The organism is Pedobacter sp. MC2016-05 (assembly GCF_026239735.1).
Lineage (GTDB): Bacteria > Bacteroidota > Bacteroidia > Sphingobacteriales > Sphingobacteriaceae > Pedobacter.
Genome location: NZ_JAPIVT010000005.1, coordinates 1 through 57,671 on the forward strand (window position 1 = coordinate 1; position 57,671 = coordinate 57,671).

Genomic DNA, 57,671 nt, shown 5'->3' on the forward strand with positions numbered 1-57,671 from the left:
GACAGGGACGTCTTTAAGAGGTCAATCTCTCTTTTGGCTGTGGCAATCTCTTTAAGCAATTATTTTTAGTCGTATTGAAAGCAGCGACCTTCGTTTATGGATTATCGAATATTAACAGAAGCTAGTTTTTTGCCACGGAAACACTGAATTCACAGAATGGACAAACTTTCGTCATGCTGAGAGGTGATTTGTTTCATAAAAATCAATATAAATGACGTTAAAAATGGTCGTCATTGCGAGGCACGAAGCAATCTCCTTTAATAAAATAATACAACCAATGAGATTGCTTCTCCCGATAAAATCGGGATTGCCTGCCTGCCGCAGACATGCAATGACAAAAAGTTAAAAACGTCAATGGTAATTCATTTCAGCATCTATCTCATTATGTTTATTGACTCCGGCATTATTTCAGCATCTGTCAAAACAACCTTAGCTGGTCATTCTTAGGTGGTTTCTCTTTTCCAAAAATTGTTCTTCCTCCATATTTCCAGCTTTCAGCTCTTTCTTTTGCAATTACTTTATCGAAATCCATATTAGGGACAAAATCCGCTTCTGCGTTTCGAGCGATTTGATGTAAGGATTTTATAGCTTGTTGTTTATCTGCATTTCCGATTTTAGCTTTTTCAACTGCATTTTGAAGTACGCTGATGGTTTCATCATATACATTTACCGGAACAGGGAAGGGATGACCATCTTTTCCTCCGTGAGCAAATGAATACCTTGCAGGGTCAGAAAAACGTGACGGGGTACCATAAATTACCTCGCCTACCAAAGCTAAGGATTGCAAGGTTCGTGGCCCCACTCCTTCCAATAAGAGTAATTCTTCAAAATCTGCTGGTTGCTTCTCTTGCGCCAGCCATAATATGCTGCCTAATCTTTTTAAATCAATGTCTTTTGCTTTTACATCGTGATGTTTCGGCATGACTAACTTTTGAATTTCTGAAATCATTTTCACAGGAGATTCTTCGGTAATCTGCATCATCGTTTGCCTGGTAATATTTGCCTGGCTCGAAGTTAAGTTGAGAATCTGCCCTTGATTGATACCGCAAATTCCGGTGTGCGGTTCGTCAACAAAAGATGTGAGGTTTTCTGAATGCCAATGATAACGCCGAGCAGTTGAGCTTTCATCACTCATACCTTGCTGAACAATTGCCCAATCACCATCGTTACTTAAAATAAAGCTGTGTAAGTACAATTGAAAGCCATCTTGAATCGCCGTATTATCTACTTTAGCACTCAATTTACTAGCTCTTACCAACTCCGTTCCATTAAGACCTGTTTGATCTGCAATTCTTAACAGTTCATTTGGTGTTTCTCGACTGAACTTGCCTTTTCCACCACAGATGTAAAGGCCTAATTCTTTAGAGAGAGGGTTAATTGCTTTCTTTAAAGCGCCCATAACAGATGTGGTGATGCCTGACGAATGCCAATCCATTCCCATCACCGCACCCAGACTTTGAAACCAAAATGGATTGCTCAGTCTTCGAATTACTTCAGCTTTTCCATACTCCATCAAAATAGATTCCGTTATTGCCAAGCCAAGTTTAGCCATGCGTTGCGCCAACCAAGGTGGTACCTGGCCGTAATGTAAAGGTAAATCTGCGCTTCCTGATCTTTTCAATACTAACAAAATTAGTAAAAAAAATGAATTGAAGTTAGATGGCTGGTAAATAAAAAAACCTTCAACTCTTTAAAGTTGAAGGTTTAAATTGTACCCCGGAAGGGACTCGAACCCCTGACCCTCGGTTTAGAAAACCGACGCTCTATCCAGCTGAGCTACCGAGGCCCATTTTTGTAACGAGTTGCAAATATAGAAGTTCTATCTAATAAGCAAAAATATATTTTAATTATTTCTGTTGATTTTTTTAGCTCGCTTTTAAAGCTTTAAAAACTAATTAATTAGCTTGATTACAATCTTTGCAAATGCCCGAAACAATCAGGTTCATATCCTCAATTTTGAACCCTTTCTCTATTTTCAATGATGGGATTTTAACATCATCAAGGCAATAAACCCTTAAACAGTTATTGCAATTGAAATGAACGTGTTCATCATGATGGTGATTTTCTGTACATGAACTGGAACAGATAGCATAATTAGCCGTTCCCTGTTTATCTAATATCCGATGTATAATCCCCTTTTCTTCAAAAGTTTTCAAAATCCGATACAAGGTAACCCGATCGATATCCTTTCCAATTACATTCTCCAGGTAGGGTTGAGATGTGGCCGAATTTCGATGAGTAAGCACATCCAGCACTTGTAATCGAGCGCCAGTTCTTTTCAAACCATTTTTCAACAATAAATCCTCGTAGGCTTGCGCTTCAATAGTATTCATAACCTTATTTTTAAATAATCAACTTCGCATTTACAAGAGAAACCGGTGGTTGGTAAGTGGCATTATCATTAGTTAACTTCAAAATGCCTTTAACCCTAATTGGTTTGTCTGTAAATGCAATAGCATTTTCCATTTCTATCATCACCATTATTGGAACACCGTTCTGTCCACAAAAATAACATTGACTTATGGGTAAAGTTGCCAGTAAAAATTTTTGATGCTTCTGGCTATTTTTTATGGGAATTAAATACCCTTGCAAATCAAACATTTTATTTTTAAACCTGGCGATGTTTTCACCATAAATAGGCAGTAACTCGTTTTTCTCCGTTAGTTCGAATTTCACCGTTCCAATTACATCCCAATTCAATGATCTTAATTGATCGTTGTTGTTGTGTTTTTTAGTTTGGGCTGATGCTATTTGAACTATCAGAAACATCAGAATGATTAATCCATTTCTCATTTTACCAGTTTTGCTCCCAACAAAAAGAATTCTGATCGGTTATCTCCAGAATTATTGATTACAAATTTACCTTGTATTTTAATGGGCTTCTCTGTAAATGGGAGCGGGGTGGCCATTTTAACTTCTATCATCGATGGAATATCGCCCTTTCCACAAAATGGGCATGACTCTATCGGAACAATTGATAAAAGAAATTCTGAAAACTTAGATCCCACTTTGGTTGGATAGATATAACCGGGTAATTCGATGATTTTGTTGTTGAGTGCCATCAGTTCTGGAGGGAAAATACTTGCCCACTTTAAGGGCTCAACCTGCTTTTCATACCTCATCCCAATTAAGTTCCAATTTTTGGTACGCATATCTTTATGCACTTTTACTTGTGCTTTTAATTCAAGCATCGAGATGAATAAGAAGGTAATGATTACTATTTTTTTCATTATTTCTCTTTTGAAAGTGTACGGGCAATATCAACTCGATATGTTTGAATGGCTGGCAATATAGAAGCAACGACACCAATAATTAAACCGGCTACAATGAGGTAAAGTTCGTCAGTTACAAAGTATAATCCTGTTAATCTGGCTTGCGATGATTCTTGATAATGGCCAATAATGTGTAATGCCAAGTGTCCGATAAACAATCCTAAAATGGCACCACTTACCGTAATTAGCAGACCTTCTAGCATCACCAAGAAAAATAATTTTGATTTGGAGGCACCCAAAGAACGCATTACAGCGAGGTCGTATTTTTTCTCTTTCATTGCGTTGTATAAACTTATAAAGACGCTCAAGGCTGATATTGCCATGATCAATACAGCGAACCATTTTAAAGTTTCTATCCCTACACCAATAAGCGAAAACAACCTTGCGCTTTCCATCGCCGGAGATGCAGCTTGCATATTGGTGCTTTGATTTACCATTCTGGGAAAAATGACAACCGACATTGGCGACCTGTATTGAATAAGGATGGAGGTAATTTCCTTGTTATTAATTTCAACTTCTTCTTGCGCTTCATGTTCCTCATGATCGGGTTCATGCATTTTATAGACACTACCAATATTGGTTAATATCAAGTTATCCGTAACATTTCCCTGCGCTTGCAGAATTCCTGTCACAGTATATGCATGGTGTTTGTGTTCGTCGCTTGCATCACTTAAACCATGTGCGCCGAAGAATTTATCACCCACTTTTAAATGCGCTTCTGCCGCCACACCGCTACCGATTGTCGCTTCTAAATCTCTCGACCAAAATTTCCCTGCGGCCAATTTTAAACCATATAAACTAACAAATCCCGAATCAGTACCCACAATTCTATGTCCTTGAAAGTTATCTCCCAAAGCCAAAGGAACCGCTCGTTTAACCATTGGATTCTCCATCAGTTCGGTTGCATCTTTTAACGGAATATTGCCGGTTGGGAAATCTATATGGTAAATGCTACTTAAAATTAACTGAAGCGGACTTCCTTTAGCGCCGACGACTAAATCGATGTCTTTCGCATTTTGCTCCAGCTTATTTCCAATTTGTGTAGATGCCAAAAAAAGGATAGATAAAATGGCTACGCCAAACGCCACCAATATAATATTGAGAAACGTGGTGAGCTTATTCCTCAATAGGTTTTTTGTACTTAGCCTTAATATGTTCATTACAATAAATATTCCTTGTTAAGTTTATCTTTTACTCTTTTATCATGTGTGGCAATAACCAGCGAAGCGTGATTTTCTGCAGCCTGTTGAGTCAAAATTTTAAGTACATTATCAGCATTTTCATCATCTAAGCTCGATGTTGGTTCATCAGCAATTAACAAAGCGGGACTGTTTACCAATGCCCGTGCAATGGAAACCCTTTGCAATTGTCCTTGGCTTAATTCTTCAGGATAGTTTTTTGTTTTATCTGCTAAACCCAAAGAAGAAAGCAGATCCATTACTCTTGATTGATTAATTTTTACTCCCGCCAAAGAGGAAGCCAGGGCCACATTATCGAATAGGTTTAAGCTTTTAATTAAGTGAGGTTTTTGAAATACAATGCCGATATTTTGTCCTCTGAAACGATCCATTTCTTTTTGAGATAAGCTGTAAATATCAGTCTCGTTTAATTTTACTTTGCCATTTTCTGGTTTCAGTAAACCCGAAATGATGTTTAACAAAGTGCTTTTCCCACTTCCCGATGCACCTAATAACAACCACTGTTCTTCATTAAGTATTTCCCAATCTGGAAATTTTAAAGTCGGACCGTTATGGTAGTTATGGGTTAGCGATTGAATACTGATCATATTTATTTTGATTTTTTTATTACCTGAATGTTTTTGATTGCGTAGCGGCGATAAAGTTCTTGTGCATTATCGGTGCCGTGCTTGCAAGCAGGGTTTAGGGTGCAAATGAAAGAAAGTGCAGCAACAAAAAGTAGTTTAATTTTTCTTTGCATGGTACAAATATATAATCCTTTTCTAGTAGGTAAATTGTTTAAATAGGATAGTTAAAATATAATTGATTGTTTTATTGATGGATGTGCTTACAGCTTTTTGCCAGTTTTAGGTTGAAGAAATGTGCTCCAGCAATTGTAAATCCGCCAAGCGGAATTAAAATGGGTTCTAATGTTTCGATGCCTGAAAAATGCCCCAAAAGTATGGCGCCAAAACCGAGTGCTAAAATTACCATCGGATAGAGGTTATGATGAACTTTTCGATAGGATGTGCTTAAAGCCCATACGCCAATAAATAGGGAAAGAAGAATCATCGAAATTTCTAATGCTGGAGTGGCTAAAAACTCTAATCCCCACAAGGGTAGAAGCGTAAATAAAAACGGGAGAATCGCACAATGAACAGCGCAGACAGTAGACGCTGTTATTCCCAGTTTATCAAGATTTATCGTTTTAAAATTTTTCATCATCATAAGTTTACCAGTCAAATATAAAAGCAATTATGTTGCATTTATTATTCTTTGCAACTAAATTGCATTTTCATGATAATTGCTTTGATGTTCGTTTGTCAAAATTTATTATTTGATATATTTAAAAATAAATTTAGATTTGTCTAAAAATATATTTAGATCATATCATTCCATGAAAATAGCCATACTATTTATTTTATTTGCTTGCACTTTTTCCAATAGCTATTCCCAAAATGTGATTACAGGTAAGGTTTCGTCAAAAGGAAAAGTGCAGGAGAATATTAATGTGAAAATTGTTGGAACCAACAAAACCACAAAAACCGATCAAGCGGGTTGGTACCAAATTAGCAATGTTCAAAGTGGCTTAGTTGAGCTGCAGTTTTCGGGGATCAATTATCAATCCAAGCGGATAAAAGCCCAAGTGCAGAATGATACACTGCATTTAAATGCAGAAATATCGGAGATTGAATGGAACCTTAACGATGTGGTGATAACAGGCGTAAACCGAGCAACATCGCTAAGAAAAAGCCCAGTGCCAATTGCGGTCTTATCTAAAAAAATAATGGATCAAAACGTAAACACAAACCTAATCGAAGCGATTGTAAAGGGCGTTCCTGGAGTTACGGCGGTTACAACAGGGCCAAATGTATCTAAACCATTTATACGAGGACTTGGGTACAACCGGGTGTTGACTTTGTACGATGGCCTGCGTCAGGAAGGCCAGCAATGGGGCGACGAGCATGGAATTGAGGTTGACGAATATGGAATTGTAAGGGCTGAAGTGGTGAAGGGTCCAGCTAGTTTAACCTACGGATCTGATGCATTGGCTGGGGTAATTAACATGATACCTTATACACCAAATTTCGAAAATGGCAAGTTGAAAGGCGATTTTACCACTAACTTTCAAAGCAATAATGGAATGTTTGGTTCGTCACTGGGTTTAGCTTACATTAAAAATGATTGGAAATATACTTTACGTGCTACAGGTAAGGCGGCCCATAATTATTACAACAAAGTTGATGGGTATGTTTATGGAGCTGCATTTAGAGAATATAATCTTTCCGCAAGTGCGAGAGTAGATAAAGACTGGGGTTATTCAAAAACGGCTATCACTTACTACGATAACCTCATGGAGATTCCGGATGGGAGCAGAGATTCTACCACTCGTAGATTTACGAGACAAATTTTTGATGATGGAGACGATATTAAAAACAGACCAATAGTGCCTTTAGATGACTTAAAGACCTACACTATAAATCCTTTACATCAGCATATTCAGCATTTCCGTTTTTATAATGCCAGTCAATTTAAGTTTGCAAATAGCGATTTAAACATATTAGTTGGTGGACAGCAAAGTGTAAGAAGAGAATATAATCGTCCAACTATCCCAAATCAGGCTGGTTTATACGTGGTTTTGAATACTTTGAACTATGATGTCAAATACAACCTCCCGAATTTTGGCGGAATTGAAAGTACATTAGGTATCAATGGGATGTACCAAACAAATCGCAGTAAAGATGCTACAGATTTTCCTATTCCAGATTATGACTTGTTTGATGTCGGAGCATTTTATTTCGCTAAAAAGTCTTTTGGGAAATTGGATATTTCAGGTGGCGTGAGGATGGATAGGAGAAATATTAATTGGAGTAATTTCTATGTCGGAACGAATGTTTTAACTGGTTTTGGGCAAAAATCTGATGCCAACGATGCCAGCGCTAATTTGCAATTCCCATCATTTAATAAAAACTATTATGGCTTTTCTGGGAGTTTAGGATTAACCTATAATCTATCAGATAAATTTTTAATCAAGGCAAATTTAGCAAGGGGATATAGAGCGCCCAATATCACTGAAATTGGTTCAAATGGTTTAGATCCTGGCGCACACATTGTTTATTTGGGAAATAGAACCTTTAAGCCAGAGTTTAATCTTCAACAAGATATTGGCATTATTGCCTATTTAAAAGATGTAGATATTAGCATGGAAATATTCAACAATAACATTCAAAACTACATCTATCAATCGCGTTTAACGGATGAGAACGGTAATCCGGTAGTTATTGTTCCGGGGAATTTAACTTATCAATATCAGCAATCAAAAGCCCGCTTGTATGGCGCTGAGTTAGCTGTAAACATACATCCATCAACATTAAAGTGGTTTACATTTAACAATAGTGTTGCTTACGTAGTAGGCTTAAATAAAAATGAAGCTTTATTGAATTTACATGGGAAAGCAGCAAAATATTTACCATTTATTCCACCATTGCAAATCAGATCTGAAATAAAATTGACAGCACAAAAAAATATCGGTTTTTTGGATAAACCATATTTTAAAATTGATGCCGCAATATTTGCAGATCAAAATAAGTTTTATGCACTTGATGATACCGAGACTTTTACCAGAGGATATACTTTAATTAATGCTGGCATTGGTTCATCTATAAAAGCTAAGTCGGGCAGAACTGTATTGGATATTTTTATTCAGGCGGATAATGTTTTCAACATCGGCTACCAATCTCACTTAAATCGGTTAAAATATTTCGAGTATTATGAATCATCGCCCAATGGCCGCTCTGGAATTTATAATATGGGCAGAAATATGAGCTTTAAAGTGATTGTGCCTTTTTGAGTTGCGGAAAATGAGGAATAGGTGATGGGGAATGGAAAATGCGCTATTGATCATGTAATAAGGACGGTTTTTAAGTATTTGTGGATAGAGAAAAAAATGGGCTTTCCATCTTAAACATCGTGTTTCCATTGCTATATTTACCTCACCCATCATAGCTTAATATAACTTACATAAACATGGAACCATCAATAAGTGAGCAACGATTAAATTTTCTAAGGCAATCTATTGGCAAGGTGATCTCTAATTCACCATCGAATTTTATGAATTGGTTGGCCCCGGTTTTAATCAAAGCTGAAAATGGTATTTTGGTATGCCAATATACCATTCGTAAGGAGATGACTAATCCTTATCAAATTTTGCATGGTGGCGTTACCGCCGGAATTATTGATGATTTAATTGGTGCAACAGTTTACACTATGGGTTTAAATGATCGTTACACTACCGTAAATAATTATATCGATTACTTTGCCCCTGCGAAAGAAGGAGACGAGGTTGTTGCCGAAACATCAATTGTGAAGCGAGGGAAAACAATTTTAAATCTTCAGTGTGAGATATATTTACCAGCAAAAAAACGTTTAATAGCCAAAGGATATTCGAACATGTTAAACATAGGTTAACACATTCTTTGAAGTTTTAAAATAATTTGTTAATTCCTTTAAATTAGCGAAACATTCTCATTAATACATTGTTGTAACTTAACCAAAAATATAATGAGCCATGTTAGAAAATTATTCCACACTGCAATTCATTGTTAGAGGCAAGATTTTTAAAGGATTTTGCATGCGTATTCAAGATGATTTTCATGAAACTTATGCCGTTGTTTTAGATGGCTACCATTCTTTTTGTATCTGGTTAGATAATAAAAATGAGAAGTGGTGTGCATCTAAAAATGTGGCTATCGATCCAGATGCGATCGATGAAATCATCAACAGGATATCTCCTCGTCCGCAAGTCTCTTAACAATCCATCAGAATAATGCTCAAAAAAAATCCCTGCTTAAGTAGTTTCTAAAGCAGGGATTTTTTATGTCTGACATTCTTTATCCAAAGAATAAATAAGCCAGGCCAATTGCGGTACAAACACCCACTAAATCTGCCAATAACATTGCGCCAACGGCATAGCGTGTATTTTTGATACTTACTGAACCAAAGTAAACCGCAATGACATAAAAGGTTGTATCAGAAGCACCTTGGAATATACCAGATAACTTACTTGGAAATGAATCGGCACCATAAGCCGTCATCGTATCCACCATCATTCCTCTTGCGGCACCTCCACTTAGCGGCCGAATCAAAGCAGTTGGAAGCGCTTCTACAAAACGGGTATCGGCACCCAGCATTACAAATAAATTTTTAATACCCATAATTACCACATCAAATGTTCCACTGGAACGTAACATACTGATGGCGACCAACATGCCAACGAGATAAGGGATAATTTTTACTGCAGTTTCGAATCCATTTTTTGCGCCATCAATGAACGCATCAAAAACATCGATTTTTTTATATAATCCACCCAGCACAATTACTAAGAAAACAAATAGAATTAATCCGTTGCTTAATAAGCCTGAAAATGATTTAATACCATCAGCATTTAATGAGGTTACATACAAAACAAGCAATGCAATTACTAAAGATATGCTCAAAACCCAACCAATAATTACAGGCTGGAGCAAGTTGATCTTTTGCTTTAAAGAAACGATTAACATGGCTGCCATCGTTCCAACAAAAGTTACAATTAAGCATGGGATAAAAACGTCAGTAGGATCAGAAGCATTTTGCGAAGCACGTATCGCAATTACACTCACGGGAATTAAACTTAAACCCGCTGCATGAAGGCACAAGAACATAATTTGAGCATTTGACGCTGTGTCTTTACTCGGGTTTAATTCTTGGAGACTTTCCATCGCTTTTAAACCAAATGGGGTTGCAGCATTGTCCAATCCCAATAAATTTGCAGAAAAATTCATGATCATGTGTCCCATTGAAGGGTGACCTTTAGGGATTTCTGGGAAAAGTTTTGAGAAAAAAGGGCCCACAATTCTTGATAACAAGCGAATTCCGCCAGCACGTTCAGCAATGCTCATAAAGCCCATAAATAAGGCTAGAATTCCAATTAATTTAAGGCACAACTCTACTGATGTCCAGCAGGTTTCAATGATGCCATTAACTTTTGTGAGGTTGGTTGGATCATCTGCTTTACCAATCACCATCCAACTAAAAATTTCAGTTTGTCCGAAAAAGAAGCACTTTACCGCCGCTACTAAAATTGCGATAACAATAAATCCAGACCAAATTCTACTTAATGCCATTAGGGTTGTTTAGTTTTTTAACTGGTGTAAAATAGGGGTTTTAGTTTGTAAATCCATAGCTAAGTCTAAAGTCTGTAGTCGTAAATATTCAGTCTTAAGTTTACAAATTATAAAATCAAAAAAGTCCATAGTTCCTAGTATAAAACTAAAGACTATGGACTTCAGGCTTTGGACTCTGTGCTAACTAAGGTTTATCATCAGTTAGTTCAAAACCCCATGTTTTTCCTTTTTCAGTTGCCGGGATTCCGCTAGTCATCCAGGCAGGCGCTTTTGCACCTTTTAAATAGTAGTCGAAAAACTGTTGTTCACGAATTTGGATATCTTTACGATTTTGGCGTTGCACTAAATTATGTGCTTCTCCATTATAGTTTAACATCCAAACTGGTTTGCCCAATCGGCGTAAGCCAGTAAACATTTCTATTCCCTGGTACCAAGGCACCGCTCCATCCGCATCATTGGCCATTACTACCACTGGGGTATTTACCTTTGGGAACATAAATAGAGGGGAGTTTTCGGTATATAATTCTGGCTTTTCCCAAAGGGTTGCACCAATTCTACTTTGTGTTTTTTCATATTGAAACTGACGGTTCATTCCGCTTTCCCAACGAATACCGCCGTAAGCCGAGGTCATGTTTACCACTGGTGCTCCTGCCCAAGCTGCAGCATACATATCATTTTGAGTAATTAAATAGGCTACCTGATAGCCACCCCAGCTTTGTCCTTGAATACCAATTTTTGTTCCATCAACCCAAGTGTTTTTCTTCAAACTCTCTACGCCCGAGTTGATAAATTCGACTGCGGATTGACCTGGATGACCAGTTTCGTAACTAATATCTGGAGCGAAAACCAAATACCCATTACTCACGAAGAAAGAAATGTTTAATCGGGAAGGGGTAGGCGCTGGAGCCTGATAAGTGTACAATCCATCAGAAAGCTTTTCGTAGAAATAAGCAATCATTGGATATTTTTTATTCGGATCGAAGTTTTCTGGTTTGTACAAAATACCCTCAGCTTTATATCCTTTTGGTGTGGTCCATTTAACCAACTCTGCAGTGCCCCAATTGTAATTTTGCTGTTGAGGATTGGTATTGCTTAATTTCGTTTCTGTCTTGAAATCATTCGTAACATAAACATTTGGCGATTCTGTGTAGTTTGCTTTATCATAAATATAAACATCTGCATCTTTGGCTTTGACTAAATTTGAGTATTTATATTTTGCCATGACCACCAATTCTGGTGCTTTTGCCGAACCTACATTCGTTCTGTAGAAACCATTTTCTTTAGTCACGTTATTAAATCCATCTAACCAAACCCATTCGTTCGCTTTAACAAATTTATTATCCACCATGCGATTGAAGGGATTATTATCTTGTTCAACGCGTTCATAACGGAAGGTGATTTTATTTGCTCTACCGAAACCAGCAGTAATGTTTTTAGCAGGCGATTTTCCATCTGGAGAAAACGACCAAATGTCATATCGATCATTTAGTAAAACTGCTTTGTCTCCTTCTGTCCAGGTGGCAACTCCGTAGGCTGATGGAAGATCTGGAACATCGTTGTCCTCATCAACAAACTTTACGTTTAAGCTTTCTGTTAGGGCTACAATTTTGCCGGTTGATACAGCGAAAGTGTACCAATTACCGTTTTTTCTATCGAAATACAAAATATAATTACCGCCCGGCGAAGCCATCGCATAGCCATTTAATTCGCTGATGATCTTTTTGCGTTGGCCATTTTTAGTGTCCACTAAATAATAATCTTTCGATGTTGCACCACTCCATTGCGATTCGATTCTACGCCCAAAATCTGTAGATGCCAAAACGAAATTTGCATCGCCTTCTGCAACCATGTTGGCGTCAGGTAAACTTAAATCTGTTAACGGGATTGCTTTTGGATCGCTGCTATAAACGTCGATAACTGATAAATAACTTTTTTTGCTATCGCGATCTGCATTTTTCAATTGCATTGGCTGCAAGTAATCGTCCTTGTAATTCCATACGTCAACTTTAGCCACTTCAAAATCTACGATGGTCGTATCTTTTGGCTTTTTAATAGGAGAGATGCCAAAAAATAGTTTCTTACCATCTTTACTAAAAGTCACCCGGCCATCGCCGTTAACCGACCATTTTGCAGGTAAACCTGGCATGTCATAGTCTACAATGGTTTGTGCGGTATCTAATGTTAAAGAGTTGTAATAAACATTGTAATTTTTAATTTCCTTTTTCTCTGGATCCTGCTCGCCGACAAACGCTAAGTGCTCACTTTCGTCATCGAAGGCAAAATTTTTAAAACTGCCTTTTCCTTTGATCAAGGTTTTAAGGGTTCCTTTTTCGGTATTTAATAAGAACACGCCTTGAGGGGCTGTTTTATCCTTTTTAGATCCGCTGCAAGCAAAAACCAATTGTTTTCCATCTTTACTAAAAGAATAATCGGTCACATATTTATAGGTTTTGTCGGTTCCGGTTAATAAATTTTTAACAATAAGATCAGTTCCTTCTTCTGTTTTTCCTTTACCAGCTGGTTCATCAGCAGCAAAATCTATTTCCGAATCTTTCTTTTCAACAGGCTTAGCTGGTGTTTTCTTGGCAGTGTCTGGTTTTTCAGTTAAGTAAGCCATAAAGCCATTGCCATCTTCAGGAAATTTAAATGATTTTACACGAGGCACTTTGGTAATTGCATTTGTGGTCAAGTTTGCAATACCTAAAGAGTCCTTGGGCATTTCATCAGGTTTTCTTTTCTTTATTTTTGCCTGGCGTAAATCTTTATTTAATGGACGGATATTGAAAACAGCAAATTTAGAGTCATTGCTAAATTGTGAATTCATTCCCCGAGGGACATTTATTTTAGCGTTTGTTTTAATATTGGTAATGTAAAGTTGCGCATCGCCCTCTTGCTGCAATACACTATACATTGCCCAAGTACCGTTGTTTGATAATTGCTTGGTGCCTATTGACTCCCATTTATCATAAACACTATGATCTAATGGTTTTTTCTGAGCATAGGCAATGCCGACAACGAAAAACAGAATAATAGTTAGTCTTTTTTGCATTTTTTGAAATGAATTAATTTGTTGGTGGTGATTTAATCTCCTAAAATTGGAAATTTTTAGGTCATTTGAAAACTTGTACGCCAAATATTACATTGTAAAAATGTTTTTGGCATCTATTTGACCAATACTTCAATGAGAAATGATTTTAGCGAATTTTCAACGGTAATGATGAAGATGTGTATTTGCTACAATTTCGAACAAGATCTGTTTTTACAACTCCTGCGCTAGGTTGACTAGAAATCCCTTTAGTTTTTCTAATGAATCAATAATTCTTTGATTCTCTTTAACATCGCCTTTATTATTTTTTAAATGCTCTTTTGCTCCCTTTAAAGTGAAACCTTTTTCATCAACAAGGTTGAAAATAATTTTTAGGTTTTCAATATCTTCAGGAGTAAATAATCGGTTGCCTTTTTTGTTTTTCTTGGGTTGAAGAATGTCGAATTCCTTTTCGTAAAAACGGATTTGTGAAGCGTTCACATTAAACATTTCAGTCACTTCACCCATGGTATAATACATTTTATTAATCTCTCTTTCTTTATAGGGCATAAATTGTGCTTGATTATTAGGGTATTACAACGATTAATTAAAGTATTCAAATGTAATGCGATTTTTCCTTATTAACGCAATAAAATTTTAATTTTGTTCCTCCAATCATAAAGTAATGACAGCTAAAGAAATTAGACAAGCCTTCCTAAATTTTTTCGAACAGAAACAACATCATATCGTTCCATCGGCGCCAATTGTTGTGAAAAACGACCCAACTTTGATGTTCACCAATGCCGGAATGAATCAATTTAAAGATTTGTTTTTGGGTGAAGCTGCTATAAAATATTCGAGAGTTGCTGATACTCAACGCTGTTTGCGTGTATCTGGAAAACACAACGATTTGGAAGAGGTGGGTATTGATACTTATCACCATACCATGTTCGAAATGTTGGGCAACTGGAGTTTTGGCGACTACTTTAAGAAAGATGCAATTGCCTGGAGCTGGGAGTTATTGACTGAAGTTTACAAAATTCCGAAAGAAAAATTATACGTTACCTATTTTGAGGGTGATGAAAAGGAGGGGTTAGAGAAAGATCAGGAAGCTTATGACCTTTGGAAACAATATGTGGATGAAAGCCATATTTTACCAGGAAATAAAAAAGATAATTTCTGGGAAATGGGCGATACCGGTCCTTGTGGTCCTTGTTCTGAAATCCATGTAGATTGCCGTATTGATGAGGAAAAAGCTTTAGTTGATGGGGCCACATTGGTAAATGCCGATCATCCGCAGGTAATTGAAATATGGAACAATGTATTTATGCAATTTAACCGTTTAAAAAATGGTTCGTTGCAAAGTTTGCCAGCCAAACATGTTGATACCGGAATGGGTTTCGAGCGTTTGGTGCGGGTTTTACAGGAGAAAACATCAAACTACGATACTGATGTTTTCCAACTGATGATTCAGTTTATTGCTGAAAAATCGGGGATTAAATATGGTGCTGACGAAAAAACTGACGTTGCCATGCGTGTAATGGCTGATCACATTCGTGCCATCTCGTTTGTAATTGCAGATGGACAGTTGCCATCAAATAATAAAGCTGGTTACGTTATCCGCAGGATTTTACGTCGTGCTGTGCGTTATGCCTATACTTTTTTAAACTTTAAGGAGCCATTTTTAAATCAGCTGGTTCCGCTATTGGCCGAACAATTTAAAGGTGTTTTTGATGAGTTGATTTCACAACAGGATTTCGTTCAGAAAGTTGTGCTGGAAGAGGAGGTTTCTTTCTTGAGGACTTTATCCACTGGTATTCAACGTTTCGAAAGATATCAGGCAGCGAATAATTTAGTAGAAGGAAATTTCGCTTTTGAATTATCTGATACCTTCGGCTTTCCTATCGATTTAACAGAATTAATGGCTAGGGAAAAAGGTTGGAGTGTTGATTTAGCTGGATATGAGCAAGCGCTTCAAAAACAAAAAGATGATAGTCGTGCTGCTACTACAATAGATACAGGCGATTGGATTATTGTAAACGCTGATGACCAAAGCGAATTTGTGGGTTACGATGATTTAGAAATTGAAACCGAGATTTTAAAATACCGTAAAGTTAAAGCTAAAGGAAAAGAGCAATATCAAATTGTTTTGCGGCAGACGCCTTTCTATGCCGAAAGCGGTGGTCAGGTGGGAGATACCGGTCGTTTAGAAGATCATAGTCGCCAGTTTTGGGTTGATATTACAGATACTAAAAAAGAAAATGGCTTAACGGTACACTTTACAGATTTGCTTCCTGACAACCTGGAAGGTAAATTTTGGGCAGTCGTTGATGAAGATAAACGTGTTTTAACGGAGGACAATCACTCGGCAACGCACTTATTGCATGCTGCTTTGAAACAAGTTTTAGGTAAACATGTAAATCAAAAAGGTTCATTGGTAAATCCTGATTATCTACGTTTTGATTTTTCTCATTTCGCTAAAGTAACCGATGAAGAATTGGCTCAGATTGAGGTAATTGTAAATCAGAAGATCAGACAGAACATTAAATTAAAAGAGCAAAGAAATGTGCCTTATCAAGATGCGATTGAAAGCGGGGTAACTGCGTTGTTCGGCGAAAAATACGGTGATTTCGTTCGTATGATTACCTTCGATGACCATTTCTCAAAAGAGCTTTGCGGTGGTACACACGTAAAGGCAACAGGTCAAATCGGTTCTTTTAAGATCATTTCTGAAAGTGCTGTTGCGGCTGGAGTACGCAGAATTGAGGCAATTACTGCAGATAAAGCAGAACAGTATTTCCTTGATCAACGTAAAGAACTTGGCCATTTGAAAGCATTGCTAAACGGATCTAAAGACTTATCTGCATCGGTTCAAGCTTTACTTGACGAAAATACAAAGCTTAAAAAAGAGATCGAAAAATCTACTTTAGAACGTGTGGGCGCCTTGAAACATGAAATCGTTCACCACGTTCGTGGAATAAATGGCGTTAACTTAATTGCAAAACACATCGACTTACAAAGTGCCGATGCTATTAAAAATCTTGCTTTTTCGTTGAAAGATATGATTGATAATCTGTTTCTAGTTTTCACTACAGAAATTGAGGGAAAACCTGGAATAACGGTAATGCTATCAGATGATTTGGTGAAAAAAGGAATGAATGCATCGAATATTGTGCGAGAGCTTGGTAAAGAAATTCAAGGTGGAGGCGGTGGACAGCCATTCTATGCCACTGCCGGAGGTAAAAATCCTGCTGGTTTAACAGCGGTTTTAGAAAAAGCTGAAGGATTTATCGCAGGATAAATCGTTTTGATATTTGTTTATAGAGGGGAGAAATTTTTAGAATTTGGCGACAAGTTCTAAAGATTTCTCCATTTTTTTGAAAGCCCAATTTTTAATGGGGAAGCCTAAGATTGTAAAAAATCTATATTCCTTTTCAGGCCAACAAGTTTGGTGCGTTTAACAGCCGACCCTTTAAAAACCTTTTTAAAAACTTCGTCGGTTATTTCGATAAGATCTTCCTTTGTTAAATCCAACAAGCCGTTTTCAGGTTCGAAAGCAGGTTCGTTATGTACTTTCGAAAACCGGTTCCATGGGCAAACGTCCTGGCAAATATCACATCCAAATGCCCAATTGCTCATTTTATCCTTAAATTCAGTTGGGATTTCATTTTTCAATTCGATAGTGAGGTAGGAAATACATTTGGTTCCGTCTACCACTTGTGGTGCAATAATCGCATCAGTGGGGCAAGCATCTAGGCAACGGGTGCAGGTGCCACAATGATCAGTTTGGAAAGCGTGATCATAATCCAGCTCTAAATCGACAATCAATTCTGCCAAAAAGAAAAAAGACCCCTCTTTTTTGCTGATTAAATTTGAGTTTTTCCCAATCCATCCAATACCTGATTTTTTTGCCCATGCCCGGTCTAAAACTGGAGCCGAATCTACGAAAGCTCTTCCAGAAACCTCTCCAATATGTTCCTGAATAAATTGCAAAAGTGCTTTCAATTTATCTTTTATCACATGATGGTAATCTTGCCCGTAGGCATATTTTGAAATTTTTGGCGCCTCCGGATCTACCTGTTTTTCATCAGTATAATAATTTAACGATAAAGAGATTACTGACTTTGCATCATCAACCAGAAGGCGGGGATCAAGACGTTTATCGAAATGGTTTTCCATGTATTTCATTTCGCCGTGATGGTTTTGAGCTAGCCATTTTTCTAGTCTGGGTGCTTCTTCTTCTAAAAATTCTGCTTTTGAAATGCCGCAAGACAAAAAACCCAAACGAAGGGCTTCATCTTTAATTTGTTGGCTATATTTTGCAGTATTACTAAACACGAAATACAAAGATAAGGCTTAGGAAGCAAAACCTTTTTAACAATCACTTGTTCTATCTACAGAAAACTAAATTAATTAATTTGCAGTTCTTCAAAATTCGATGAATTGGATTAAAAGGAACTTAACTCACAACATAAATGGAAAACATAGATCCAAAACATACGGAATCGGGAGAAGCTCCTAAACCGATAGAACAAGATTACGAAAACCATAAAGAAGATCCAGGACCAGCACAACCTGCAGTTACAGAGCGTGATGAAAATGGGGCAGGTTCTGTTTTAAAATGGATCATCCCAATAGCAGTTATTATCGGATTGATAGTATGGTTTGCAATGAAAAAGTAATTAGCTTTAGATTATAATTAAACGCCGGTTGTTGATGCGACCGGCGTTTTTTTTTGTTTAAATAACTTCTGGTTTAGGTAATTAGCCCCGACTGAAAGCGATATCCCGATTCATCAAACGATCAGTGAGCACCTAAGGACCGGGATTTAGCAAAAGGCGGGAACAAATTTTATAAGCTGCAGAAACTTGCGCTTCAAAAACTATTTAAGCAGTTTTACTTGATACAAGTCGTTTCGTCTATCTTTTAATACTTTAACTGTTCCATAATGGTGCAATTCGTCGAGAAGATGCAAATCTACATCGACCACCAAAACCATTTCTGTGTTTGGAGTGGCCTCTGCTTTCACTGCATTGGTGGGAAAAGCGAAATCAGAAGGGGTGAAAACAGCAGATTGTGCAAATTGAATATCCATATTGTTCACCTTTGGTAAATTGCCAACGCAGCCTGCTATAGCGACATAACATTCATTTTCTATCGCCCTTGCCTGTGCACAATGGCGTACCCGTGTATAGCCATTTTGTGTATCGGTTAAGAAAGGTACGAACAAAATCTGCATCCCCTGATCTGCATAAATGCGGCTTAATTCAGGGAATTCTACATCATAACAAATTAAAATGCCGATTTTACCACAGTCGGTATCAAATACCTGCACCTTGTCGCCACCAATCATTCCATAATATTTTTGTTCGTTGGGGGTGATGTGAATCTTTCTGTACTCATCGATTTTTCCTGTTCTATGGCATAAATAGGTTGCATTATAAAGTTTTCCTCCGTCAAGTAAAGGCATGCTTCCGGTAATAATATTCACATTGTAGCTTAAGGCATACTCATGCATTCTGTCCACAATTTCCTGAGTTTTCTCTGCCAGTTTACGCATGGCTTCAATTTCTGGAAGATGGTTGTAAGGCTGTAGCAACGGAGTATTAAACAGCTCCGGGAACATAATGAAATCGGATTTGTAACCACTTAACGCATCGACAAAAAATTCCACTTGCTCATAAAAAACGTCCATATCTGGAAACAAACGCATTTCCCACTGCACCAAACCTAAGCGAATGGTCATTGCTGAACGGGCAGAAGCATCGATACCCTGATAATAGATATTATTCCACTCAATTAACGTGGCATATTCTTTCGATTCCTTATCGCCGGGAAGATAATTTTTCAATACTTTTCTAACGTGAAAATCATTAGAGATTTGAAAGGTTAGGGTAGGATCATAGATTTCCTTAGCCTTTACTTTATCGATGTATTGCCTTGGCGTTAAAGTTTCTGAATAGGTATGATAACCAGGAATTCTTCCACCAGCGATAATGCTTTTTAAATTTAAGCTCTCGCAAAGCTCTTTACGTGCTTCATAAAGTCTGCGTCCTAATCTTAAGCCTCTAAATTCAGGGTGAACAAATATTTCAATTCCATATAGTGTATCACCATTAGCATCGTGAGTGCTGAAAGAGTAATCGCCGGTAATTAGTTTGTAAGTATGTCTATCGCCATATTCGTCGTATTCTACAATGATTGAAAGTGAACAAGCTACTACTTTATCATCAACAGCAATACAAAGCTGTCCTTCGGGGAAGATACTTAATAATTTAGCAATGCTTGATTTTGGCCAGATTGAACCACCCATGCTATCGTAGGCTTGTAACATTGATTCTTTTAAATCGGCATAATCTTCAAGCGTGAGCTTACGTAATTCGATATTCATAATTTGTTGGTTTTATAGATAAGGAACAGAAAAGTTAGTTTAATGTTTTTGTAAATTGGAAGCCATTAGTTTTTGAAGATACTCTTTTAAGGAATATTTTTTAAGTTTATAAATGACAGAAAATGAATTATCATATGTTATTCGAGGTTGTATATTCAAAGTTTATAATGCTTTAGGTCCAGGTTTGTTGGAGTCGGCTTATGAAGTAGCATTAAAATACGAACTTTTAAAAGAGGAGTTGGAAGTGAAGAGTCAGGTCGCATTGCCTCTAATTTATGAAGATTTAAAAATAGGTGTTGGTTATCGGCTTGATTTGTTGTAGGGCAAAAGGTTATTGTTGAAATCAAATCTGTTGAGATGATTGCAAATGTTCATTACAAACAATTGTTGACTTACCTTGAATTGTCTGGATTGAAATTGGGTTTACTTGTGAATTTTAATACAGACAATATAGCGGATAGCATTTTTAGAAAAGTTAATAGGCTCTAATGTATCTAGTTCGTTCCCGCTGATTTTCGCTGATAAGATGCGCAGATCTAAGAAGATCAAACTTTGACACGCATACGTGGAGGCTCAAAATTTCAGTTTAAATCTGCGATTTTTATCTATTGAAATCTGCGGGAAAATAACTTAAAACAACTTTCCAGTTTGCCCAGGATAATTCTTTTTCAAATGTTTGTAAGCAGCTTCGGTCACTTCTCTTCCCCGAGAGGTACGCATAATGTAACCTTCCTGAATTAAAAAAGGTTCGTAAACCTCTTCAATTGTGCCTTCATCTTCTCCAACTGCAGTCGCTATAGTTTTTAAACCCACTGGGCCTCCTTTAAATTTATCAATAATAGTAGACAGGATTTTATTATCCATTTCATCTAAACCATGTTCATCAACATTTAGAGCATTTAAGGCATAGTTTGCTATTTCAGGATCGATATTTCCATTTCCTTTTATTTGTGCAAAATCTCTTGTTCTACGCAAAAGTGCGTTTGCAATACGGGGCGTTCCACGACTACGACGGGCAATTTCATAAGCGCCTTCGTCGTCAATTGGTGTATTAAGAATATCAGAAGAACGAAGAACGATTGTAGTTAAAAGCTTGGCATCATAATAAGCCAGACGACAATTGATACCGAAACGAGCCCGTAGTGGTGCAGTTAACAAACCTGAACGGGTTGTTGCGCCAACAAGCGTAAACGGATTGAGTGAAATCTGCACAGAACGGGCATTAGGCCCGGTTTCGAGCATAATATCGATTTTAAAATCCTCCATGGCAGAATAGAGGTATTCTTCAACCAAAGGTGATAGTCGATGGATTTCATCAATGAAAAGGATATCGCCTGTATCTAAACCGGTTAGCAAACCCGCCAAATCGCCCGGTTTATCCAATACAGGACCAGAAGTTACCTTAATGCCGGCACCCATCTCATTGGCAATGATATAAGATAGTGTGGTTTTCCCTAATCCCGGAGGCCCGTGTAATAAAACGTGATCAAGGGCTTCGCCACGAAGTTTTGCAGCCTGAACAAAAATCCGAAGGTTTTCCATCACTTTCTCTTGCCCGGTAAAATCTTCAAAAGCCTGTGGTCTTAATACCCGTTCAATATCTTTGTCTGTAGGACTTAAGCTGCTTGCATCTGGATCAAGATTTTCGTTCATACAGCAAATATAAAATTAAATGCTAAAAAAATTAGGATTATTTGAATTTATCAGCAACTACCAATTCTTTTGATCCAGCTGTATATTTATAAAAACCTTCACCTGATTTTGCGCCTTTTTTTCCGGCAGCAACCATATTAACTAATAACGGACATGGTGCATATTTAGGATTTCCAAATCCATCATGAAGAACTTTTAATATTGCTAAACATACGTCTAAACCTATAAAATCTGCCAGTTGCAACGGACCCATAGGGTGAGCCATTCCTAATTTCATTACAGTATCGATTTCGTAAACACCGGCAACGCCTTCGTATAAGGTGTATATTGCTTCGTTAATCATGGGCATCAAAATTCTATTGGCTACAAAACCCGGATAATCATTCACTTCAACAGGCGTTTTTTCAAGGCTTTTAGAAAGCGACATAATCGTTTGAGTCGTTTCATCGCTGGTTTGATATCCCCGAATCACCTCAACCAATTTCATCACCGTCACTGGGTTCATAAAATGCATACCAATTACCTTATCTCCACGATTAGTGGCAGCGGCGATTTTAGTAATTGAAATAGATGATGTGTTTGAAGCCAGGATAGCATTTTCTGGTGCTGCATCATCCAGATCTTTAAAAATTTGAAGCTTTAATTCTATATTTTCCGTAGCTGCCTCCACTATTAAATCAGCATGTTTAACGCCTTCTTTTATCGACGTGAACGTAGAAATGTTCTTTAGTGTTAGTGTTTTTTGATCTTCAGTAATTAGTCCTTTTGCAACCTGTCGGTCTAAGTTTTTAGTAATGGTTTGTATGGCTTGATCGAGGGCTGTCTGATTTATATCTACCAAACTAACCGAGTAATTAAATTGAGCGAACACATGTGCAATTCCATTACCCATAGTTCCTGATCCTATAACTGAAATATTTTTAATCATTAAAATTTTGGTTAGGGTTTCTGTAATGTTTTATTTTCGAAGTTTCCAAAGATATTACTATTGCTGAAAGTATTGTGCTGGTTACAGAACAATTATGTTTTTCGATATAGATTTGCATCTTATTTCTGACAAAAATCTGATTGACCAACAAAACAAATAAGCCTTTCGATTGCTTGATAATGATAGAAAATAATCGTCAAGTTTTCAGTAATGACGTCTTTATAACAGCACTTCCTAGTATCATTTAGGTTAGTTAATGATTAGTTAAAATAGAGATCTGGCTGGATAGCAGATCTCTATTTATTCGAAAACACTTTATGGCGCTAACCTGCTTTTAACCCATCTACCCTTAATAAGTTCAAAATTAATTCTATCGTGCAACCTGCTTCGGCGACCTTGCCAAAATTCTATGCGAGTTGGCTTTACAATATATCCACCCCAGTGTGCCGGCTTGGCGATACTTTTACCCTCGCTTTTTTCTTTCAGCTCTTCAAACTTTTCTTCTAAAAATTTTCTGTCGGGAATAACCTGACTTTGTGGAGAGGCTACCGCACCAATCTGACTGGCTACTGGCCTGGTTACAAAATATTCTTCAGAGGTTTCTTTATCTAGTTTTTCTACCGTGCCTTCAATTCTAACCTGGCGTTCTAAATCTGGCCAGAAGAAAACCAATGCCGCGTAGGGGTTACGTTTCAACTCCTTACCCTTGGCACTTAAATAGTTAGTGAAAAATCTGAAACCATTTTCATCAACGCCTTTTAGTAACACAATCCTGGCATCTGGTCGGCCGGCTTTGTCAGCTGTGGCCAATGTCATCACATTTGGTTCATAAACTCGTGCTTCAACAGCATTTTCAAACCACTTTTGAAATTGCGTAATAGGATTGTTATCTACGTCAGCTTCATCTAACGTGGCGCTTTTATAATCTTGGCGCAGGTTTTGTAGAAATTCGTTTGTAACTTGCATAGAACAAAAATAGGCATCTTTTATGGTGCTTCAAATGATTATCGTGATGCTGAACAATATAAAACCAAAAACCGGAAGATTATTAATTTCTGAACCCTTTATGGCTGATCCTAATTTTAAACGTTCGGTGGTGTTATTAACCGAGCACGGAGAAGATGGAACAGTTGGCTATATTTTAAATCAGATGGGAAACTTGCTGGTTAAAGATGTGATTCAAGATTTATGGGAAGCCAATAACCATATCTATTTTGGTGGGCCGGTTGCCGCAGATACTCTTCACTTCATTCACCGGGCTTATGATAAGTTGCAAAGCGGTGAAGAAATTGGAAATGGTATTTATTGGGGAGGAAATTTTGAAACTCTAAAAATTTTAATCAACAACAATGCGATTGACGAAAGCGAGATTAAGTTTTTTATGGGTTACTCAGGTTGGGATAACGGACAATTAGCAAGAGAGCTGGAGCAGAATGCCTGGATGGTGAGCGACATCTCACATCCGGAAATTATTTTCGGCAATGATGAAGAAAAACTTTGGAGAGATGTAATTGTAAACCTGGGTCCGAAATATGCCCATGTAAGCAATTTTCCAATAGATCCCAGCTTAAATTAATATTGAGCTTGTCGAAGAATATTAAGCCACGACAAGCTCAACCTAATCTTTATAGTCCGCTTATCTCAGCAGCACTTTCTTCCACTTTTCTTCTAAGCTCATCTTTATAGTCCTGCATTTTTACAGTTAACGATTCATCAGCTGTAGCTAAAATTTGAGCAGCCAACAAACCTGCATTTTTCGCCGCATTTAATGCAACCGTAGCCACGGGAATACCGTTTGGCATTTGTAGGATGGATAAAATACTATCCCATCCATCAATAGAATTAGATGATTTTACCGGCACACCAATTACAGGTAAAGTTGTGATCGAGGCTACCATTCCAGGTAAATGTGCAGCACCGCCGGCACCAGCAATAATCACTTTTAAACCTCGTGCTTGTGCCTCTTTAGCATAATTGAACATCCGTTCAGGAGTTCTATGTGCAGAAACTACGGTAATTTCATATTCAATTCCGAATTCTTTTAATATATCAGCAGCATCTTGCATAACAGGCAAATCAGATTTGCTGCCCATAATTATTCCAACTCTCGCACTCATTTTTTATGTTTTAACTTTAAAATCTTTACTCTTTGTTCCTTACTCTTAAATCTTCTACGCAATCACCTTCAACGTTTTCTGTACATATCTAGCTTTTTCGATAGCTTTATCTCTATCGATATCAACAATAGTTACATGGCCCATTTTACGAAACGGTTTGGTATATTTTTTACCGTAAAGATGGACGAAAACGCCATCAATGGCCAAAATCTTCTCCAGATTTTCATATTTAGCTACACCTTCCGAACCTTTTTCACCCAGCAAATTAATCATCACTGCATTGGTAATGCTTGTGGTATCGCCAAGCGGCAAATTATAAATTGAGCGCAAATGTTGTTCAAATTGAGAAACATAATTTCCTTCAATTGTTTGGTGCCCGCTATTGTGTGGACGCGGCGCCACTTCGTTTACCAAAAGTTCACCATCACTACAAACAAACATTTCTACTGCCAAAATACCAGTAATATTCATTGCAGACGCGATGCTTTTTGCAATGTTTTCAGCTTTTTGTTGCAGGCTTTCTGCAAAAGTTGAGGGCGAAATAAGAAACTCAACCAGGTTGGCTTCAGGATTAAATTCCATCTCCACCATTGGGAAGGTTTTCATGTCGCCATTCGAATTTCGGGCAACAATCACGGCAACTTCCTTTTCAAAATCAACCAATTTTTCTACAATACATGGTGCATCAAACGCCTTATCTAAATCGGCAGCACCATTAATTTTCATTACCCCTTTGCCATCGTAGCCATCTTTACGCAACTTTAAAATATAAGGATAGGGGATAGCACTATTTAACATATCCTCTTTGGTATTTGCGATATGAAAAGGAGAGGTAGGAATATCGTTCTCTTTAAAAAACTGCTTTTGGACGCCTTTATCCTGAATTAAACGAATTACTCTTGACTGTGGAAAAACTTGTTTGCCTTCTTTTTCCAGCTGTTCTAAAGCATCAATATTTACCTTTTCAATTTCTATGGTAATAATATCGGCTTTCTTTCCAAAGTTATAAACGGTGTCAAAATCGGTAATCGAACCGTTTTCAAAATAATTTGCAATGTGTTTGCAAGGAGCATCAGGGTCAGGGTCTAAAACTAAAGAGGTAACGTTATAGTTAATGGCTTGCTGAATGAGCATTCTGCCCAACTGACCGCCACCAAGAATACCTAACTTTAATTCGCTAATCTGTTTTGCCATTAATAAAGTAGATTTTTTGAATCGCAAAAATAGCAAAAAATAAACTTCAACAGGCCTTTTATCGCACTAAATCGAAAAGGTTTTGTAGCGCAAAAACAGTGCGAAAATTGAAATGCAGTCCCGCTTTACGTTCCAATCTTTTTGTTATTGTCAGTTTTTAACATGCCGAAGACGCTGCTTCAAAAAGTATTTCCACTACAATCGCGGCTATTATAAAAAGGATTCTGCTAACCACTTAGAAGGTAAAACTTATAACTTTGCAAAATGAATGCTGATGCAATAATTATTGGTGCAGGTGCTTGCGGGTTAATGTGTGCGGTACAAGCGGGCTATCTGGGGAAGAAAGTAATTGTACTGGAAAAGAATGAAAAACCAGGCGCCAAGATTTTGATTTCTGGTGGCGGTCGTTGCAATTATACCAACCAGTTTGCTTCAGCAGAACAATTTATTTCTGCAAACCCCCACTTTATTAAATCGGCTTTTACGCAATGGACGGTAGATGACACCGTAAGTTTTTTCGAAACTTATGGGATTCATGGTAGGGAAAAAACATTGGGACAATTGTTCCCCGATGAAAAAAATGCAAAAGATGTGGTGCAGGTTTTCACATCAATCTGTGCAGATTTTGGTCAGGAAATTCGCTGCAATGCCGACGTTAAAGAGATTGAGATATTACCAGATGGTTTTCGGGTTACTTACGATAAGAACGGAAAAAACATCACGCTAGCGGCCGCAAAACTAGTTGTGGCTACAGGCGGTTTACCCATTCAAAAAATGGGTGCAACAGATTTTGCTTTACGTTTTGCCCGGAAGCATGATTTGAAAATTGTAGAAACCGCACCAGCGCTGGTGCCTTTAACCATCACAGGGAAAGATGAAGAATGGTTTGCTCAGCTTTCTGGCAATTCGGTTTTTTGTGAAGTAAGTAATGATGAAATTTCTTTCGAAGAAAATATATTGTTTACGCATTGGGGTTTGAGCGGTCCGGCAATTTTGCAAATTTCCTCATTCTGGAGAAGAGGAGAAAGCGTAAATCTTAATCTGCTGCCCGGTCAAAATATTGTTTCAATATTATCTGAGGAACGCCAAACAAATGGGAAAACACTTTTATCCACTTTGTTAAACCGTTTTTATACGAAGAAATTTACTGATGCTTTAGGGAAATTTTTGCCGCTAACTAAACCTGTTGCGGCCCTAACGAATGCGGAAATCCAATTAATTGAACAAACGATCCATCAATTTAAAGTGAAACCAGCTGGTGATAAAGGTTATGATAAGGCAGAAGTGATGCGTGGCGGAATTGATACCAATGAAATTTCATCCAAAACTTTGGAATGTAAAAAGATTCCAGGTCTATTTTTTGGCGGGGAATGCATGGATGTTACGGGTTGGCTGGGTGGTTATAACTTCCAATGGGCCTGGGCAAGTGGCTTCGTAATTGCGCAGAATATTTAGCGCTATTGCCTTTGCGAGGTATCAAGCAATTCTAATATTTTTTCCTATAAGCATAGTGCATTAAGATTGCTTCATACCTCGCAATGACGGCCGTTTTATTAAATGCCAAATCTCCGTGTATTCTGTGTTTCCGTGGCAAAAAAGTTGTTATGTATCTATTACATAAAATGTGAAGAAGCAATTCTTTATAAATTTTGCAATAGATTAGATTGCTTCGTGCCTCGCAATGACGACCGCTTAATTAAATGCCAAATCTCCGTGTATTCTGTGTTTCCGTGGCAAAAAGTTTTTCATTGGCAAACCCTATAAATAAACATTAGGCATTATCTCCCAAGCCCAAGGCTTTTTGAATGTTTTAAATGTTCTCAACTGAGAAAAATATAGAACCTCACTCGTTTTTCGGTTCGCGATATCTCTTCTGTGTAAATTCCCAACCGTAGTAAATAATTCACGCGTTTTAAAATCGTAAACACGTTCGGTCATATCACCAGTATTCTGGTTAAAATAGAGGTTTATTGCACTGGTTAGAAACCAATCTTTGTTTTCGAATTTAAAAGTATAGCCCAGTTCCCAGCGCCATTCTGCACCTCCCTGAAAACGCAAATAGAGCTGCTGATCTTTGATTCCGATTTGATTGAGCGGATCGCCGAGTTTACCGCCTTCTTCAGATCTCAGAATAAAATCGTTATTCTGGGTAGATAAGCGGAAATTTCCTGTAGAATGATCTTTAAAAAAAATCGCTAAAATTCTTGGTTTCTGCGTTTCCTTTATAATTTCCGAATTATTATCCCCGTAGGTTCTGGTCTCATCAATCTTTTTATCAAACTCAAAAACAACAGCCATATCCTCAACACCATCGTGATTTAAATCTCCATTTGCTGTTTCAATTATTGCCCAGTTTGTAGGAGTAAGTTGCTCAACAGAAACGCCTTGCGGCTTCACTCTAGGGAAAATGAATGTTTTTTGAGCGAAACAAAGATGTGTTGCTAAAAGAAAAGTAAGTAGGTAAAAATATTTCATTCAGATAGAAAAGGTATTGATATGCATTTAAAACGCTTGGATTTGCGTTTTAGTTTAGCGGCTATCTCAACCAAATCGTCATGCTGAATTTTTTTAGCATCTCAATAGCTTCTCCTCAATCTGTATTTACACAACCAGACATAAAAATTATCGAATGGTCTGTGATGACACAAACCATGGAAATTTGACTTATAATAAATCCCTAAGTTCTAAAATTCCTTTACTTTTGCAAAAACACAAATCTTTTGAAAACCGAAATCTTCGCCATTACGCCGCCATTTACCCAACTGAATACTCCATATCCGGCAACAGCGTATATAAAAGGATTTTTAAACACTAAGAATATCTCCTCATCACAAGCAGACTTAGGGATTGAAGTAATATTAGAATTGTTTTCAAAAAATGGATTGGCTGATTTGTTTGAAGTTTCTAGTTCGAAATTAAAAAGTGATAATGCCAAGCGCATTTTCGCGTTGAAGGATGAGTACCTGAAAACTATTGATTCTGTAATTGCCTTCCTTCAGGGTAAAAATCCAACGTTGGCATTACAAATTTGTGGAGAGGATTTTCTTCCTCAGGCGGCTCGCTTTGAACAATTAGAAGAACTCGATTGGGCATTCGGAGCAATGGGAACGCAGGATAAGGCGAAGCACTTGGCAACATTATACCTCGAAGATATTTCCGATTATATTGTAGAATGTGTGGATGAGAATTTCGGTTTCAGTCGCTACGCAGAACGTTTAGGCAGGAGCGCCAATTCTTTCGATGAATTATATACGGCGTTACAAAATGAACCAACTTACATCGATCAAATTCTTATTGAAATTTTACAGGATAAGATAGCAGCGATTGAGCCCAAGTTATTTTTGATTTCTGTTCCTTTCCCAGGCAATTTATATAGCGCTTTTCGGTGTGCGCAGTGGGTAAAAACAAATTATCCTGAAATTAAAATTTCTATGGGTGGTGGCTTTCCAAACACGGAGTTGCGCTCACTTTCTGATAAACGTGTTTTCGAATTTTTCGATTTCATCACTTTGGATGATGGAGAATTGCCCATCGATTTGCTCATTCAAAACATTAGTGGAACCTTGCCGAAGGAAATGCAAATGTATAAGCGTACATTTTTGTTGGAAAATGACGAGGTGGTTTACAAAAATGATTCCTTTAGAAAAGATTACAAACAAGCTGATGTTGGTACGCCCGATTATAGTGAATTGTTGCTTGATCAATACATTTCGGTGATAGAAATCGTAAACCCAATGCACCGAATGTGGAGTGACGGCAGGTGGAATAAACTGACCATGGCCCATGGATGCTACTGGGGAAAATGCACATTTTGTGACATCTCACTGGATTATATAAAGGTTTACGAACCAGTTCAAGCCAAACAAATTGTTGATCGGATTGAAGATTTATATACCAAGACAGGGCAGAATGGGTTTCATTTTGTTGATGAGGCTGCTCCACCTGCTCTGATGCGTGAAGTTGCACTTGAAATTATCAGAAGGAAATTAGCAGTTACCTGGTGGACAAATATTCGGTTTGAAAAAAGTTTCACAGCAGATTTATGTTTGCTGCTAAAGGCATCGGGCTGCATTGCTGTTTCAGGCGGTCTGGAAGTGGCCTCCGATAGGCTACTGAAACTGATCGACAAAGGTGTAACTGTTGAACAGGTTGCCCGGGTAACGCGGAACTTTACAGCTGCAGGCATCATGGTTCATGCTTATTTAATGTATGGCTATCCCACACAAACGATACAGGAAACTGTAGATAGTTTAGAAATGGTTCGTCAACTATTTGAGGCTGGCGTACTGCAATCGGGCTTTTGGCATCAGTTTGCAATGACGGCACACAGTCCCGTTGGCATGTACCCCGAAAAGTTTGGAGTGGTAAAGGAAACAGAAGCAATTGGCACTTTCGCTAATAACGACATTAACTACTTCGATAAAACCGGCATCGACCACAACAAGTTTAGTTACGGGTTGAAAAAGTCGCTGTTCAATTTTATGCATGGCATTTGTTTTGATTACGACTTACAAGACTGGTTCGATTTTAAGATCCCAAGAACCAAAATTCCGGCTGATTTTATCGAAAGTGCGTTAAGCAATGATGGTCATTTTCATACTAAACCAACCGCTAAAGTGTCTTGGTTAGGAGGGAAGCCCTCTGCTGAATATTTTACCAAATCGAAAAAGGGGAATAGCTGGGAAATGGCATCGTTAACTTTTCATGATAAAAAACAAAGCTTTACAATTCAAACCAATAAGAGTGAAGGCGAATGGTTGGTTTCGATTTTAGATAAAATTCACATCTCAAATGAACAGGTTTACACCTTTGCTGAAGTTAAAGCAGATTTTGAAATAGAGATGGAAAACTTTGAATTGTTCTGGTATTCAAAACCTGTGAATACTTTAAGAGAATTTGGTTTGTTGGTTTTGTGATTTTACTTCCAAATTTCCCCGCAGATAACGCATATCCCGCAGACTAAAAGAATCTGCGTAAATCCTCTTAATCTGCGGGAAAAAATTAATCACAATGTGGAACGGTAAAAGTCCATGTTTCTGATTCGCTATTCGGAATTACAAATCCGTTGCCTTTTGCGCTTTCGAACCACAATTTGCTACGAAGTTTTTCTCTTGTTCCCACTTCATTCATGGTGGCGCTATCATACAGTCTGCCGTTAATCATCACATACTTAATTTTTTCCGAGTTCCTGATGTCGTCTAAAGGATTGGCATCCATGATGACTAAATCTGCTAATTTGCCAACTTCCAATGAACCAATTTCTTTGTCCATGCCTAAATAATGTGCGCCGTTTAAAGTCGCATTTCTAATGGCTTGCAATGGCGAAAATCCACCTTGAACAAACATCCAGAGTTCCCAGTGTGCACCTAAACCCTGTATTTGCCCATGAGCACCCAAGTTTACTTTTGTACCACCATCTGCAATTTGTTTAGTGGCTTTTGCAATATCGATATGGTTATAATCGCTGTATTCTGAAGTGGTTCTGCGTCTTGCCCTCGAATCAATAATCGAACGTGGTGTATAAGTCATTAGCTTTTCATTCTCCCAAACATTAGTTCTATCGTACCAATAATTTTCTCCCCACTGACCTCCGTATGCAACGATTAATGTTGGCGTGTAACCTACTGTGGTATTGTTCCAAAGGGTAGTTACATCTTTATAAACCGGTAAAACCGGAATACTGTGTTCAATTCCCGTATGTCCATCGGCAACCATGTTCATATTATGGAAAAATGTAGAACCGCCCTCTGGCACCACTTCCATTTTTAGCTGTCGGGCAGCTTCCAAAATTTGCTGGCGCTGTTCTCTGCGAGGCTGATTGTAAGATTTTACTGAAAAAGCGCCAACTGCCTTAAGCCGTTTCAAATTAGCCAATGCATCGTCAAGACTATTGATTACCACTTTGAAATCGCCATCGGCTCCGTATAAAATAGAACCGGTCGAATATAACCTTGGCCCAACCATTCGTCCTGCTTTTAGCATTTCACTCTGGCTAAAAGCCATTTCAGTATTGCTTGATGGATCATGTGAAGTGGTTACACCGAAAGCTAAATTAGCCATGTAGCTCCAATCATTTTGTGGCGAAATCCCATCAGGACTAGTGCGTAAATGCGCATGAACATCAATAATTCCAGGCATAATTGTTTTGCCGTTTACATCAATAACCTTCGCATTTGCAGGTATCGCCACTGCATCAGCTTTCCCTATTGCGGTAATTTTATTTCCATCTGTTAAGATTGTTCCGTTTTCAATCACTTCATCACCTTTCATTGAAATAATTCGGGCGCCTTTTAGGGCTACAATTCCGGTAGGAGCATCACTTTTTAAAGTGAGGTTGATATCAATTGAACTGGCTTGTGTTTTCGGGGTAGCACCATCAAAATTGAAAGCATTTTTCACATCAATAGTGAAATATTTCGGGCCTAATGTCCAATGAAGATTTTTGCTATCAGCGCTCCATTGCATGTAAGTACCACCATCTGTTGTAATTTTTGCTACCGGAATGGCTTTATTTCCAGCCGATGCATCCTGGGCCGTTCCTACATTAATCATTGGGGTGACGTATACATTAAAAAGCTCATTAAAAGCGAGCCATTTATTATCAGGACTCACCGCAAACTGATTTGCATATTGTGATGTAAAGTGTGTTCTATCGTTAGCACCATTTAAATCGATACTTTTTAAAGCCTTTTTACCATCCGCATAACTTTGGAAATAAATTCGCGTATCAGAATTGTTAAAAGATGGTTTTATTCCGTTATCTGAAACCAACGTTTTGGTACCGCCAGCAGCAGGCATAACAAAAATTCCCGTTCCACGACCATAATTATAGCCTAAAACATCATTACCGCTTCCTTTTCTAAACACAATTTTATCACCTTTGGTAGAATATTGAGGAGAATAGTAAAATCCTTTTTCATCGCTCAAAGTAATTGTTTTGCCAGATTTAATATCGGTTCTTTTAATCGCTCCGCGGAGTTCATCACTCCAGGTAGTGTAAATTACAAACTTGCCATCGGGACTAAAACTGGGCTCAAATTCGAAATCCATTCCGCTTGTGAGTCGTTCAGGTGTTCCAGTTGGTAACTCTTGCTTGTATAAAAATCCAGCTGCGTTAAATACAATCATTTTTCCATCCGGAGAAGTTGTTAGCTGGCGCAACATTTTTGCTGAGAAATCATTACTGTATACTTGCTGTTCGAAATGCAAGGCCTGCTGAACCGTTTGAACGGTATTGGCTTGAAAGGGAATAGTTGATGTTATCAGGCTAGCGATTTCTGTTTTTCTGATTTTGCCCTTCGCGTAAAATATTAAACTTTTGCTATCTGGCGTCCAGGCGAAGTTAGGGTAAACACCAAAAATAGCCCAGGTTTCTTGTTGGTCGTGAGATAAATCTTCGTTAACAGGCCATTCCTCTCCTGTTTTGATATTTTGAACATAAAGAGTTGATTTTAAACGAACCCGCTTAACAAACGCAATTAAATTGCCATCAGGCGAAACCTGCGGACGGCAGGCGCCACCTTGTTGATTAATAAGGGTAGTTAATTTTCCGGTGTTTAAATCTAACTGGCGGATGGCATAGATGGTTCCGTTTGGATCTTTACTGTATTCGAAGTTTGGCCCCGGACTAACATCTTCACTGAAATAGAGATAGCGTCCATCTGGCGAAACATTTGGCTCGCCTGCATCTTGCTGGTCGTTCTTGCGTTTGGTCAATTGAATGCCATCGCCGCCGTTAATATTGTACATCCACATTTCGCCCGCTCCTAATGAGCGGCCCGCTGTAAAGTGTTTACGGGCTACAATATATTCGCTATTAGGCATCCAGGTGGCATTATTTAAAAGCCTAAAGCTCTCCTTAGTCACCTGCTTTTTGCCTGAACCATCACGATTCATAATCCAAATATTGTCACCGCCACTTTTATCGCTGGTGTAAGAAATATATTTTCCATTCGGACTAAACCTTGGTTGTACGTCGTAAGCAATGCCACCACTAATTAGCTTAGCCTGACCTCCAGAAACGGGCATGGTGTAAATATCACCCAATAAATCAAAAACAATTTCCTGTCCGTCGGCACTTACGTCCAAATTCATCCAGGTTCCTTCATCGGTATTTAGCGTGAAATTTTTCGTAGTTCCCTGGTATTTTTCAACATCCCATTTTTTTTCCTGGGCGGTTATGTTCAAGAATAAAAGCGAAAGTGCAGATAGAAGGTAGAGGTGTTTCATTCTATATTTTTGATTAATTGTGGCGCAATTTAGCAATATCAACAGCTTTTTTATAGTTTTGATACCGCCGATTTATGACAGCAATAGAGATTTTACAAAAATATTGGGGCCATCAAGCTTTCAGGCCTTTACAGCAAGAAATTATTGCTTCGGTTTTAGAGGGCAAAGATAGCCTTGCACTTCTGCCAACCGGTGGCGGTAAGTCGATCTGTTTCCAGGTTCCTGCACTGGTAAAGGAGGGAATCTGCATCGTGGTTTCTCCTTTAATTGCGTTGATGAAAGACCAGGTAGAAAACCTGAAATCGAGGGGTATTGAGGCTATTGCTATTTATGCTGGTATGGGCAAACGCGAAATTGATATCTTATTGGATAACTGCATTTACGGCAAAATTAAATTCCTTTATCTTTCTCCCGAGCGATTGCTTTCCGAGTTGGTGCGTGTACGTATTTCTTACATGAACGTAAACCTGATCGCTGTTGATGAAGCGCATTGTATTTCGCAATGGGGTTATGATTTTCGTCCACCATATCAACAAATTTCTAAGTTAAGAGAGATTCTTCCAAATGTGCCGGTTTTGGCACTCACTGCAACGGCTACAGAATTTGTGCGGAAAGATATTGTAGAGAAGCTCGAGATGAAAGATCCACAGGTTTTCGTTAAAAGTTTTGCTCGAGATAATTTAAGTTATGTGGTTTTCGGACAGGAAGATAAATATAAAAAACTGATGGAGATTTGCCGAAATGTTAAAGGCACTGGGCTAGTTTATGTTCGAAACAGAAGGGAAACTGCCGAGGTTTCCAACTTCATAAACCGCAATCAAATTAGGGCCGATTTTTATCACGCAGGCTTAGAACGGGATGTGCGTTTTCAAAAACAGGAAGATTGGAAACTGAACAAAACCAGAATAATGGTGGCTACAAATGCCTTCGGGATGGGGATTGATAAAGCAGATGTTCGGTTCGTAGTTCACCTGGATTTACCAGAAAGCCTTGAAGCGTATTACCAGGAAGCAGGAAGGGCAGGCCGCGATGAAAAAAGAAGCTATGCGGTTTTGCTCGCAAATCAATCCGACGTTTTAAGTCTTGAATCTCGCTACATCAATAGTTTTCCATCTCCGGATGAGATCAGAAAGGTGTATCATTACCTGGGAAATTATTTCCAGCTGGCGTTTGGTGCCGGCGAAGGATTGACCTTTACCTTCGATATCGCTGATTTTTGTAAGCGATTCAATATTAGTGTATTAAAAACGATATCAGCATTAAAATTTTTGGAGCATGATGGTTATATCACACTTTCAGAAAGTGTATTTCTGCCATCAAGGCTTATGTTTATTGTTGGGCATGAGGATGTGTATCGGTTTCAAATAGAAAATAAAGCATACGACGGGGTTATTAAAACAATTTTTCGTTCTCACGGCGGTGCCTTCGATGGTTTCGTTAAAATAAATGAAGCCGATTTAGCCAAGAAACTGAGTATATCCTTCAAGGATGTGATTGCCATATTAAACAAACTTCAGTCTATTGAAATGTTAACCTACATACAGCAGACTGATCAACCGCAATTACAATACGTTCGTCCACGAGTAGATATGGATCACTTTGATCTGGATGTGAAATACCTTGAACTGAGAAAAGAAATTTTGCTAAAGCAGGTAAGTGCTGTTGTGGCTTACACCAGCACAAAAGAATGCAGAAGTATCCAACTACTAAATTATTTCGATGAACATACGGCGACAAAATGTGGGGTTTGTGATTTTTGCCTGGCAGAAAAAAGGGCAGAAAACGAAGTTCAGCTAAACGATGAAATAGAGTTTGAAATCATTTCTTTGCTTCAACAACAGCCAATAAGTTTAGATGATTTGGTTAAGCATATAAAAAACGGAGCTGAAAATGAACGGATAGCTGCCATTCGCGAATTATTAGATGCAGGCAAAATAAAAACTGATGGGAAGAAGTATTACATTTGATTTTAGATTTAAGAATTGCGATTGAAGATTTGTGAAAAAGCCACTCAATTTGTGAATTAATATTAGTTTTGATATCCGTATATCCAATAATCAGTATAATCATCCGCGAAGCGAAAAATGATAGAAAAAAACAACAAGAAAACCATCCGTTCCTGGGCTTTCTTTGATTGGGCAAACTCTGCCTATAATTTAGTCATTACCTCAACAATTTTCCCTGCCTATTACACCATTATTACAACCACCAAAGAGCATGGCGATAAAGTGACGTTTTTAGGCAGAACATTTGTTAACACATCTTTATCTAATTATGCCTTATCATTTGCCTACCTGATTATGGCGCTGGCATTGCCCATCCTTTCGTCTATTGCAGACAGGAGGGGGAACAAAAAATCTTTTATGAAATTTTTTACCTATATGGGCGGTTTGGCTTGTATGGCTTTGTATTTTTTCAGACTTGATACCTTGCAAATCAGCATAGTTTTCTTTGTGCTGGCGGCAATGGGCTATATTGGAGGCGTATTGTTTAGTAATTCCTACTTACCTGAAATCGCCAGCGAAGATCATCAGGATCGCGTAAGCGCTCAAGGCTTTTCTTATGGTTACATAGGTTCAGTAGTGCTCCAATTAGTTTGTTTTCTTTTTGTGCTCAAGCCGGAATGGTTTGGGATTGTAGATGCTTCGTTTCCTCCAAGGTTATCTTTTCTTTTAGTAGGTGTTTGGTGGGTTGTTTTTTCACAAATTCCGTTCTCCGTTCTTCCCAACGGAACGCCGCAAACAGGCAAAGTAAAAACCAATATTATAAAGGATGGCTTCAGTGAATTGGCGAAAGTTTGGACTCAATTGAAGCAAATCAAAAGGCTAAAAGGCTTTCTGTTTTCGTTTTTCTTTTACTCAATGGGCGTACAAACCATTATGTTGGCCGCTGCAGGTTTCGCCGAAAAAACGTTAAAATTAGGTACAGCTAAACTAATTGCTGTGATTCTTATTATTCAGCTCGTTGCTATTCCAGGGGCATTGCTTATGTCATTTTTGGCAAAAAAATGGGGAAATGTTAATGTGTTAATGATGGTTGTAATCATCTGGATTGGTTGCTGTGTCTATGGTTATAACATTTCGAATGAATATCAGTTTTATTCGTTAGCAGCTATTGTTGGCCTAATTATGGGCGGAATCCAATCCTTATCCCGTTCTACTTATTCAAAATATTTACCCGAAAATACTCCAGATAGCACTTCATTCTTTAGTTTTTACGATGTTACCGAGAAACTGGCCATCGTAATCGGACTTTTCAGCTTTGCTTATATCGAGGATTTAACCGGAAACATTCGCTTCTCCATTATCGCTTTAGCTTCATTTTTTATTATTGGATTGGTGTTTTTGGTAATCTTGAAAAAAATCGAGCGCAAAGAAACAGTAAAATTGTAAGTTTGTAAGCTAAAGAATATTTGTTGATGAAAGTAGAATTGTTTGTTCCCTGTTTTGTAGACCAATTATATCCTCAAACCGCTTTTAATACGTTAAGGTTATTAGAAAAATCGGGATGCAAAGTTGAATACAATTCAAAGCAAACTTGTTGCGGTCAGCCGGCTTATAACGCTGGATATTGGGATGAAGCAAAAGAAGTAGGTACAAAATTTTTGAACGATTTTACGGAGAATACCTACGTAGTTGCACCTTCAGCATCTTGCGTAGGTATGGTTAAAGGCGGTTTTAATGACTTGTTTACCAATACAATCGTTCATAATAAATGTCGCAGCTTACAGTCAAACATCTGGGAACTTTCTGATTTTCTGGTTAACGTAGCTAAAAAAGACTATTTCGGTGCCGAACTCGAGGGCAAAGCGGTTTACCACGATTCTTGCAGCGCACTTCGTGAATGCAGAATTAAAGACGAACCTCGGCAGCTGCTATCTAAAGTACATGGCTTAGAAATGCTCGATCTTGTTGATAATGATATGTGTTGTGGCTTTGGTGGTACTTTTGCGGTAAAATTTGATGCCATTTCATCAGCCATGGCTGAACAAAAGGTAAACCATGCTTTAGCACAACAAGCTGATTACATTATTTCTACCGATTTATCCTGCCTTTTACACCTTCAAGGTTACATCGATAAAAATAAACTTCCCATAAAAACCATGCATATTGCCGATGTTTTATGTAATGGTTGGTTAGAAAGTACCGAGTATTAAAGAAGATATTACCACTGATCTTTAAGTATTTAACACTTTTTAACAGGTTTCACATTAAATCTGAAATTTTTTTGTTAAACCTTTTCTCAGCTTTAGTATCTAAAACACAAAACACAGAACCCATGAAAAAAATAATTTTCGCTTTACTAGGCGTTTTATCTTTTGCATCAGTAGCAAATGCGCAAAAGAAAACTTCGGGAGCAATACAATTTGAAACCATTACAGATCCAGCGGCGATGATGGCCGCAAGTGGCGTCAAACTACCCGAACAAGCCATAGCTCGGATGCCCTCGACAAGTAAAGCCAATTTTGAATTGCTGTTTACCGCAACTAATGCTAGTTATATGCCCGTAGAAGAAACCGAAGACAGTAACGGTGGTGGCGGCGGCGGCGGTATGGGCCGTATGATGATGCGTTTTGGTGGTGCAGGCGGGAATAGAGAATATTATTATTCGTTTGCAGATCAAAAATTATCAGAAGTGTTTGATTTAAACGACACTACTTATTACATGCCTAGCAAACTTACACTTTCAACTTCAGGACCGATTGGTTCATTTAGAATGGGAGGTGGAAATCCAGGTGATACCACAAAACCCAAACCTGTTGTTGCGCCAAAAATCGTAATAGAAAAAACTAATGCAACCAAAAAAATTATCGGTTTTGATTGTAAGGAAGTGATTGTAAAATCTATCAGATCAATGAAGATTTTAGGTGAAGATAGAGATATAACTGAAGAAACTCATATTTGGTATACCAATGATTTGGGTTTCAATTTTTCTCCGAATCCTAAAATGTGGACTGAAGGTGCAGTTTTAGCTATAGAAAGTAGGGGTAACAGCACCATTGCTAAAAGCATTGAATACCGGGGTGTGAGCGCCAAAGATGTTACCGCTCCAAAAAAAGCAAAGCTTATTACAGAAGACGAGTACAAAGTCAAAATGGAAAACATGATGAAACGTTTCAGAAATAATCGCCCAGGTGGAAACTTTGGCGGAGGTAGAACGGTAGTAATCGGCCAATAATAGTTAAAAATATTTTTTCCTACTGAAGCTTGCTCACTCAAATGAGCAGGCTTTTTTTATGGATCTAACTGTTGTTTTCTTGAAGGATAATTTAGTGTTTCATCCCCATTAATTCAAAATAGTAGGGAAAATTCATTATCTTCGCGATAATTAAAAATCACTTTGTATGTGATTGCGAACTAACATTTTTTTTAAACCGTTCTAAAGCTTTCCCGCAAAGCGATTAAGAACAAATCATAGTTGTAGATGATTAACATTACTTTACCTGATGGTTCTGTCCGTCAGTATGAAAAGGGCACATCTGCCCATCAAATTGCATTATCAATTTCTGAGGGCTTAGCCCGCAATGTTTTAGCTGCCGAAGTTAATGGCGAAGTTTGGGATTCAACACGTCCAATCGATGCTGATTCTTCAGTAAAACTGTTGACATGGAATGACACTGCCGGGAAATCAACTTTTTGGCATTCATCAGCCCACTTAATGGCTGAGGCTTTAGAGGCACTTTATCCAGGTACAAAATTTGGTATCGGCCCGGCTATTGAAACTGGTTTTTATTACGATGTAGACTTTGGCGACAAAGAATTTTCATCTGATGACTTCAAAGCCATTGAAACCAAAATGATTGAGTTGGCTAAACAAAAGGAAACTTTTGTACGTGAAAGTGTAAGCAAAGCTGATGCAATTAAATATTTTACCGAAAAGGGCGACGAGTACAAGCTGGATTTAATTCATGGATTAGAGGATGGAAAAATTACTATCTATACTCAAGGTCAGTTTACTGATTTATGTCGCGGCCCACACATTCCAAATACTGGTTTTGTAAAAGCTGTTAAATTGATGAATGTTGCCGGTGCTTACTGGCGTGGTGATGAAACCAAAAAGCAATTAACACGTATCTACGGCGTAACGTTTCCGAAGGCTAGCGAGTTAACTGAATACCTGGCGATGATTGAAGAAGCGAAAAAACGCGATCACCGTAAACTTGGAAAAGAATTAGAGTTATTTGCGTTCTCAGAAAAAGTGGGGATGGGTTTACCGCTATGGTTGCCTAAAGGAACTGCTTTACGTGAACGTTTGGTTAATTTTTTGACGAAAGCACAAGCGAAAGCCGGTTACGAACAAGTAGTTACGCCACATATCGGTCACAAGAATTTATATGTAACTTCTGGCCACTGGGAGAAATATGGTAAAGATTCGTTCCAGCCAATTAAAACGCCGCAAGAAGGAGAGGAGTTCTTCTTAAAACCCATGAACTGCCCGCATCACTGCGAAATTTACAAAACAAAACCACGTTCTTATAAAGATCTTCCGGTTCGTTTTGCAGAATTTGGTACCGTTTACCGCTATGAACAAAGTGGCGAATTACATGGTTTAACTCGTGTACGTGGCTTTACTCAAGATGATGCACACTTATTCTGTATGCCAGAGCAAGTGAAAGAAGAGTTCAAGAAAGTAATCGATTTGGTACTTTATGTTTTCAAATCATTAGGTTTTGAAAGCTATACTGCTCAGGTTTCGTTAAGAGATCCGGAGAACAAAGCGAAGTACATTGGTTCTGACGAAAACTGGAGATTATCTGAAACTGCAATCATTGAAGCTGCTGCCGAAAAAGGTTTAAATACTGTAGTAGAATATGGTGAAGCGGCCTTTTATGGTCCGAAGCTGGATTTCATGGTTAAAGATGCTTTAGGTAGAAAATGGCAATTGGGTACTATTCAGGTTGATTATAACTTGCCTGAACGTTTCGAGTTGGAATATACAGGTAGTGATAATCAAAAACACAGACCTGTAATGATTCACCGTGCGCCTTTTGGTTCATTAGAAAGATTTATTGCAGTATTGATAGAACATTGTGCTGGGAATTTCCCTTTATGGTTAAGTCCAGAGCAATTTATTATTCTTCCTATCTCAGAAAAATATGAAGAATATGCAAAAAAAGTTTTAGATGAACTAAATAATTCCGATATTCGCGGGCTGATTGACTTTCGAGACGAGAAAATCGGACGTAAAATCCGCGATGCGGAAGTTAAAAAGATCCCATACATGCTCATTATCGGTGATAAAGAGATGGCTGAAGGTAAAGTTTCAGTACGTAAACATGGTGAGGGAGATTTAGGCGAAATGACGTTGGAGGAATTCAACAATTTATTAAGAAAAGAAATAACGGTTTAAATTAAAATAATACACATTTGGCATTAGGAAGACCAGGATTTAACAGGGGACCACGTCCACCTTTTAAGAAAAAAGAAGCAGAACATAACATTAATCAGTACATTAAATCGCCTGAAGTGCGTTTGGCTGGCGATAATGTTGAACCAGGGATTTATCCTTTGGCAAAAGCTTTGGCACTTGCTGATGAACTTGAATTGGATTTGGTAGAGATATCTCCAAATGCGGTGCCTCCAGTTTGTAGAATTATTGATTACAGTAAGTTCGTTTACGAACAAAAGAAAAAGCAAAAGGAAATTAAAGCGAATGCTAAACAAACTGTAATTAAGGAGATTCGTTTCGGTCCTAATACGAACGACCACGATTTTCAATTTAAACTTAAACATGCAGTAAGCTTTTTAGAGAACGGTGAAAAAGTTAGGGCTTATGTGCATTTTAAAGGTAGAGCAATTGTTTACAAAGAACAGGGTGAAATTTTATTGTTAAAGTTTGCCCAGGCTTTGGAAGATGTAGGAAAAGTAGAGTTATTACCTAAGTTAGAAGGTAAGCGTATGTTCCTGACAGTTGCGCCTAAAGTAGTAAAAAAATAAAAATAGGTTTATAAATTAAAAAACAGGTTATGCCAAAAATGAAAACCAATTCCAGTGCTAAAAAGCGTTTTTCGCTTACTGGAACAGGTAAGATCAAAAGAAACAAAGCATACAAAAGTCACATCTTAACAAAGATGAGTACTAAACGTAAACGTGCTCTTGGAAATGCAGGAATTGTAACAGATGCAGATTCAGGTAACGTTAAACGTATGCTTTGTATCGGAAAGTAATTTATTAATTCACCAGGTATCAGGCATTAAAGATTCTTAAATGAACGCCGCTTACCAAAAAACAACAACAACATGCCACGTTCGGTAAACGCAGTAGCTTCGAGAAGAAGACGGAAAAAAGTCCTTAATATGGCCAAAGGCTATTGGGGCGCAAGAAGTAAAGTTTTTACGGTTGCTAAAAACACAGTAGAAAAAGGTTTGCAATATGCATACCGTGACCGTAAAGTTAAGAAAAGAGAATTCCGCGGATTATGGATCCAACGTATTAATGCAGGTGCTCGTCAGCACGGTATTTCTTACTCTCAATTAATCGGTAAACTTGCTTCAAAAGAAATCGGTTTAAACCGTAAAGTATTGGCTGATTTAGCAATGAATCACCCAGAAGCTTTCAAAGCTGTAATCGATGCAGTAAAATAGAAATTCTCGCTTAGGCGTTAATGATATTAAAAAAAGGGGACCAGTTTGGTTCCCTTTTTTATTTAAATGAGGCTGTTGGTAAACTTCATTTTTATTCCGCTTTGAAAATTTAAGATGGTCTTAAATATTTCGATTAAAGTAACTTTTTCAATTTTTGTTAAATTATTAATTTCAATGAGGTTGTTTGGCGACCTATTTTCTTTGATGATTTGGTTCGCCTGGTTTTTTAGCCGCAAACCCATCAAGTAATAATAAGACTGTGTCAACTCATTGAATTGGCTTTGGCTAAAAATGCCTAAGTCTTTCAAAGCCCTCAGGCGTTCACCTGTGTTTTCCTTTTGGAAAATTCTATTCTGAAGCGCATAAACCCTTACCAAATCCACAATCGGTGTCATAGCTGTTTTAATATCGAATACCTCTCTGCTCTCTATCTTTTGTGTTTTTATATTTCTGAAATAGGTTAAAGGAGGTTCGTAAAGCAGCGCATTCTTGGCCAGGTAAACATAAAATTTTTCAATGGGTTTCTTCAACTCGTCGTCAACAAAATGACGTAGATCATCCATAATTTCAGCGTTGCCATATATTGCCCGGCAATCGAAAAAAGCCGCGAACTTAACCGCTGCTTCCGGTAATGCTTCTTCTATCCAGTTTTTATAATTGTATTTCCAGTGTGATAAGGAATGCGTCCAATTGGGATTTGTAGCCATGTAATCGCCATCGCAATACACAAAACCTACATAATTTAATTTATCGGAGACCTGAGTGGCAAAATCGAGGAAATAGCTCCTAACCATTGCCCTTTGATCTTCAGGAGTGTCTTCATAAATAATAGCATTATCCTGATCTGTTTTTAATGAAAGCTCCTTTCTACCCTCACTTCCAAGCACCATAAATACAAATTTGGCAGGGGGTGGACCAAGTTTACGAATCACATCTTCTATAATTTTATTCGAAATCGTGTCGGCAATGGTGGTAACCACTTCATTCACAATCTCGGCATGCACCCCACGGTCGAGTAGTTGTGCTACAATGGAAGGTACTTTTTGCCATTTTGCTTTCAACTCTTCATTGCTTGTGGCGCTCTTTACCGATTGAATAAATACTAAAGGGGATTTTGTTTGCTCACTCAACAGCCTGTTTCTACTCAAAAAACCGATGAATTTAACCTCGTCTTCTATCAGTAGATACCGCGACTTACTGCTAAACATGAGTAATATAGCTTCGTAAACATAGGCGTTGGTGGAGATGCTGATGATTTTATCATCCATAACATTGCTGATAGGTAGCTTCGGATCTATTAAACCAGCAATTACCCGATCCCGTAGTGTAATATCTGTTACGAAACCTACATATTGCTCCTGCTCATCCCTTACAAAGAGACAGCTCGTTTTATTCTCCGCCATTTTAATTGCAGCTTCGAAAATTGGGGTGTTTTTATTACAATAGATGATTTGCCTGTAGCCAATGCTTCTTATTTTCGAAGAATAAAGCTGATCAACAACTAAATAATTATCTTCAAGTGATCCATTGGTCTTGTAAAAATGAGCGTATTCATCATCAAGCATTCTCTTGCCAAAATCATTTGCAAAAAAATCGAAGAACTCCTCATATTCTGCACAAATCGCTTTGAAAATTTTTCTTGGTAATAGAAGAGCCTTTGTACCCACCTGTGCCACAACTGTTTTAATAGGCTTCCTTTTATTGAACAAGATCGAAATTCCCCCACAAGTAGTTCCTGGTCCATATATTTCTACCTTGCGTTTTGCTTGCTGACTATCTAAGAAAAAAGTTTCAAAACTTCCTTCTACGATGATATGGACCCCTTTAACCTTATGATTTCCCACATCGAATAGCCTGGTGTTTTCATGGAAGTCGACTTCCTCTACCAGAATGGCTAATTCTTCTAAAACTTGATCGGGCAGCACACTGTAGGGAAGGGTAGCGGCCAGAAAATCAATTTTTTCGTTCATGAATTATAACGGGAATAGGCGATTTATAAAATTACGGGATTTTTCAGTTTTTTGTTCGTTTGCTTTTAACAAATTATCAGATTGTTTTCTTATCGCATCATGATCAACCATTCCGGTTTTCAGAAGATGAAAAAATATTTTTGAAGTATTTAATGTATCTGCCAGTGCGTTATGGTAATCTTCAGGTGCCTCATCAAACAGCTCTTCGTAAAACTCATTCAATTTAAGCAGTTCTACAGAAGGGTTTCTAACATAAGGCCTGCTTGCACTCATGGTACAAAAGAAATCGATACCATTGAAGATATCATTTAATCCCAGGCGGGAAAACTCCACATTGATCATATGGAAATCGAACTCGATAAAGTGACCAATTACCAAGGGTTTATATTGGTCAATATCTTTTTTAAATTCCATCATTACTTTTAATCCTGAAGCGCCATTAGCTTCTAAAAAATCATGAGTAATGTGATGGATTTTCTGCGAAGCTACATCTAAAGCAATGTCGGGATTTTTAATGTAATGGTTTTTCCTCTGAATTTCGATATAATGTTCATCGTAAATGATCCAGGCGATTTGGATGATATGAGGCCAGTTGTTCTCCTGAGTATAGGAAGCTTTCCAGTTTTTCGGCAGGCCTGAAGTTTCGGTATCAACAATGAGAAAATAATTTTGCACAGGCTTATACTTGATTAGTTCGATACCAAATATAGGAATTTATCCTAAGCCTAAATCCTGTCTTGAAGCCACGTTGTAGGCAGAAACTAATAAATTCGGTGAATCTAATTTCTATAAAAGGAGATTTAGTTGAACTGTTGTTGCCTCAACTTATTAAGAAAAAATCATCACCGCTTTTACAGTGAAGATTCTATTTTATAAGTTTAGAGATAAATAAAGCAAAGCAGCTAAAGTTGCTCCAATGATTGGACCGGCAATTGGAACCCAGCTGTAGGCCCAGTCGCTTGTGCCTTTTCCTTTCATAGGAATGAGCGCATGAACGATCCGGGGACCTAAATCTCTAATGGGGTTAATTGCATAACCCGTTGTACCTCCGAGTGCAAGGCCAATTACCCAAACTAAAAATGCAACTGGAATTGCACCTAACGAACCTAAGCCAATGGGTGTTTTATCACTGCCCATCTCGGCATTTGTAAAGTAGAAAATCACGAAAATGAGAACAAATGTTCCTATAATTTCTGAGAATAGGTTTGATTTTAGATTCCTTATTGCCGGTGCCGTTGCAAATGGGGCAGCTTTTAATCCCTTATCTTCAGTAGCATCAAAATGATCTTTATACATTACCCAAACTAAAAAAGAGCCAACAATAGCGCCACAAAGCTGGGCCAAAATATAATATGGAACTTTAACCCAATTAAATTTTTGGGCAATGGCTAAGGCAATAGTTACCGCTGGATTTAAATGTGCCCCGCTGAAGGGTGCCGCGATAACCACCCCTACAAATACAGCCAATGCCCAGGCTGTGGTAATTACAATCCAGCCGCTGTTATTTCCTTTTGTGCCGTTGAGCACAACATTTGCCACTACGCCATTTCCAAGTAGAATCAGCAACGCTGTGCCAATAAACTCTGCAACAAATTCTGTCATGATGAATATTTGGTTAAATATTTTTGATACAATTAAAATTAGTCAACGGCATTTGCTTTCGCTGCTTTTATTGCTCTGTTCCATCCCTTAATTCGAGCCGCGTTGTCAACCCCATCTTCGGCAACAAAAGTTTTATCTACTTTCCACTGAGATCGAATCTGATCTACACTATCCCAAAAACCTGTAGCTAAACCAGCTAAATAAGCTGCACCTAATGCGGTAACCTCTGTAACCTGAGGCCTTATCACTTTACAATTTAGTAAATCGGCCTGAAACTGCATCAATAAATTATTCGCTGTGGCGCCACCATCTACACGAAGTTCGGCGATATTTACATCTGCATCAGCCTCCATTGCCTTTAGTACATCCATCGTTTGATAAGCAATACTTTCTAAGGCTGCTCTTGCGATATGCGATTTATTGGTGCCTCGGGTGAGACCTGTTATTGTTCCTCTGGCATGTTGATCCCAATGTGGCGCCCCTAAACCCGCAAATGCAGGCACTACGTAAACCCCATCGGTATCTTTTACTTTTTGGGCAAGCGTCTCTACATCGGCAGATTTGGAAATTAGGCCCATTTCATCTCTGAGCCACTGTACCACTGCACCGCCAATAAAAATACTGCCTTCTAATGCATAATGCACCTCATCATTGATCTTCCAGGCGATGGTAGTTAACAGATTATTTGAAGAGAGTTTGGCCTCGGTACCAATGTTCATGAGCATGAAACATCCTGTGCCATAAGTGTTTTTTACCATCCCGATTTCGGTACACATTTGCCCAAATAATGCCGACTGCTGGTCGCCGGCAATACCTGCGATGGGTATTTTAGCGGCAAGAATTCTTCCGGCCGTTTCACCATAAACTTCGCTCGATGATTTTACTTCTGGCAACATGCCTTTGGGAATACCGAATAAGTCAAGCAGTTCATCATCCCATGCCAGGGTATGGATATTGTAAATCATCGTTCTGGAAGCATTGGTGACATCAGTTACATGTTTTTCTCCTGCTGTCAGCTTCCATATAAGCCAGGAATCAATTGTACCGAACGCTAATTTTCCCGCTTCAGCTTTTTCTTTAGCCCCCTTAACGTTCTCTAAAATCCATTTTGCTTTGGTGGCTGAAAAGTACGAGTCGATAATTAAGCCTGTCTTTTCTTGTATTTTTTCGGACAAGCCTTGTGCTTTAATTTCATCACAATAAGTGGAAGTTCTTCTATCTTGCCAAACAATAGCATTATATATGGGCTGGCCGGTTTCCCGATCCCAAACGACAGTTGTTTCTCTCTGGTTGGTAATTCCGATTGAATCGATATCGGTTGCCGATAATCCGGCTTTTACGATTACCTCAGCTGCTACCGATAGCTGAGTCGACCAGATTTCCAATGGATCATGTTCTACCCATCCAGCCTGGGGATATATTTGTGTAAATTCGCGTTGGGCTATGGCAACAATTTCGCCATTATGATTAAAAATGATGGCTCTTGAACTTGTGGTTCCTTGATCAAGAGACATGATAAACTTGCTCATAATTATATTTGGTTAGGTTTTATTAGGTTAAGGCTTTCTCAATTTGCGTTGAGTCAATGTGGTAAATATAGCCGTCGGCTAATTTATTAAAATTATCTACTTGATCGTTTTCCCAACTAATTTGTTGCTTAAGTTCTTTAGCTAGGAGTGAGGCTACTTTTGGTGCCATCTCTTTAGCCGCGTTCGCATCAATAAACAGTATTCGTAATCTTCTACTTAGAATATCCTCAACGGTTTCTGCCATTTCATTTCTGGCCGACCAAACTACTTCTGCAAGTAGGTACGGAAAATTTGGGTGAAGTTTGTGATTTAATTCTGGATCTTGTTGCGCTAAATTTTCGATATTCTGACGATCGGTACCATAAATATCCAAATGATGATCTCCAGCTATTTCAGTACTGCCATGAATTTTTAACTCTTTGGTAATGCATGGTTTTGCGTTTAAGCCAGCATGAGTAATGGCTAAATCGACCGTTTCTTCTGCCATGCGGCGGTAAGTGGTCCACTTGCCGCCGGTAATAGTAATTAATCCTTTGGCAGATACCATTAATTTATGATCACGACTGATCTCTTTTGTGCTATTTCCATCCCCATTTGTTGGTGCAGCTAGAGGCCGTAAGCCAGAGAAAACACTTAAAATGTCTTTTTCCAAAGGTTTTCTTTTGAAATAAGTGGCTGCTGTAGCCATTATAAAATCTACTTCTTCTTTTAATGCCCTTGGTTCCAAACTGTGCTCATCTAAGGGTGTGTCGGTTGTGCCAACCAATAAATGTTGGTGCCATGGAACAGCGAAGAGAACCCTGCCATCTGATGTTTTTGGTATCATTAACGCTGATTCGCTATTTAAAAAGCTTTTATCAAATACCACGTGAACACCTTGACTGGGGCGCACCAATTTTTTAGATTGAGGATTATTCATTTGCAAGATATCATCAACAAACACTCCTGTAGCATTTATAATTACTTTCGCATACTGTTTCGATGTTTCGCCAGTAAGTGCATCCTTAATTTCGATACCGTTCACTTCATTGTTGGCATTTTTTAATAAGGCAGTAACTTTCGTATAGTTACATAATGTAGCGCCATTTTCAATGGCTGTTTGTGCAATGTTAATGGCTAGGCGGGCATCATCAAATTTGCCATCATAGTATCTGATGCTGCCTTTTAAACCTTTTTCTTTAATACCTGGCATCAAAGCTAAAGTTTGACTTTTACTAAAGAATTTTGATTTTCCAAAACTGAAATTTCCAGCAAGCCAGTCGTAAAGGGTCAAACCTATTAAATATTTCGCTACAGAAAACCAATCGTAACAAGGAATTAAAAATTCCTCTTTGTTAACCAAATGATTGGCGTTTTTTTGTAAATAACCTCGTTCGCGTAAGGCATGTTTCACCAATCCAATATCACCCTGAGCCAGATACCTCACGCCGCCATGTACAAGTTTGGTACTGCGGCTAGATGTGCCTTTAGCATAGTCTGATTGTTCAACCAATAAAGTTTTTAACCCTCTGGTAGTCGCATCTAATGCTGTGCCTAATCCAGTTGCACCACCACCAATAATGATGATATCCCAAGTATAATTATTTGGTAAAAGATGATGATGAAGTCTTTTCATTTATTTTTAAAAAATAATAAAACGAAACAATACGCAATTATAAGTAATCATTATCGAAATAATATAATATCCGTGTTAAAAAAATATTAATTATCTGACCGAATCAGATATGAGAAATTTATTTGCTAATTTGCAGCATAAATAAATGATTAGATTTTATGATGAATTTAGCTGAAAGGCACCAATTTATTTTGAATCGCCTGCAGAGAGACCAATATATTAATGTGGTGGATTTATGTAAGGAATTGAAAGTATCATCTGTAACAATTAGAAAGGATTTAAAACTCCTTGAGGATAAAACACTACTTTTTAGAACCCATGGGGGGGCGACAATAAATAATCCATATACAGTAGATCGGCCAGTAAACGAAAAAGAGAAAATACAGTCGACGGAAAAGAATAAAATTGGGTTAGCGGCTGTTTCACTATTAAATGAGAACGATTCTATTGTAATCGCCTCTGGCACTACGGTATTCTACTTCGCCAAAAATATTCCTTCAGGTACAAACTTAACGGTTGTTACTTCTGCACTAAACGTAGCTTTAGAATTAATGAGAGAACCTAGTATTGAGGTGATTCAGCTGGGCGGTTTGCTAAGGAAAAGTTCATCATCTGTTATGGGATCTTACGCTGAGCAGGTTTTAGGCGATTTTTATTTTAACAAGTTATTTTTAGGGGTAGATGGCATTGATTTAGATTTCGGTTTAACCACTACGAATGCTATGGAAGCGCACCTCAATCGCAAAATGATTAGCGCATCGCAAAAAACAATAGTATTAGCAGATTCAACTAAATTTGGGAAAAGAGGTTTTGGAAAGATTTGTGGCTTAGACGAAATTGATCATATTATCACTGATAAGGGAATTTCTGAGCAAATTGTAAAACATTTAGAAAGTTTAGGTGTTACTGTTACTATTGTATAGTTTATACTTACGAACGAACCAAAACGATATAATTTGAATATGGAAACTAAACGAATACACATTTTAGAAGACGATCAAGAAATAAGAAATGTAATTGAAATCTTATTAAAGGAAGAAGGTTTTGAATTACAATTATCATCAACATTTGCCGAATTAAAAAAGAATATCCAGGATGCCATGCCTGATCTTTTTCTGTTAGATGTGATGCTACCAGATGGAAATGGTGCAGAAATTTGCGAAGATTTAAAAACTGATATTTTTACGAAACACATTCCGATAATTGTAATGTCTGCACAAAACAATAGCGAACAAAAAGCTATTGCTGCTTTTGCAAATGATTACATCAGTAAACCATTTGATATTGATGACGTTTTAGAGCGTATTAATAAACAATTGAAAATTAGTTCGGAGAAAAGCGCTAGTAAAGCATAATTATTAGGGCATTTGAAACATAAAGAGAGGCATTGCCTCTTTTTTTATGCGCTAATTTTCAACTTTTGTAAGTTTATTTTTTTGAGTTACCCAAAATTTGATTAATTTGCTTGCTCTAAATCGTCCTGATTGTTAATCTAGTTTAAGTATTTTTTAAAATTTAAATTAACAGCAATGAGTGTCGACGTTGGTCAGGTTCTTGAGCGTGTAGTACGCAGAGATAGTATGGGAATTAGTGAGCTTTCCCGAAAGTTAAACGTAAGTAGAAGAACCATTTACAATTGGTTCGATCAAAAAAGTCTAAATCCAGAAATTCTATTGAAGGTTGGCCATGTAATAGGTCACGATTTTTCTAAAGAGTTACCCGAAGCTTTTTCGAATAGCAGTCATCGACCTCACAATCCTTACCATCATCCAAATCAAAATAATCCCACCAATGGCGATAGTAAGTCTGTTTACTTCTGGATGGATAAGTACATTAAGCTATTGGAAAAATACAATGAACTTCTTGGTCAGCTGTCGGATGAGAAAAAGGGTACAGAAACTAGTCAGGATCGCTTAATTTCACGTGATTTTAAGTCGTCTACTATTCTTTCCTAGCTAACAATCATTAGTATTGAAGGGAACAATTTATCTTTTTCATTGTCGTGGAAACTAGAAAATCGAAAACCCTCGCGAAATTCATAAGGTTTTAATTGTAACATCCAATTGATTTAACCTATTTATTGTCTGCAGAGGAAATTCATCGCAAAACTAAACGTAAAAAATTTTTGTTAGGTTTTAGAGTGTTAATCAGCTCTTTGCCAAAAGGTATTGATCATTAAGATATTTCATTACTTAGTATAGGAACAGTTTCTAGACCCTCAATGAATATGAATACAAGAAGAGATTTTTTACAAAAAATGGGGACGTCTGCACTGATGCTGCAATTGAGTTCATTATCAACATTTGCGAACTATTCCGAAAAGAAAGATCAGCCTTATCAAGGGAAAGTGCTCAGAGTTGCTATTATGGGTTTAGGCGGGTACGGAACCCGTGTTGCGGAAGCAATGAAAGCCTGTACTAAGGCAAAACTTGTGGGGGTGATTAGTGGTACGCCATCCAAAATTAACGATTGGCAACTGAAGTACAATATTCCAACGCAGAATTGCTACAACTATGAGAATTTCGACGAGGTAAAAAACAATCCTGATATAGATGCGATTTATGTCATAACGCCGAATGCACTTCATCACGATCAAGTTATCCGTGTGGCCAAAGCTGGAAAACACGCCATTTGCGAAAAACCAATGGCCATGAATGCCAAACAGGCGCAAGAAATGGTTGCTGCTTGCAAAAAAGCAAATGTGAAATTACTTGTGGGTTATAGAATGCACTTTGAACCGCGGACGCTGGAAGTGATTCGAATGAGGAAAGCTGGCGAATTTGGAAAAGTTATGTTTTTTCAGGGGCAATGCGGCTTTAAAGCGGGCGACCCAAACCAGTGGCGATTAAATAAAGCACTGGCTGGTGGCGGAGCAGTGATGGACATTGGAATTTATGCGCTTAATGGCGCAAGATATATGGTAGGGGAAGAGCCTGTTTGGGTAACGGCACAGGAAACCAAAACCGATCCGGTGAAATTTAAGGAAGGCGTAGATGAAACCATACAATTCCAATTAGGTTTCCCTAGCGGCGCTATAGCTTCATGCTTGTCTAGTTATAATATCAACCACCTGGATAGATTTTTTTTGAGTGGCGATAAAGGCTTTGCAGAGATGCAGCCATCAACAGGTTACGGTCCGATAAAAGGGCGAACACATCAAGGTGAACTCAACCAACCCATTACGACCCATCAAACAGAACAAATGGATCAAATGGCAGCCATTATTTTCGAAAATAAACAGCCTGTTGTCTCTGTCGATGGTGAGGAGGGTTTGAAAGATCTTAAAATTATTGAGGCGATTTATCAAGCTGCGAAGACCGGAGAAAAAGTCAAACTCCCTGGCTAATGTTTTGGTAATAAAATCCAAGCTTCTTATTTAAAGTTGATAACATTTATTGCTTTACAGCATAGTACTTAGCTTATCATACGTTTCGAATTCTTTAATTTTTCAATTAGGGATTTTTCTTCTATTCATCATTATAATTTTTCTGCCTGGTTGGTACTTCTTGCGCTATTCCATTAGTGCAGCGTATCGATATTTCTTCCACAATCTGCTTCGGCACAATGAATGAGCTAAAATCAAGTATTTATGACCCTTGATAACGGGTATTTACCGTTCAACAAAAAAATAATCTGGCTGGTTATAAAATTATAATCATCGTTCCATCTATATGGAAGATCAGAATTAAACAAATCGGTTTGAATTTGCTCGACGTGTCAATATGGATGTAAGCGGTAACAGGTTTAACTTGAAATAATATACTATGGAAGATTTCAATTCTCATTTTAGCAGTGCCTTTTTAGGCAAGAAAATATTGATAACTGGCGGCAGCACCGGAATCGGAAGAGCGTCTGCAATTTTGTTGAGTTCTTTGGGAGCGAAATGTTTAATCTGCGGCAGGAATGATGAACCTTTGCGGGAAACACTAGCAGCCATCAAAAGTAAAAAGTTACCCGATGCAATTGCGGTCGAAGCAGATTTGTCATCAGGAGAAGGCATACGGAAAGTTTTAGATGCTGTGGATTCTGAACTTGGCGGACTGGATATTCTTATCAACAATGCTGCACTCGGTTATGGAAGTATCACGGATGGTGGTTACGAGGATTGGCAATATATTTTAAATACGAATTTGCTAGCCTACATGGCCTGTAGCCAGGAGGCAATAAACCGTTTTAAATCCGCCGGAGCAGGACAAATTATCAATATTGGATCCATGAGTGCCGATGTGCGGGAAGAGAAAAGCAGTGTTTATGTCGCAACAAAAGCTGGGATTCAAGGCTTTTCTGAGGCATTAAGAAAAGAAATTAATCCATTGGGGATTAGACTTTTACTTATCGAACCAGGAGCTGTTGATACTGATATGCAGCCGGCTAGCAAAGAAGAGAAATTGGAACAGATAGAAAAACATGAAATGCTTCCTGCAGATGACATTGCTTGGGCTATCGCATTTTGTATTGCCCAACCACCTGCTTCGGATGTTGTGAACCTAAAAATCCGCCCACATTTGCAGCTTATTTAATGTTTTTTATATAACGTTTAATGATATCGAATGAGCATTAAAATGAAAGCAGCCTTAAAAGAGGCGGACGGAACGTTCAAGATTGAACAAGTAGACAGGGTTAAAATTCCAGCCGACGACTGGGTTTTGGCCCGCATTAAAGTTTCGGGTATCTGTGGAACAGATTTACGGCACTGGAAAAAACATGAGCCAGATCTCGAATGTAAAATTATGGGACATGAAATGTCTGCAGTTGTTGTGGAAACCGGACCGGCAGTTCGAAATGTGAAGCCGGGCGATAGGGTGGTGGTAGAAACCTTGCTAGGTGATGGCACCTGCGACTGGTGCCGGGTTCAGCAATATAACCTTTGTCCAAATTTGTATAAGGTAAGGATGGATACCATATCCAGATCTTTTGCTGAATACGTTGTTGGCCCCTCTACCAAATTCCATATTCTTCCCGATAACGTGAGCGATGAAGAAGCTGCTTTGTTGGATACATTTTCCGTTAGCCTGCACGCACAAAAGCTTAGCGGACTGAGAATAAATAATAAAGTTGCGATAATAGGTGCGGGGCCAATAGGGTTGGCCCAACTTCAACTGGCCAAATTATCGGGTGCTGAAGTAATTGTATTCGATATTGTTCAAAGCTCTTTGACTCTGGCTAAATCTTTAGGAGCAGATAGGGTAGTGAATCTCGAAACGGAAGACCCGCAAGTTTGCATGAAACTTTTCAACAATGGAAGAGGAGCAGATTTGACTTTTGAGTGCGCCGGAGGCGAATCGATGACCACCACGCTTCCTTTAGCGGTATCAATCACTCGAATTGGCGGGAAAGTAATTATTGTGGGGGGCTTTGAAAATGGAAATACTGCCATGGAATTGAATTGGCAGGATTTACAAAAATCGGAGATCAGTTTGATCCCAAGCGCCAGTTATGGCTTTTGGGATATTTATCCAGAAATGTCGATTTGTGTGGAACTGCTTGCCAAAGGAAAAATCAATGCAAAGAAAATGATCACTCATACTTATCCATTAGATCAAATAAACGAGGCATTTGAAACTGCTCAGAATAAAAAAGAAGCGGGAGCAGTGTTCGTAGCCTTAATGATTTCATAGTTTAACTAAAATCTTAATTTAATACGTTAAAAATATCCTGGTGAAGGCATTTTCACCAGGATATTTTTATTTTCTCATTGCCGGAAACGCTGAATTCGATAGCTTGTTTATCTACTTTCATCGGTTCAACTGCGTTGGAATCATTCCCGATATAGACAGTAAAGTTGTACGTATCTTTTGGTTCCTGAGGTAGAAGAACTATCCGGCAAGATAATCGCTGGTCGCCTTGGGTAGCAAAACTAACGGACTTCCCACGTTTTCGAAAACCGCTTATCGAATAATCGCAGAATATCATAAAGGATTCATCTTTTACTTTGTGGTATTGTTTTTCTATAACGCCAAAAGCAACACCAGCACCATACACCTCCTGACCAACTTCGCCAGATTGTTCCCAGCCATCATGAAGATCTTCAAGCGCAATCCATAAAGAGGGGTCGATTTCGCCGGTTTTGGATTTTTCGACTATCGCATCGGTTTTAAGCATTGTAGGATAATAATATACCACGCGGCCAATGATGTGTTTCACAAACTCCGCAATTAGAAGCCTGATGGAAGGAAGCACTTCCAGATCCTGAATTTGAACAAGATAATCGCACAAAGCAGAATAAACCTCCTGCTCTTCATAGGCTGCTGTATATGGTGCATCTTTTAATGGAAATATGCCAAAAAAGGTAGGGAAGTTTTTGGCGTGCCCGTAATTGCATTCCCATAGTTGCATATTATCAAACAATGCTGCAATGCAAACGTAACTCAGTTCGAGATATGTTTTGTCACCCGTTTCCTTGTAAAGCCTAATCATTGCTCCTGCAGAAAATGCAGTATTGTTCGCCTGGTAAAATACTTCGAAGCTAAGGTTTTTAAGCTTTTCAGCTGCCTGCCTTGCTTCTTCAAAATATTTTTTGTCACCCGTCATTTTCCATAACCTGAGCATCAAATCTGCATAGGTTCCTGGTAAGTCTTTTTCGCCGCCTTCACCTTCAGCAGTTTCGGCTTTAATAACTTCTAATGTATCCATCTGATAAAAAACAGGCCACTCATACTTAAAATGTTGTGCCACCTTAATTGCGTAATCAATGGAATCCATGAGAAGGGTTTTTGCAGTCTTATTATTACGATCGCTCAACCTCGCCAAATTCATTAGTGGATGATGTAAGTACCAGGAATCCATTACACGAGGCTTCTTTTGTTCCTCTGAGTGGTCGAGGTTGCTCTCCAGAGCCGGCAACCAACGCACGATAGTTTTCATTTTTGGTTCATAAAAAGCTGGCAAACCTGCTATCAGTTCATCAACTAATTTATGGTCGACCTCACCTTTCCATTCCAGATATTCGAGCATTGGCACTAACACGGCTAACTGAACCATTACCTCTGGTGGCGATTTGTAGTCAGCTACGTAGGCGTTCAGATAGGAGTGGCCGCCCGCAAATGTCCAGCAACCCTTATGATAAACCAGATCCTGGAGGCCCTTGTCGGCGGTATCCAGCCATTTATAATAAGTGGTTTCAGGCCGGGGAAGCTGCAGATAAACATCAGCAAGCTTATCAAGGTATTGAACAGCTATGTCAGCAGGTGTTGTGGGAACTTCCTTTGAAAATACAACGAAGCTATCGTTCAGGATATAGGATTTGTTCTTTTTCAGACTGGCATTTGAAGCGGGTAAGGGAATCCGATTTCCGGCCATTCACCACCAACTGTTTCACCTGCGCTAGATTGTGTACCCTCGCAATAATCATTTAAAGCCGTTAGGTTTTGAAAGTAAAATACTGAACCAGACTCCCCAGCGTTGAAGTACATGATGCCTGAACGTGTACCTCGTTGCTGAGTATGTATTGTACCTTTCTGCTTGATTTTCCTCTTTCTATCAAAACTTAGGATATCTTTTGGCCAATAAGGAATTAAAAGCGGGATCTTAGGCGTAGCATTTAAAGAATATCTCAGCTGGCCATTTTCAGGATTCCAGGAGATGTCTACCTGATAACCTAGTGAGTCAGTCTCCAATTTAACGCTGGCTTTATTTGCTTTGAGATCCATGTTTTCCAAGGTTAAAACACCTGATGGAGAAAATGCCGTTCTAAATCCTATGCTCGAGTCATCTTGCCATCGTTTCACCAGCCATAAAGTATCACTGGTTAAATAAAGAGACAAATCCATTTCTTCAGAAAGCGCTGCAATTGGTTTTAAATTTTTCAGTTCTGATTGAGCATTAGCCGCCCATGCTGATATTGGTTCCATATATAAATTCTTACCTATTTAAAACGATTGAGCCGATAACCATGTTTAGCGTATAAATACCTGATTTGGATGGTTAATACCTGGTTCGAAGGTCTCAATACCACAATACATCAATCAAAGCTACATAGTCAAAAAGGCTTAAATACCTGGTGATTCATTGACGAGAAAACAAGAGTTTCAATAGAAAGCCTGCAACCCATTTAATGTTTTATAGAAGGCGTGTTTTTGGTGTCAGCGCAATGAAAAAATTCTAAATTTGGAAATGACTAATAGTACAATCAGTTTGTTAAATCTGGAGTATAGTAATATACTTTTGCCTATCATCATTATTGCAGGCATGATTTACAGTATTGTGGCTAAAAAACTCACTGTT

49 protein-coding genes, 1 tRNA gene and 1 pseudogene (1 of these 51 running past the window's edge) are annotated in these 57,671 nt (G+C 38.2%); 24 read left to right on the forward strand and 27 right to left on the reverse strand.

Annotation, left to right across the window (positions count from 1 at the left end; genetic code table 11):
• Positions 1-418 precede the first annotated feature (418 nt).
• The 8 genes from OQZ33_RS08575 to OQZ33_RS08610 all read right to left on the reverse strand — a co-directional run bounded on the left by OQZ33_RS08575 (position 419) and on the right by OQZ33_RS08610 (position 5,671).
• The gene (locus OQZ33_RS08575) at positions 419-1,621 is read right to left on the reverse strand and encodes a DUF763 domain-containing protein (protein ID WP_265798633.1); all 1,203 of its coding nucleotides are present in this window, start codon (positions 1,619-1,621) and stop codon (positions 419-421) included.
• Between the two features lie 91 nt (positions 1,622-1,712).
• Positions 1,713-1,786 (reverse strand) — tRNA-Arg (locus OQZ33_RS08580).
• Positions 1,787-1,895: 109 nt separating this feature from the next.
• Positions 1,896-2,333 carry a Fur family transcriptional regulator gene (locus OQZ33_RS08585; protein WP_265798634.1) on the reverse strand — a complete coding sequence of 146 codons (438 nt, stop codon included), beginning with the start codon at positions 2,331-2,333 and terminating at the stop codon, positions 1,896-1,898.
• 10 nt (positions 2,334-2,343) lie between these two features.
• On the reverse strand, positions 2,344-2,793 hold the full coding sequence (locus OQZ33_RS08590; RefSeq protein ID WP_265798635.1) for a hypothetical protein: 450 nt from the start codon (positions 2,791-2,793) through the stop codon (positions 2,344-2,346).
• Entirely contained in the window at positions 2,790-3,230 is a 441-nt protein-coding gene (locus OQZ33_RS08595) for a hypothetical protein (protein WP_265798636.1), read from the reverse strand. The genes OQZ33_RS08590 and OQZ33_RS08595 overlap by 4 nt, the downstream gene beginning before the upstream one ends.
• Positions 3,230-4,432 (reverse strand): ABC transporter permease, encoded by a 1,203-nt coding sequence (locus OQZ33_RS08600; protein ID WP_265798637.1) that lies wholly within the window; start codon positions 4,430-4,432, stop codon positions 3,230-3,232. Before OQZ33_RS08600 ends, OQZ33_RS08595 begins: the two co-directional genes overlap by 1 nt.
• A complete protein-coding gene (locus OQZ33_RS08605; protein ID WP_265798638.1) occupies positions 4,432-5,058 on the reverse strand; it encodes an ABC transporter ATP-binding protein in 627 nt (208 codons plus the stop codon). The genes OQZ33_RS08600 and OQZ33_RS08605 overlap by 1 nt, the downstream gene beginning before the upstream one ends.
• A 223-nt stretch (positions 5,059-5,281) precedes the next feature.
• Positions 5,282-5,671 (reverse strand): MerC domain-containing protein, encoded by a 390-nt coding sequence (locus OQZ33_RS08610; protein ID WP_265798640.1) that lies wholly within the window; start codon positions 5,669-5,671, stop codon positions 5,282-5,284.
• A gap of 175 nt (positions 5,672-5,846) precedes the next feature.
• Here OQZ33_RS08610 and OQZ33_RS08615 point away from each other — a divergent pair, with 175 nt between their 5' ends.
• The 3 genes from OQZ33_RS08615 to OQZ33_RS08625 all read left to right on the forward strand — a co-directional run bounded on the left by OQZ33_RS08615 (position 5,847) and on the right by OQZ33_RS08625 (position 9,260).
• Positions 5,847-8,300 carry a TonB-dependent receptor gene (locus OQZ33_RS08615; RefSeq protein ID WP_265798641.1) on the forward strand — a complete coding sequence of 818 codons (2,454 nt, stop codon included), beginning with the start codon at positions 5,847-5,849 and terminating at the stop codon, positions 8,298-8,300.
• 176 nt (positions 8,301-8,476) lie between these two features.
• Positions 8,477-8,917 (forward strand): PaaI family thioesterase, encoded by a 441-nt coding sequence (locus OQZ33_RS08620; RefSeq protein WP_265798642.1) that lies wholly within the window; start codon positions 8,477-8,479, stop codon positions 8,915-8,917.
• Between the two features lie 163 nt (positions 8,918-9,080).
• Positions 9,081-9,260, forward strand: coding sequence for a hypothetical protein (locus OQZ33_RS08625; protein ID WP_157255629.1), 180 nt, complete (start codon positions 9,081-9,083; stop codon positions 9,258-9,260).
• A 79-nt stretch (positions 9,261-9,339) separates the two neighbouring features.
• Here the strand turns inward: OQZ33_RS08625 and OQZ33_RS08630 are convergent, their stop codons facing one another.
• The 3 genes from OQZ33_RS08630 to OQZ33_RS08640 all read right to left on the reverse strand — a co-directional run bounded on the left by OQZ33_RS08630 (position 9,340) and on the right by OQZ33_RS08640 (position 14,206).
• Entirely contained in the window at positions 9,340-10,611 is a 1,272-nt protein-coding gene (locus tag OQZ33_RS08630) for a nucleoside recognition domain-containing protein (protein WP_265798643.1), read from the reverse strand.
• Between the two features lie 184 nt (positions 10,612-10,795).
• Positions 10,796-13,660 carry a prolyl oligopeptidase family serine peptidase gene (locus OQZ33_RS08635; RefSeq protein ID WP_265798644.1) on the reverse strand — a complete coding sequence of 955 codons (2,865 nt, stop codon included), beginning with the start codon at positions 13,658-13,660 and terminating at the stop codon, positions 10,796-10,798.
• 210 nt (positions 13,661-13,870) lie between these two features.
• Positions 13,871-14,206, reverse strand: coding sequence for a MerR family transcriptional regulator (locus OQZ33_RS08640; RefSeq protein ID WP_056848823.1), 336 nt, complete (start codon positions 14,204-14,206; stop codon positions 13,871-13,873).
• A 115-nt stretch (positions 14,207-14,321) separates the two neighbouring features.
• Here OQZ33_RS08640 and alaS point away from each other — a divergent pair, with 115 nt between their 5' ends.
• Positions 14,322-16,937 carry an alanine--tRNA ligase gene (gene alaS, locus OQZ33_RS08645; RefSeq protein ID WP_265798645.1) on the forward strand — a complete coding sequence of 872 codons (2,616 nt, stop codon included), beginning with the start codon at positions 14,322-14,324 and terminating at the stop codon, positions 16,935-16,937.
• Between the two features lie 104 nt (positions 16,938-17,041).
• Here the strand turns inward: alaS and queG are convergent, their stop codons facing one another.
• The gene (gene queG / locus OQZ33_RS08650; RefSeq protein ID WP_265798646.1) at positions 17,042-17,974 is read right to left on the reverse strand and encodes a tRNA epoxyqueuosine(34) reductase QueG; all 933 of its coding nucleotides are present in this window, start codon (positions 17,972-17,974) and stop codon (positions 17,042-17,044) included.
• A 137-nt stretch (positions 17,975-18,111) separates the two neighbouring features.
• Here queG and OQZ33_RS08655 point away from each other — a divergent pair, with 137 nt between their 5' ends.
• Positions 18,112-18,318 (forward strand): hypothetical protein, encoded by a 207-nt coding sequence (locus tag OQZ33_RS08655; RefSeq protein WP_056848826.1) that lies wholly within the window; start codon positions 18,112-18,114, stop codon positions 18,316-18,318.
• A gap of 200 nt (positions 18,319-18,518) precedes the next feature.
• Here the strand turns inward: OQZ33_RS08655 and OQZ33_RS08660 are convergent, their stop codons facing one another.
• Positions 18,519-20,027 (reverse strand): carbon-nitrogen hydrolase family protein, encoded by a 1,509-nt coding sequence (locus OQZ33_RS08660; RefSeq protein WP_265798647.1) that lies wholly within the window; start codon positions 20,025-20,027, stop codon positions 18,519-18,521.
• Positions 20,028-20,139: 112 nt separating this feature from the next.
• Here OQZ33_RS08660 and OQZ33_RS24290 point away from each other — a divergent pair.
• A pseudogene (locus tag OQZ33_RS24290) lies at positions 20,140-20,516 on the forward strand (GxxExxY protein).
• A 141-nt stretch (positions 20,517-20,657) separates the two neighbouring features.
• Here OQZ33_RS24290 and ruvB read toward each other — a convergent pair.
• The 3 genes from ruvB to pdxH form a co-directional block, all read right to left on the reverse strand.
• Positions 20,658-21,680 (reverse strand): Holliday junction branch migration DNA helicase RuvB, encoded by a 1,023-nt coding sequence (gene ruvB, locus OQZ33_RS08670; protein ID WP_056848828.1) that lies wholly within the window; start codon positions 21,678-21,680, stop codon positions 20,658-20,660.
• Between the two features lie 37 nt (positions 21,681-21,717).
• Positions 21,718-22,608, reverse strand: coding sequence for a 3-hydroxyacyl-CoA dehydrogenase family protein (locus OQZ33_RS08675; protein ID WP_265798648.1), 891 nt, complete (start codon positions 22,606-22,608; stop codon positions 21,718-21,720).
• Between the two features lie 315 nt (positions 22,609-22,923).
• A complete protein-coding gene (pdxH, locus tag OQZ33_RS08680; RefSeq protein WP_265798649.1) occupies positions 22,924-23,574 on the reverse strand; it encodes a pyridoxamine 5'-phosphate oxidase in 651 nt (216 codons plus the stop codon).
• A 46-nt stretch (positions 23,575-23,620) separates the two neighbouring features.
• Here pdxH and OQZ33_RS08685 point away from each other — a divergent pair, with 46 nt between their 5' ends.
• Complete coding sequence (locus tag OQZ33_RS08685) at positions 23,621-24,184, forward strand: YqgE/AlgH family protein (RefSeq protein ID WP_265798650.1); 564 nt, start codon at positions 23,621-23,623, stop codon at positions 24,182-24,184.
• Between the two features lie 49 nt (positions 24,185-24,233).
• Here the strand turns inward: OQZ33_RS08685 and purE are convergent, their stop codons facing one another.
• Positions 24,234-24,725 carry a 5-(carboxyamino)imidazole ribonucleotide mutase gene (gene purE, locus OQZ33_RS08690; protein WP_265798651.1) on the reverse strand — a complete coding sequence of 164 codons (492 nt, stop codon included), beginning with the start codon at positions 24,723-24,725 and terminating at the stop codon, positions 24,234-24,236.
• A gap of 54 nt (positions 24,726-24,779) precedes the next feature.
• Positions 24,780-25,919, reverse strand: a complete 1,140-nt coding sequence (locus OQZ33_RS08695) for a 5-(carboxyamino)imidazole ribonucleotide synthase (protein WP_265798652.1) — start codon at positions 25,917-25,919, stop codon at positions 24,780-24,782.
• Between the two features lie 264 nt (positions 25,920-26,183).
• Here OQZ33_RS08695 and OQZ33_RS08700 point away from each other — a divergent pair, with 264 nt between their 5' ends.
• The gene (locus OQZ33_RS08700) at positions 26,184-27,374 is read left to right on the forward strand and encodes an NAD(P)/FAD-dependent oxidoreductase (protein WP_265798653.1); all 1,191 of its coding nucleotides are present in this window, start codon (positions 26,184-26,186) and stop codon (positions 27,372-27,374) included.
• Positions 27,375-27,677: 303 nt separating this feature from the next.
• Here OQZ33_RS08700 and OQZ33_RS08705 read toward each other — a convergent pair whose 3' ends face one another.
• On the reverse strand, positions 27,678-28,394 hold the full coding sequence (locus OQZ33_RS08705; protein ID WP_265798654.1) for a hypothetical protein: 717 nt from the start codon (positions 28,392-28,394) through the stop codon (positions 27,678-27,680).
• A gap of 245 nt (positions 28,395-28,639) precedes the next feature.
• Between OQZ33_RS08705 and OQZ33_RS08710 the strand changes: the two genes are divergently transcribed.
• Positions 28,640-30,835: a B12-binding domain-containing radical SAM protein gene (locus OQZ33_RS08710; RefSeq protein WP_265798655.1), complete on the forward strand. Its 2,196-nt coding sequence runs from the start codon at positions 28,640-28,642 to the stop codon at positions 30,833-30,835.
• Positions 30,836-30,920: 85 nt separating this feature from the next.
• Here the strand turns inward: OQZ33_RS08710 and OQZ33_RS08715 are convergent, their stop codons facing one another.
• Positions 30,921-34,148: an amidohydrolase family protein gene (locus OQZ33_RS08715; protein WP_265798656.1), complete on the reverse strand. Its 3,228-nt coding sequence runs from the start codon at positions 34,146-34,148 to the stop codon at positions 30,921-30,923.
• A gap of 74 nt (positions 34,149-34,222) precedes the next feature.
• On the opposite strand from OQZ33_RS08715, the gene OQZ33_RS08720 reads away from it, so the two are divergent.
• The 8 genes from OQZ33_RS08720 (at position 34,223) to rplT (ending at position 42,732) form a co-directional block, all read left to right on the forward strand.
• Positions 34,223-36,115, forward strand: coding sequence for a RecQ family ATP-dependent DNA helicase (locus OQZ33_RS08720; protein WP_265798657.1), 1,893 nt, complete (start codon positions 34,223-34,225; stop codon positions 36,113-36,115).
• Positions 36,116-36,232: 117 nt separating this feature from the next.
• On the forward strand, positions 36,233-37,540 hold the full coding sequence (locus OQZ33_RS08725; RefSeq protein WP_265798658.1) for an MFS transporter: 1,308 nt from the start codon (positions 36,233-36,235) through the stop codon (positions 37,538-37,540).
• 26 nt (positions 37,541-37,566) lie between these two features.
• A complete protein-coding gene (locus tag OQZ33_RS08730; RefSeq protein ID WP_265798659.1) occupies positions 37,567-38,304 on the forward strand; it encodes a (Fe-S)-binding protein in 738 nt (245 codons plus the stop codon).
• Between the two features lie 122 nt (positions 38,305-38,426).
• A complete protein-coding gene (locus OQZ33_RS08735; protein WP_265798660.1) occupies positions 38,427-39,326 on the forward strand; it encodes a hypothetical protein in 900 nt (299 codons plus the stop codon).
• A 246-nt stretch (positions 39,327-39,572) separates the two neighbouring features.
• Positions 39,573-41,498: a threonine--tRNA ligase gene (gene thrS, locus OQZ33_RS08740; RefSeq protein WP_265798661.1), complete on the forward strand. Its 1,926-nt coding sequence runs from the start codon at positions 39,573-39,575 to the stop codon at positions 41,496-41,498.
• A gap of 17 nt (positions 41,499-41,515) precedes the next feature.
• Positions 41,516-42,085, forward strand: a complete 570-nt coding sequence (gene infC / locus OQZ33_RS08745) for a translation initiation factor IF-3 (protein ID WP_056848841.1) — start codon at positions 41,516-41,518, stop codon at positions 42,083-42,085.
• A gap of 29 nt (positions 42,086-42,114) precedes the next feature.
• Positions 42,115-42,315 carry a 50S ribosomal protein L35 gene (rpmI, locus tag OQZ33_RS08750; protein ID WP_010600880.1) on the forward strand — a complete coding sequence of 67 codons (201 nt, stop codon included), beginning with the start codon at positions 42,115-42,117 and terminating at the stop codon, positions 42,313-42,315.
• Positions 42,316-42,387: 72 nt separating this feature from the next.
• Complete coding sequence (gene rplT, locus OQZ33_RS08755) at positions 42,388-42,732, forward strand: 50S ribosomal protein L20 (RefSeq protein WP_029285460.1); 345 nt, start codon at positions 42,388-42,390, stop codon at positions 42,730-42,732.
• A 62-nt stretch (positions 42,733-42,794) separates the two neighbouring features.
• On the opposite strand, the gene OQZ33_RS08760 is transcribed toward rplT, so the two are convergent.
• The 5 genes from OQZ33_RS08760 to OQZ33_RS08780 all read right to left on the reverse strand — a co-directional run bounded on the left by OQZ33_RS08760 (position 42,795) and on the right by OQZ33_RS08780 (position 49,448).
• The gene (locus OQZ33_RS08760; protein ID WP_265798663.1) at positions 42,795-44,702 is read right to left on the reverse strand and encodes a DUF294 nucleotidyltransferase-like domain-containing protein; all 1,908 of its coding nucleotides are present in this window, start codon (positions 44,700-44,702) and stop codon (positions 42,795-42,797) included.
• Between the two features lie 3 nt (positions 44,703-44,705).
• Positions 44,706-45,377, reverse strand: a complete 672-nt coding sequence (locus tag OQZ33_RS08765; protein WP_265798664.1) for a 3'-5' exonuclease — start codon at positions 45,375-45,377, stop codon at positions 44,706-44,708.
• A 195-nt stretch (positions 45,378-45,572) separates the two neighbouring features.
• Positions 45,573-46,304: an MIP/aquaporin family protein gene (locus tag OQZ33_RS08770; protein WP_265798665.1), complete on the reverse strand. Its 732-nt coding sequence runs from the start codon at positions 46,302-46,304 to the stop codon at positions 45,573-45,575.
• A 38-nt stretch (positions 46,305-46,342) separates the two neighbouring features.
• Positions 46,343-47,833, reverse strand: a complete 1,491-nt coding sequence (glpK, locus tag OQZ33_RS08775) for a glycerol kinase GlpK (protein ID WP_265798666.1) — start codon at positions 47,831-47,833, stop codon at positions 46,343-46,345.
• A gap of 22 nt (positions 47,834-47,855) precedes the next feature.
• A complete protein-coding gene (locus tag OQZ33_RS08780; protein ID WP_265798667.1) occupies positions 47,856-49,448 on the reverse strand; it encodes a glycerol-3-phosphate dehydrogenase/oxidase in 1,593 nt (530 codons plus the stop codon).
• A 158-nt stretch (positions 49,449-49,606) separates the two neighbouring features.
• On the opposite strand from OQZ33_RS08780, the gene OQZ33_RS08785 reads away from it, so the two are divergent.
• The 6 genes from OQZ33_RS08785 to OQZ33_RS08810 all read left to right on the forward strand — a co-directional run bounded on the left by OQZ33_RS08785 (position 49,607) and on the right by OQZ33_RS08810 (position 55,066).
• Positions 49,607-50,371 (forward strand): DeoR/GlpR family DNA-binding transcription regulator, encoded by a 765-nt coding sequence (locus OQZ33_RS08785; protein ID WP_265798668.1) that lies wholly within the window; start codon positions 49,607-49,609, stop codon positions 50,369-50,371.
• A gap of 39 nt (positions 50,372-50,410) precedes the next feature.
• The gene (locus tag OQZ33_RS08790) at positions 50,411-50,803 is read left to right on the forward strand and encodes a response regulator transcription factor (protein ID WP_056848848.1); all 393 of its coding nucleotides are present in this window, start codon (positions 50,411-50,413) and stop codon (positions 50,801-50,803) included.
• A gap of 174 nt (positions 50,804-50,977) precedes the next feature.
• Entirely contained in the window at positions 50,978-51,403 is a 426-nt protein-coding gene (locus tag OQZ33_RS08795; protein WP_265798669.1) for a helix-turn-helix domain-containing protein, read from the forward strand.
• Between the two features lie 272 nt (positions 51,404-51,675).
• Positions 51,676-52,794 (forward strand): Gfo/Idh/MocA family protein, encoded by a 1,119-nt coding sequence (locus OQZ33_RS08800; RefSeq protein WP_265798670.1) that lies wholly within the window; start codon positions 51,676-51,678, stop codon positions 52,792-52,794.
• A 418-nt stretch (positions 52,795-53,212) separates the two neighbouring features.
• Positions 53,213-53,968, forward strand: a complete 756-nt coding sequence (locus OQZ33_RS08805) for an SDR family oxidoreductase (RefSeq protein WP_265798672.1) — start codon at positions 53,213-53,215, stop codon at positions 53,966-53,968.
• A 30-nt stretch (positions 53,969-53,998) separates the two neighbouring features.
• On the forward strand, positions 53,999-55,066 hold the full coding sequence (locus OQZ33_RS08810; protein ID WP_265798673.1) for a zinc-dependent alcohol dehydrogenase: 1,068 nt from the start codon (positions 53,999-54,001) through the stop codon (positions 55,064-55,066).
• Positions 55,067-55,118: 52 nt separating this feature from the next.
• Here the strand turns inward: OQZ33_RS08810 and OQZ33_RS08815 are convergent, their stop codons facing one another.
• Entirely contained in the window at positions 55,119-56,747 is a 1,629-nt protein-coding gene (locus tag OQZ33_RS08815) for a hypothetical protein (protein WP_265798674.1), read from the reverse strand.
• Complete coding sequence (locus OQZ33_RS08820) at positions 56,702-57,298, reverse strand: hypothetical protein (protein WP_265798675.1); 597 nt, start codon at positions 57,296-57,298, stop codon at positions 56,702-56,704. Before OQZ33_RS08820 ends, OQZ33_RS08815 begins: the two co-directional genes overlap by 46 nt.
• A 262-nt stretch (positions 57,299-57,560) precedes the next feature.
• Here OQZ33_RS08820 and OQZ33_RS08825 point away from each other — a divergent pair, with 262 nt between their 5' ends.
• Positions 57,561-57,671, forward strand: partial view of a DUF92 domain-containing protein gene (locus OQZ33_RS08825; protein ID WP_265798676.1) — the beginning only. 633 nt of this gene lie beyond the right edge of the window; the window shows 111 of its 744 coding nt (coding positions 1-111); it begins with the start codon at positions 57,561-57,563; the stop codon falls past the right edge of the window.

Excerpts from the sequence above, each read along its gene's own strand:
- OQZ33_RS08600 (WP_265798637.1), bottom strand. The coding sequence starts at position 4,432 with ATGAACATATTAAGGCTAAGTACAAAAAACCTATTGAGGAATAAGCTC.
- OQZ33_RS08735 (WP_265798660.1), top strand. The coding sequence starts at position 38,427 with ATGAAAAAAATAATTTTCGCTTTACTAGGCGTTTTATCTTTTGCATCA.
- OQZ33_RS08810 (WP_265798673.1), top strand. The coding sequence starts at position 53,999 with ATGAGCATTAAAATGAAAGCAGCCTTAAAAGAGGCGGACGGAACGTTC.
- rpmI (WP_010600880.1), top strand. The coding sequence starts at position 42,115 with ATGCCAAAAATGAAAACCAATTCCAGTGCTAAAAAGCGTTTTTCGCTT.
- OQZ33_RS08675 (WP_265798648.1), bottom strand. The coding sequence starts at position 22,608 with ATGATTAAAAATATTTCAGTTATAGGATCAGGAACTATGGGTAATGGA.
- OQZ33_RS08640 (WP_056848823.1), bottom strand. The coding sequence starts at position 14,206 with ATGCCCTATAAAGAAAGAGAGATTAATAAAATGTATTATACCATGGGT.
- OQZ33_RS08780 (WP_265798667.1), bottom strand. The coding sequence starts at position 49,448 with ATGAAAAGACTTCATCATCATCTTTTACCAAATAATTATACTTGGGAT.
- alaS (WP_265798645.1), top strand. The coding sequence starts at position 14,322 with ATGACAGCTAAAGAAATTAGACAAGCCTTCCTAAATTTTTTCGAACAG.
- OQZ33_RS08790 (WP_056848848.1), top strand. The coding sequence starts at position 50,411 with ATGGAAACTAAACGAATACACATTTTAGAAGACGATCAAGAAATAAGA.
- OQZ33_RS08620 (WP_265798642.1), top strand. The coding sequence starts at position 8,477 with ATGGAACCATCAATAAGTGAGCAACGATTAAATTTTCTAAGGCAATCT.
- OQZ33_RS08720 (WP_265798657.1), top strand. The coding sequence starts at position 34,223 with ATGACAGCAATAGAGATTTTACAAAAATATTGGGGCCATCAAGCTTTC.
- OQZ33_RS08590 (WP_265798635.1), bottom strand. The coding sequence starts at position 2,793 with ATGAGAAATGGATTAATCATTCTGATGTTTCTGATAGTTCAAATAGCA.
- OQZ33_RS08695 (WP_265798652.1), bottom strand. The coding sequence starts at position 25,919 with ATGGCAAAACAGATTAGCGAATTAAAGTTAGGTATTCTTGGTGGCGGT.
- OQZ33_RS08805 (WP_265798672.1), top strand. The coding sequence starts at position 53,213 with ATGGAAGATTTCAATTCTCATTTTAGCAGTGCCTTTTTAGGCAAGAAA.
- OQZ33_RS08585 (WP_265798634.1), bottom strand. The coding sequence starts at position 2,333 with ATGAATACTATTGAAGCGCAAGCCTACGAGGATTTATTGTTGAAAAAT.
- OQZ33_RS08630 (WP_265798643.1), bottom strand. The coding sequence starts at position 10,611 with ATGGCATTAAGTAGAATTTGGTCTGGATTTATTGTTATCGCAATTTTA.
- purE (WP_265798651.1), bottom strand. The coding sequence starts at position 24,725 with ATGAGTGCGAGAGTTGGAATAATTATGGGCAGCAAATCTGATTTGCCT.
- OQZ33_RS08655 (WP_056848826.1), top strand. The coding sequence starts at position 18,112 with ATGGAAAACATAGATCCAAAACATACGGAATCGGGAGAAGCTCCTAAA.
- OQZ33_RS08760 (WP_265798663.1), bottom strand. The coding sequence starts at position 44,702 with ATGAACGAAAAAATTGATTTTCTGGCCGCTACCCTTCCCTACAGTGTG.
- OQZ33_RS08625 (WP_157255629.1), top strand. The coding sequence starts at position 9,081 with ATGCGTATTCAAGATGATTTTCATGAAACTTATGCCGTTGTTTTAGAT.
- OQZ33_RS08785 (WP_265798668.1), top strand. The coding sequence starts at position 49,607 with ATGATGAATTTAGCTGAAAGGCACCAATTTATTTTGAATCGCCTGCAG.
- thrS (WP_265798661.1), top strand. The coding sequence starts at position 39,573 with ATGATTAACATTACTTTACCTGATGGTTCTGTCCGTCAGTATGAAAAG.
- OQZ33_RS08730 (WP_265798659.1), top strand. The coding sequence starts at position 37,567 with ATGAAAGTAGAATTGTTTGTTCCCTGTTTTGTAGACCAATTATATCCT.
- pdxH (WP_265798649.1), bottom strand. The coding sequence starts at position 23,574 with ATGCAAGTTACAAACGAATTTCTACAAAACCTGCGCCAAGATTATAAA.
- glpK (WP_265798666.1), bottom strand. The coding sequence starts at position 47,833 with ATGAGCAAGTTTATCATGTCTCTTGATCAAGGAACCACAAGTTCAAGA.
- OQZ33_RS08795 (WP_265798669.1), top strand. The coding sequence starts at position 50,978 with ATGAGTGTCGACGTTGGTCAGGTTCTTGAGCGTGTAGTACGCAGAGAT.
- OQZ33_RS08685 (WP_265798650.1), top strand. The coding sequence starts at position 23,621 with ATGCTGAACAATATAAAACCAAAAACCGGAAGATTATTAATTTCTGAA.
- OQZ33_RS08705 (WP_265798654.1), bottom strand. The coding sequence starts at position 28,394 with ATGAAATATTTTTACCTACTTACTTTTCTTTTAGCAACACATCTTTGT.
- OQZ33_RS08615 (WP_265798641.1), top strand. The coding sequence starts at position 5,847 with ATGAAAATAGCCATACTATTTATTTTATTTGCTTGCACTTTTTCCAAT.
- OQZ33_RS08815 (WP_265798674.1), bottom strand. The coding sequence starts at position 56,747 with ATGGCCGGAAATCGGATTCCCTTACCCGCTTCAAATGCCAGTCTGAAA.
- rplT (WP_029285460.1), top strand. The coding sequence starts at position 42,388 with ATGCCACGTTCGGTAAACGCAGTAGCTTCGAGAAGAAGACGGAAAAAA.
- OQZ33_RS08770 (WP_265798665.1), bottom strand. The coding sequence starts at position 46,304 with ATGACAGAATTTGTTGCAGAGTTTATTGGCACAGCGTTGCTGATTCTA.
- OQZ33_RS08725 (WP_265798658.1), top strand. The coding sequence starts at position 36,233 with ATGATAGAAAAAAACAACAAGAAAACCATCCGTTCCTGGGCTTTCTTT.
- OQZ33_RS08660 (WP_265798647.1), bottom strand. The coding sequence starts at position 20,027 with ATGAATATCGAATTACGTAAGCTCACGCTTGAAGATTATGCCGATTTA.
- OQZ33_RS08700 (WP_265798653.1), top strand. The coding sequence starts at position 26,184 with ATGAATGCTGATGCAATAATTATTGGTGCAGGTGCTTGCGGGTTAATG.
- OQZ33_RS08635 (WP_265798644.1), bottom strand. The coding sequence starts at position 13,660 with ATGCAAAAAAGACTAACTATTATTCTGTTTTTCGTTGTCGGCATTGCC.
- OQZ33_RS08605 (WP_265798638.1), bottom strand. The coding sequence starts at position 5,058 with ATGATCAGTATTCAATCGCTAACCCATAACTACCATAACGGTCCGACT.
- OQZ33_RS08595 (WP_265798636.1), bottom strand. The coding sequence starts at position 3,230 with ATGAAAAAAATAGTAATCATTACCTTCTTATTCATCTCGATGCTTGAA.
- OQZ33_RS08800 (WP_265798670.1), top strand. The coding sequence starts at position 51,676 with ATGAATACAAGAAGAGATTTTTTACAAAAAATGGGGACGTCTGCACTG.
- OQZ33_RS08820 (WP_265798675.1), bottom strand. The coding sequence starts at position 57,298 with ATGGAACCAATATCAGCATGGGCGGCTAATGCTCAATCAGAACTGAAA.
- OQZ33_RS08715 (WP_265798656.1), bottom strand. The coding sequence starts at position 34,148 with ATGAAACACCTCTACCTTCTATCTGCACTTTCGCTTTTATTCTTGAAC.
- OQZ33_RS08610 (WP_265798640.1), bottom strand. The coding sequence starts at position 5,671 with ATGAAAAATTTTAAAACGATAAATCTTGATAAACTGGGAATAACAGCG.
- ruvB (WP_056848828.1), bottom strand. The coding sequence starts at position 21,680 with ATGAACGAAAATCTTGATCCAGATGCAAGCAGCTTAAGTCCTACAGAC.